Below are 54,151 nucleotides of genomic sequence, written 5' to 3' on the forward strand. Positions count from 1 at the left end.
GGCGACGACCAGGGCGACGCCGACGAGCGAGCCGAGCGTCGTGATCAGCGCGACGAGGAACGGCCGCCGCCGCCGTCTGCTGCTGGCGGCGTGGTGAGCGTGTGCAACGGCCGCGCGGGCGGCTCGGCGTTCGGACATGCGGGGCTCCTGTGGTCAGGTCGGCACGCACCGACCACAGGATCTTATCGCATGTGGTATTTCATAAACAGTGTTTCACTCGGACTGCGGCTTGCCGAGCAGTTCGCCCAGCGCCGATCGGAGCGCCGGGTCCTCCGGCAGGACCTCGCGCTCGATGTGCCGCGCGGTCTCCCAGGCGGACCGGCCAGCGGGCGTCACGCTCACCACGCGGCGCCGACGATCGGCGGGGTGCGGGGTGCGCTCGACCAGGCCGTCCCGCTCCATCCGCTCGAGCGTGCGGGACATCGTCTGCGGCTGGACCCGTGCGGTGCGGGCGATGGTGTCCGCGCCGGTCGGACCGGTCCGGATGAGGATGTCGATCGCGACGACCGCGGCGTGCGAGAGCCCGATGGCGCGGAGTCGTTCGTCCCAGTCCCGCTCGACGGACCGTGCAGCCGCGGACAGCAGGCGCCCGAGGGGCCACTGCTCGCTCGTGTCCTGCATGCCGTGATTCTATGGTCGTCAGCAGCGCTCGACGGTCAAGTAATCAGCATGCTGACGATCGGTGTACGCTCACCGACGTGTCCCGCTTCCTCCGCATCGTCCTCCCCGCGCTCGTCATCGTGGTCTGGCTCGGCATCGCCTCGGTCGGCGGTCCCTTCTTCGGCAAGACCTCCGAGGTCTCGACCAACGACCAGACCTCGTTCCTGCCCGCCTCGGCCGACGCCACGAAGGTGCAGGAGCGGTCCTCCGAGTTCCGCGACGAGTCCGGAGCGCCCGCGATCATCGTCCTCGAGCGCGACGGCGGCCTGACGTCGACCGACCTCGCCGACGCGAAGGCACTCACCACGACGCTGTCCGACCGCGCCGACGTCGATGCCGTCAGCCCGGTGATCCCGAGCGAGGACGGCGACGCGGTCGAGATCGTCGCCACGCTCACGCAGGACGCCGAGACCGGGGACGCGGTCGAGGCCATCCGGGCCGACGTCGACGACGCGCTGCCGTCCGGTGTCAGCGGCTACGTCACCGGCCCAGCCGGGTTCACCGCGGACCTGACCGAGGCCTTCGCCGGCATCGACGGGCTGCTGCTCGGGGTGGCGCTCGCCGCGGTGTTCGTGATCCTGATCATCGTCTACCGATCACCCCTGCTGCCCGTCCTCGTGCTCGGGACCGCCACGTTCGCCCTGTGCGCCTCGATCCTCGTGGTCTGGTGGCTCGCCAAGGCCGACATCGTGACGGTCAACGGGCAGGTCCAGGGCATCCTGTCGATCCTGGTGATCGGCGCGGCGACGGACTACGCGCTCCTGTACACCTCGCGCTTCCGGGAGGCGCTGCGCGACCACCGCACCGGCTGGGACGCGACGAAGGCCGCCCTGCGGGGGAGCCTCGAGCCGATCCTGGCCTCGGGCGGCACGGTGATCGTCGGGGTGCTCTGCCTGCTGCTCTCCGACCTCAACTCGAACAAGGCGCTCGGCCCCGTCGCGGCCATCGGCATCGCGTTCAGCCTGCTCGCCGCCCTGACACTCCTGCCCGCGCTGCTGCTCGCGTTCCGCCGCGCGGCGTTCTGGCCGCTGCGTCCCGCGTTCGGCAGCGCCCACCCCGTGCTCACCGGTCCGGACGCCGGCGGCATCTGGGCGCGCGTCGGCCGGCTCGTCGCCCGTCGGTCCCGGGTGGTGTGGATCGTCTGCACGGTCGGTCTGCTCGCGATGGGTGCCGGCCTGTTCGGACTCGAGGCGGACGGGGTGCCGCAGAGCGACCTGATCATCGGGTCGTCGCAGGCCCGTGACGGTCAGGACGTGCTGGCCGACCACTTCCCGGGCGGCTCGGGCAGTCCCGCGCAGGTCATCGGCGCGGAGCGCGACTTCGACCAGCTCGTCGACGCGATCACCGCGGTGGACGGGGTCGACGGTGTCGTCGCCGCAGCGAAGGACAGCCCCGCCGGGACCGTCCCGGTGACCGGGTCCGCCGCCGGCAGCAGCACGCCGACCGTCTCCCGCGGTGACGTCCTGCTCGAGGCGACGCTGTCCGACGCCGCCGACTCGGACGCCGCCGAGCAGACCGTCCGCGACCTCCGAACCGCCGTCGAACGGGTCGACCCGGGAGCGATCGTCGGTGGCGTCACCGCGACGGCGGTCGACACGAACGACACCGGCATCCGTGACCGCACGCTGATCATCCCCGTGGTGCTCGTCGTGATCCTGCTGATCCTGATGCTCCTGCTCCGCAGCATCGTCGCGCCGCTCGTGCTGATCGGCAGCGTGATCGTGTCCTTCGCGGCGGCCCTCGGTGTCGGAGCGCTCGTCTTCGACCACGTGTTCCACTTCCCGGGCGCGGACCCGAGCGTGCCGCTGTACTCGTTCGTGTTCCTGGTGGCACTCGGCGTCGACTACAACATCTTCCTCATGACACGAGTGCGTGAGGAGGCGCTGCGGCACGGTCCACGCGAGGGTGTCCTGCGCGGACTCGGCGTGACCGGCGGGGTGATCACGTCGGCGGGCGTCGTGCTCGCCGCCACGTTCGCCGCCCTCGGCGTGATCCCGATCCTGTTCCTCGTGCAGATCGCGTTCGTCGTCGCGTTCGGTGTCCTGCTCGACACGATCGTGGTCCGTTCGCTGCTCGTGCCGGCGTTGGCCTACGACCTCGGGCACCGCGCCTGGTGGCCGTCGCGCCTCTCGCGCACGAACCCTGACATGTGACACGCTGGACCCATGCCAGTTCCCTCGACGCAGCCCGCTGCCGAGCGCAAGCTCCTCCGCGACACGGTGCAGGACAAGATCCGCGACGCCATCATGGACGGCACGCTCGAGCCCGGGGAACGGCTCAACGACGACGACCTGATCGCCTGGCTCGGGGTCTCCCGGACGCCGATCCGCGAGGCCCTCGCCGAGCTCGCCCGGGCCGGCCTCATCGAGATGGCGCCGAACCGCTACACCCGGGTCGCGGCGCCGACGAAGGGGGAGCTCCTCGACGCGTACCGCACCCTCGGCGTGATCTACGGCGGCGTCGTGCGGCTCGCGGTGCCCCGGTTCACGGACGCGCAGCGCAGGAAGATCGTGAAGATGCTCGACGACGTGCACGCGCGGGTGAGCGCCGACGAGCAGGACCAGGTGGCGCGCGACGGAGCCGGCATCTACGCCATGTGGGCGGATGCGTGCGGCAACCCGTCGCTCGTGCAGCTCTGCAACTCGACGACGGACGGGCTGTCCTTCAAGCTCCGCGTGCCGGAGCTCGCCGAGCTCCTGCCGGCCGACGTGATCCTGCCCGAGCTGACGAAGCTCAAGGACGCCGTGGTCGCGAAGGACCCGATCGCTGCGGAACTCGCCATGGAGGCGATCCACCTGCTCCCGTCGCGCGACTAGCGCGACTAGCGCGCCGAGCGCGACCAAGGGGCGGACTGGAGGCCCGTGGCGACCCCGCCACGGGCCTCCAGTCCGTCACGGGGTGACGGCGAGTACGGGGTGACCTTCCAGGCGCATCCCATGTCCGTTCCCCGCGCGGCGGTTATGGTTTCCCGGTGAGCAACGAACCCGAGCAGACGACCGAGCCCGCACACCGCGGTGCTGCGACGCCGCGCCACGGGCGCCAGAAGCGACGCGCAGGCGTCGTCTTCCCGGCCGTCGCGGGGGTGCTCACGATGGCCCTCCTGCTGGGCGTCGGGTACGCGGGGTACGCGTACAACCAGCTGTCCGACGGCGTCACGATCGTCAACGCGATCACCGGCAAGAAGGACACGAAGGACGACGTCGACGGCAAGGCGCAGAACATCCTGCTCGTCGGGGACGACCACCGGCCGGAGAACGCCACCCCCGAGCAGATGGCGGAACTGAGCACGACGTCGGACGGCGGTGCGACGAACACCGACACGATGATCGTCCTGCACATCAACGCCGACGGCAGCCAGGCGACGATGATCTCGTTCCCCCGCGACTCGTACGTCGACATCCCGGACGTCGGCAAGGGCAAGCTCAACAGCGCCTTCTACTACGGCACGCTCAACGGCGGCGGCGACACCGGCGGTGCGAAGATGCTCATCAAGACGATCGAGAACCTGAGCGGTCTGCAGATCGACCACTACGTCCGCGTCTCGCTGCTCGGCTTCTACCAGGTCGTCAAGGAACTCGGCCCGGTCGACGTCTGCCTCAACCAGGCCACCAGCGACCCGTACTCCGGCGTCGACCTGCCCGCGGGCAAGTCCTCGCTCAACGCGAAGGAGGCGCTGTCCTTCGTGCGACAGCGCCACGGCCTGCCGAACGGTGACCTGGACCGCAACGTCCGCCAGCAGTACTTCCTGTCGCAGGAGGCCCGGAAGGTCACGTCGGCGGGGACGCTGCTCAACCCGGTGAAGATGGGGAACATCCTCAAGGCCGTCGGCGGATCGATCCAGACCGACACCGACCTCATCGACCTGGCGTCACAGATGCGCAACCTGCGGCCCGGCAACATCCAGTCCGCCACGATCCCGACGCTCGGCACGCCGACCATCTACGTGAACGGCTCCGCCCTGTCGATCGTCGAGGTCGACACCGTCGGCCTGCCCGCGTTCGTGCAGGGCCTGGTCGGCGAACCCGAGGCGTACACGAAGGCGGGCCGCGCACAGCCGGCGAACACCTCGGTCACCGTGCTGAACGGCAGCGGGGTCGAGGGCGCTGCGACGGCTGCGGGGCAGGTCCTGACCGCCCGCGGCTTCCAGGTCGCCCCGGCCGGCTCGTCCGCGACGACGAAGACCACCCAGGTGCAGTACCCCGCCGGTCAGGAGTCGCAGGCGAAGGCCATCGCGTCCGTGGTGCCCGGCGCCGTCGCCGTCCGCACCAGTGCGGTCACCGGTGTCACGCTCGTGCTCGGCACCGACGGCAAGACCGCGAAGCCGATCGCGACCGAGCCGAGCGCCGGGGCCTCGACGCCGTCGACCGGCGGTTCGAGCACCGGCTCGAAGCCGACGAAGAAGCCCGCGAAGGAGCCGACGCCCAAGTCGACCGACGTGCACAACTACGGCACCGAGGGCACCTGCATCAACTGATGGGAACCCGCCGGGCAACCGATCGGTAGGTTCACGGTGTGACCAGCGCCGCACGCCCGATCGTCCTGATGACCTACAACATCAAGAACCCGGACCCCGCGCACGACTGGCCGGCCCGCCTGCCGGTCGTGCTCGACCTGATCCGCCGGCACGACCCCGACCTGCTGTGCGTGCAGGAGGCCTTCGCGCACCAGATGGACGACCTGCGTGCCGGCCTGCCGGACCACGCCGACGTCGGACAGGGGCGCGAGGGCGGTGACGCCGGCGAACACGCGGCCGTCTTCTACCGCCGCGAACGGTTCCGGCCGTCCGACGAGGGGTCGTTCTGGCTGTCGGACACCCCGGACGAGCCCGTCTCGAACACCTGGGGCAGCCTGTACCCGCGGATCGCGAACCACGCCCGGTTCCTCGACGCCGAGGGGCCCGCGTTCACCCTGCTCACCACGCACCTGGACCACGAGCCCGGTGCGCACGGTGACGCGGTCCGGGGCCGGAGTGCCGCGCTCATCGCCGAACGACTGGCGGGCACCACCGGCCCGGTCGTGTTCGCGGGGGACTGCAACGAACCCGCGGGCAGCGGGACGGCCTCGCGGGTGTTCGCCGAGGCCGGGTTCGCCGACGCCTGGCTCGCCGTGGGGGACCCCGCCGACCGCACCGCCACGTTCAACGACTGGCAGCCGCCGGTCGGCTCGGGCGAGCGGATCGACTGGGTGCTCACCCGCGACGTCAGCGCCGTGGACCGCGTCGTGATCGACCACGACGGCCCCGAGACCTGGTTCGCCAGCGACCACTTCCCGGTGATCGCGACACTGCGGGTCTGAGTCGCTTCAGCAGCTGCGCTGCGCGTGGACGGGCATCGGTGAACCGAGCACCGTGACGGTCGTCTCGTTCGTCAGGGCGGAGACCCCGTTGGTGCCAGCGTCGTCGGAGTGCTCACTCGACTCGTCGTCGTCGTGCCGGTCGGCCCAGCCCTCGCGGAGCAGGAGCTGCCAGGCGCGCGAGTCGTCCGAGCCGTAGGACACCCGCTCCGAGCGGGGAGCGTCGGCGATCTCGTCCGCGATGTCGTCGCCCACCCGGACACCGCCCGGGCCGATCAGCTCGATCTGCCGGCCGAGCACGCTGCGGACCGAGTCGCGCAGCACCCGGATCTCGACGGCGTTGCCGGCCGCCGCGTCGGTCGTCAGGGCTGCGACGCGGATGGCGCCGCCCCAGGTGTAGGTGGTGCCGGCGGGGAAGCACGCCCCGCCGTCTCCCTCGGCCGTCTGCGTGCGGGACGGTGTGCCGAGCAGACGGTTCAGGACGCTCACGGTCAGACCGGAGTCGCGCATCGAGGACTTGACCACGGTGTCGTCGCCGTTCCGGAGCACGAGTGCCTCGGCGTCGAGCTCGATCGAGTCCACCCGGCGGAGTTCCGCCTTCGTCACGTGCACCGGAGCGGCGTCGTGCGAGGTCTCGGCGGCCACGGCCACGTCTGCCCCGAGCCCGGCGGTGCCGTCGAACGCGAGCGCACTGGCCGAGAAGGCCAGCACGGCGGCGCCGAGCGCCAGCAGGGTCCGAGGAGTCACCGTTCGACGGTAGGGCCTCGATCGGAACAGAACGACAGGTGTTACCGAATCGGAGCCTGCCCGTCACCGGACCGTGACAAACGAGGATCACGCACCTGCGGCCCTGGAGCGCTGCGGTCGACGGGCGCAGGCCGCTCCGCGCAACGGGGGACAGCCTCCTGGACGGCCCGCAGCGACCCCCTGCGTACCGTCGGCGGCATGACGGACCAGCAGAACGACCAGACCGGGCCTGACCAGTACGTGATGCAGGACCCCACGAAGATGTACGCCGACAAGAAGCCCGACGAGCAGTACCTCGAGGGTGCCGGCACCGACGCGGAGATGGCGCAGAACGTCCCCGCCGACCACGGTGAGGACACCTACCGCGGCTCGGGTCGTCTGACCGGCCGCAAGGCGCTCGTCACCGGCGGCGACTCCGGCATCGGCGCCGCTGTGGCCATCGCTTACGCCCGCGAGGGTGCGGACGTCGCGATCTCGTACCTGCCCGAGGAGCAGGAGGACGCCGACCGCATCGTCGCGCTCATCGAGGCAGCCGGCCGCAAGGCCGTCGCACTGCCGGGCGACATCACCTCGCTCGAGGTCTGCGAGCAGCTCGTGGCCGACGCGGTCGAGCAGCTCGGTGGCCTCGACATCCTGGTGAACAACGCCGGCAAGCAGCAGAACGTCGACGACATCACCAAGATCTCCGACGAGGAGTTCGACGAGACCTTCAAGACGAACGCCTACGCGACGTTCCGGATCACGAAGGCCGCCGTGCCGCACCTGCAGCCCGGCTCCACGATCATCAACACGACGTCGATTCAGGCGTACGCCCCGTCGCCGCACCTGGTGCACTACGCGGCCACGAAGGCGACCGTGAACAACATGGCGAAGGGCCTGGCCGCGCAGCTCGCGCCGAAGGGGATCCGCGTCAACGCGGTTGCTCCGGGCCCGATCTGGACGCCGCTGCAGCCGGCCGGCGGTCAGCCGCCGGAGGCGCTGCCGAGCGCGGGCGAGCAGACCTACCTGGGCCGCTGGGGCCAGCCGGCCGAGCTCGCGCCGGCCTACGTGTTCCTGGCGAGCGGTGAGTCGTCGTACGTCGTGGGCGAGACGCTGCACGTCGACGGTGGGATGCCGACGCCGTAGGGCGCTGTTCCTGACGGGACTCTGACGGGAGGCGCGGTGCCGGTGGGTACCGCGCCTCCCGTCGTCCGTGTGGTCCGGTCCACGGCGCCTGGTCGCGTCAGCAGCTGACGGAGCGCGCCATCCGCTCGAGGAGCTCGCGCGCCGACATCGCGGCGGCCAGCTCGACCTCGACGGGGTTGATGCCGATCGCCTGCTCGAACGCGCGACGGCGAGCCTGGTCGGCGATCGGCACCTCGGGGCGCTGGGGCAGCACGGCGATGGCCCGGGCCGCCGCCTCGAACGCACCGACGGGCCGTCCGAGCTGTTCCCACATGGCCCGGACGTCGTGCGCCACCTGGTCGGGGTCGCCGCCGAACTCGAAGCCCGTCGAGGCCATGGTCGCGAGTCCCTGCGCTGTGGGGTCGTTCGGGGTCATGCCCGCATGGTCGCACGGACGGCCGCGAACCGGCTCGACGTCGTGGTCTGTCCCCCCTTGTGCCGACACCCGTACCGGGGATTCTGGTGTCCCCCGTTCTGCGTTTGGATGGAGGTACCCCGGACCCGGGGTGACACGGACAGGACGTCCGGGGACGACGGAGGGCACGATGCTCGAACACACCAGCGCCGACACGCAGGCCGCAGCGGCCGCGGCGGCCACGCTGCACCTGCGGATCACGATCGTGGGTGCCACCGTCGACCTGCTCCGGGACGTCCCCTTCCACGAGGCCCGGCCGGTGCAGGTCGCCGAGCGGATGGGCATCAGCGTCGCCGAGCTGGAGCAGCACTTCCCGTCGTGGGACGGCCTGGTCCTCGCCGCACTGGACCGCTGGAACGGTGCCCGGATGGACGAGGTCACGCACGAGGTCGGTGACGGCTCGACCGTGGACCTGCTCCGCGCCATCGTCGCCTCGAACGCCGAGGACCCGGCCCTGATGCGCCTGCTCGTCGCCCTGCTGTCCGTCGCGGGCAACCCGGCGCACCCGATGGCGACCTACCTGCGGTCGCGGTACCAGCTCTTCTTCGCGCAGATCAAGCGCGGCCTGGAGCACGACGTCGCGATCGGCCGTGCCCCGCACACGATGGACCCCCGCCGCGGTGCCGAGCAGCTCATCGCCCTGTACGAGGGGCTGCAGCTCCAGGCCCTGCTGCGCTCCGAGCTCGACCTGGTGGCGGCGTTCGACCGCGCGGTCGCCCGGCTCGAGCGCGGCTGGATGGAGCGGTACGAGCCGCAGGCCGCCCGCCGTCTGGCGATGTGGGACGACGACGACTCGGGCAGCTGGGAGATCTGACCGGCGGTTCGTCCGCGGAGCGCGTTCCCCGCGTCGTCGTGCAGCGCCCCGCGGGTACTCCGGGAGGCGCAACCTGACGGAAGGAACCGACATGGCAGCACCGAACCCCATCCAGGTCCAGAAGTACCTGAGCGGCATCGACTACCCGGCGTCCAAGGACGACGTGGTCTCGACGGCCGAGCAGGAGGGCGCCCCGGACGACGTCCTCGAGGCGCTCCGCGCGATCCCGGACGGCGAGTACGACGCCCCGACCGCGGTGTCGAGCGCGGTGTCCGACGCCGGCTGAGCGCGGCGGACCCACTTGGTGAGCAGAAGAGGTCGGGTGCGTGCATCGCACTCGACCTCTTCTGCTCACGAAGCGCCTTACGGAGCGGTGCCGGCCGAGCCCGCGCCGCTCACGAAGCGCCGTTTGAGCGCGACCCGCGCGGCACCGAACCGTCGCCGGGGTCGTACCCGGTGTCACGGATGACGCGCAGCGCCGTGGTGTCGTTGTGGACCGAGTGCACGACGACCCGACGCGTCCGGCGGAGCGCTCGACGGGCACCGGGCGTCGCGAAGAGCCCGCCGAGCACCAGGCCTGCGCCGATCCCGAGTGCCACGGACACCGCCGCCACGAAGTCGAGCGCGGCGCTCGACGACCCGGACATGAAGTTCAGCAGGGCGTTCGACACGGCGACACCGGGCAGCAGCGCCCCGCAGAACGCCGGCACCGCGATCGCCGCCACGGCCGTGCGCATCCGGACGGCCGCGTAGGTCGAGAGCACCCCGAGCAGCACCGCCGCCAGGAACGTCGCCCCGAGGAGCGGCAGCCCGGCCTGCCGCAGCGCCCACAGCGCGGCACCGGCGGCGACCGAGAACACCACGGCGACCGGGATCACGCGGGCGCTCGCCTGCTGCACGAAGCAGTTCGCGCCCGCCGACACCACGGTCAGCGACAGCGACGCCCAGAGCGGCAGGGTCTGCGTCACGATGCCGGACGGGTCGACCTCGATCCGCAGCCAGTGCGTCATCGCGATCCCGGCCGGCACCCCGACCACGATCGCGGCGATGACCAGCCCGATGTAGAACGCCCGGGCCACGGCCATCGCCCGGAACCCCGAGATGGCGTCCTGCGCCCAGGTCACCAGGGACGGGTGCGGCAGCAGGAGCACCACGAGCGCCGCCACCATCGTCGCCGCACCGTTCGCGTTCAGCACGCCGGCCCAGATGGCCAGCGTGCCGATCGCCGACGCCACCGCGCCCTGCGCCCCGGACACGAAGAACTGCGGGTACCCCCGGTCGGTCAGCCAGCGCCCGGAGACGATGATCCCGAGCATCAGCACGAACGCCCCGAGTCCGGCCCGCCACCCGCCTCCGGCCTGCACGGCGATCGAGATGCCGAGGATCGACAGGCCGACGTCGGACAGCCACATCGGCCACCGCGGCGGGAGTCGCAGGACGGCGACCAGGGCGCTCACCGCCGAGGTCATGTCGCGGTCGTCGTGGATCAGGTCGTCGACGATCTGGTTCGCCCGCGCGAGCTTGTCGAGGTCGGAGCCGTCCGACCGCACGGTGCGGACCTTGACGAGCGGCGGGACGTCGGCCGGGGCGTACTGGATGGTCACCGAACTGCCGGAGAAGTCGAGGTCGAGCGGCGCGAGGTTCCACTTCGTCGAGACCGCGACGACCGCCGTCTCGACGCTACGGGTGTCGGCACCCGAGGCGAGCATGACCTCGGCCAGGTCGAGGCAGAAGTCGACGATCTGGGTCGCCGTGTACTGGTCGCGCCCCTTGGCGTCGGGCTCGACGTGCTCGTAGATCGTCCCGCGCAGGCGGGCTCGTGCGTCGCGCAGGTCGTGCTGCGCGAGGCTGCGGCGTCGTGGCCGGGGTGGGCGGCCCGGCTTGTGCGGGCCCGGGGGGTGCTGCTCGGCCATCACGCCATGGTGCCAGTCGACGGCGGCCGAGTCCGGACGTCCGCTGGACGCCTTCGGATCAGCCCCGGCGGCGCGTGCTCAGACGACCGAGGGCGAACGCCGCGACGACCGCGCCCACCAGCACGAGGACCGGTCCCACCGTCGCTTGCCATGGGCGGCTCCCTGCGACGAACGCGTAGTCGGACAGCGGGGCGAAGGCTGCGAAGCCGAATGTGAAGGTCGGAGTCGTCAGCACGAACACGATCCCGACGACGACGGCCAGCAGGCCGAGCCAGAGGGCGACGAGGGTCGGGGTGGCGAGGAAGCGGGGCACGGCACCCAGCGTAGGTGGACGACGGACGGGAGGCCCGTGGCGGGGTCGCCACGGGCCTCCCGTCCGTCAGGTGGTGACGCTCCTACGTCCCGCGCCTACTGCTCGAAGGTCGCGTGCAGCGTGATCTCGACGCCGGTCAGCGCCTTGCTGACGGGGCAGGTCGCCTTGGCGTCCTCGGCGGCCTTGAGGAAGGCGGCCTCGTCGATGCCGGAGACCTCGCCGCTGACGGTCAGGACGATGCCGGTGAGGCGGAAGCCGCCGGCCGGGTCCGGGCCGAGCGAGACGTCGGCCTTGACGTCGAGGGCCTCGACCGTGCCGCCGGCCTCGCCGAGGACCGCGGAGAACTGCATGGCGTAGCAGGCGGAGTGTGCGGCGGCGATGAGCTCCTCGGGGCTCGTGGTGCCCCCGGCGTCCTCGGCGGTGCGCTTCGGGAACGAGACGTCGTACGTGCCGACCTTCGAGCTCGAGAGTTCGACCTGGCCGGAACCGTCCTCGAGGCCGCCGTTCCAGGCGGTGCGTGCGGTGCGAGTGGGCATGCCCGCTCCTTTCGTGTGGGGGAGCGGCCCCGAACGGGACCACCGCTCCTGAGTCAATCGGAGAACGACCGTTCTCGCAATGGGCTCACGGCGAAGACGCAGGTCTGCCCTACGATCTGGCACATGGGGGACAGCAGCGTGACGGGTTTCCGCGGGGCCGTGCTCGAGCAGGGTCCGGTCGACGTGACGAACCCGGTGGTCGCCTGGCTCCGGTTCTGGACGCAGGGGTGGCGGTTCCACGGGCGGGCGAGTCGCTCGGAGTTCTGGTGGGTGGTCGCGCTCGAGCTCGCGCTGGTCGGGGTCGCCCTCTGGGTCGTCGGCGTGCACGGGACCGGCGGGCGGTGGGAGATGTACGTGGACCCGTTCGGGGTCGTCCCGTCACCGCGGGTCTCGTTCCACCTGATCGACCGCGGGCGGGACGGGTGGTTCGGCTGGGGCAGCGGTGGGCGGGACGTCTGGCCGGACGCGTGGGACCTTGCGATCCTCGTCCCGACGATCCTGACCATCGTGCCCCGGTGGTCGCTGCTCGTGCGGCGACTGCACGACCGGGACCATGCCGGGCTGTGGATCCTGCTCCTCGTGTTCACCGGACCGCTCGGCGCGGTCGTGCTGGGTGTCATGGTGGCGCGGTCGTCGCGCCCTGGTGGGGCACGGTTCGACCGCGGACTGTTCGCGGGAGGGCGTGGTCCCGAGGCAACTGGGCGACACATGTCGTCCTCAACGACAGGTGTAGCGTGAAGGGCGATCAAAGGAGAACCCCATGCGCGCCGTCGTGTTCGAGCAGTACCAGACCTTCCCGTCCCTGACCGAGGTCCCGAAGCCCGCACCCGGGCCGGGTGAGGTCCTGCTCAAGGTCGCCGGCGCCGGTGCCTGCCACTCGGACGTCGCCGTGTACCGCGAGTTCCAGCAGGGGCAGCCGGGAGCCCAGGCCCCCGCCTTCGTGCTCGGCCACGAGAACTCCGGCTGGGTCGAGGCCGTCGGCGACGGGGTCACCGGCTTCGCCGAGGGCGACGCCTACCTGGTCTACGGGCCGGTCGGCTGTGGGCACTGCTCGTACTGCTCGAAGGGGCAGGACACCTACTGCGAGAACGCCGCGACGAACCCCTACATGGGGATCGGCCTCGGGCGCGACGGTGGCATGGCGGAGTACGTGAGCGTCCCGGCGCGGAACCTCGTGCCGCTCGGCGACGCCGACCCGGTCGCCGCCGCACCGCTGAGCGACGCCGCCCTCACGCCGTACCACGCGATCAAGAACTCCCTGCCGAACCTGGCTGGTGGCGGTCGCTTCGCGCTCGTCGTCGGCCTGGGCGGCCTCGGGCAGATCGCCGTGCAGATCCTCACGGCGCTCACCGGTGCCACGGTCATCGCGACCGACATGAAGCAGGACGCGATGGACCGCGCTGCCGCCCGTGGCGCGATCACCGTCCCCGGCGGCCCGGACCAGGCCGAGCGCATCCGCGAGATCACCGGCGGACGTGGCGTCGACGCGGCCTTCGACTTCGTCGGTGCCACCCCCACGATCAAGGTCGCGCAGGCCTCGATGGCGGTCGGCGGGCGGTTCACCGTCGTCGGGATCGCGGGCGGCACCACCGAGTGGAACTTCTTCGCGACGCCGTACGAGTCGACGATCACCAACACCTACTGGGGCACCATCGAGGACCTGCACGAGGTCGTCGCGATGTACCGCGCGGGGCAGATCGTCCCCGACGTCGAGCGCTACGCGCTGTCCGACGCGCTCGAGGCGTACCGGAAGCTCGAGGCCGGCGAACTCTCGGGTCGCGCGGTGGTCGTCCCGACGCTCTGAGGCCCCCGGCGTGCCTGGTCGATTCGGGCGTACCTGATGGGTTCGGTGTACCTGATGGAATCGGGCGTACCCGGTCGGAAGTTCTGACCAGGTATGCCCGATTCCACTTTCCAGTGCGGGTGTTCTGGGAAGGAACGGGCGCCGGTCAGCGTCCCGCGGCGTAGCCCTGCGCGCCGCGCGGGTTCGCGGCAGCGCCCAGGATCCCGGTGTCCGGGTCGCGGGTGACGCACGACAGCCGGCCCAGGCTCCAGTCACCGCCGCGGGTCACGACGTGTCCGCGGGCCTCGAGCGCCGCGATGACCTCGTCGCCCAGGCGGTCCTCGACGACCAGTCCGGCGGGCTCCCACGTGCGCGGCCAGAACGACCCCGGGAACGACGTGGTGTGCAGCGCCGGTGCGTCGATCGCCTGCTGCGGGGAGTAGCCGCCGACGATCCAGCGCAGCAGGAACAGCAGCTGCCACTGGTCCTGCTGGTCACCGCCGGGGGAACCGAGCGCGGCGACCGGCTGCCCGTCGTGGAGCACCAGGGTCGGGGTCAGCGTCGTGCGGGGGCGCTCGCCGGGCCGCAGGGTCGAGGCCGTGCCCGGTTCGAGCCACGTCATCTGCAGTCGGGTGCCGAGGCAGAACCCGAGCTCGGGGATCGTCGGCGACGACTGCAGCCACCCGCCGGACGGGGTCGCGCTGACGATGTTGCCCCAGCGGTCCACGACGTCGATGTGGCACGTGTCGCCGCGGGTCTCGCCGTCGGGGGTGACGAACGGCTCGCCGCGGTCCTCGAGCGGAGCGGCGGGCGGGACCTCGGTGTCGGCTTCGGCCGCGCGGGCGACCTGCACGGTCGGCTCGCCCACCCCGACCGACCCGGCGGAGTCGTACGAGGTCCGGACCGGCGGCAGCGCGTGCTCGACCCCGGCGATCGTGCCGGGTCGGAGCTCGGCCGAAGCACGCTCGCCGATCAACGTACGACGTTCGTCGGCGTAAGCGTCGGAGAGCAGGACGTCCATCGGGACCTCGCCGTCGCCGTAGAACGCCTCGCGGTCGGCGAGGGCGAGCTTCTGCGCCTCGACGATCGTGTGCGCGCCGAGCTCGGTCGACGGGTCGAGCAGGGCGTCGTCGAGCGGTTCGAGCAGCCGCAGCGTCTGGAGGAGCGCCGGACCCTGGCCCCACGGTCCGGTCTTGGCGATCGTGCAGCCACGGAACTCGGCGGTCATCGCGGGTTCGTACGACGCGCGGAACGCCGCCAGGTCGGACGCCCGGATGACCCCGGCGTGGTCGGTGCCCGACGCGTGCCGGTGCGGTTCGCGGACGAACCGGTCGATCGCCTCGGCGACGAACCCCTCGGCCCATTCGGACCGGGCCGCATCGATGCGGCCGGTCCGGCTGCCGGCACCGGCGCCGGCCTCGATCAGCCGGTCGAGCACTGCGGCGAGTGCGTCGTTGCGCACCAGGTCCCCGGGGACCGGCACCGTGCCTCCCGGCAGCCACTGCGTGGCGGAGGTGGGCCAGTGCTGCTCGAACAGGCCGCGCACGGCGGTGATCGTCCGGACCACCGCAGGTGCGACCGGGTGGCCGTCGCGGGCGTACCCGATCGCGGGGGCGAGGACGTCGGCCAGTTCCCACGTGCCGTGGTCGCGGAGCAGGAGCAGCCAGGCGTCGACCGCGCCGGGGACGGTCGCGGCCAGCGCGCCGGAGCCGGGGACCAGGTCGAGGCCCTCGGCGCGGTAGTGCTCCGGGGTCGCGCCCTCGGGCGCGGGACCCTGACCGACCAGCACCGTCGGCACGGGGTTGACCGCCGTCGCGAAGACCGCCGTCAGGTCGCCCCCGGGGCCGTTCAGGTGGGGCTCCACGACCTGCAGGACGAAGGCCCCGGCCACGGCCGCGTCGAACGCGTTGCCTCCGCGCTCGAGCACCGACTGGGCGGTCGCCGTCGCGATCCAGTGCGTCGACGCCGCCATCCCGAACGTGCCCCGCAGGTCCGGACGGGTGGTCTGCGCAGCGGGCGGGACGAAGGCGGGGTTCGGCGTCGACATGGTCCCATCCTGTCCCGCGGCGATCGGCTCCGTGCTGTACACCCCCCGTCCAAGGGGTTGTGCACCCCGCGCAGAAAAGCGAACATCGTTCGGCGACTCGTGCAGGGCGAGCGCCGAACGACCGCGCGCTCGCACGGTCGGTTCCAGGGCAGGGGATCCATGACCACCACTCCGTCGACCGTCGCACGTGCGCGCCGACTCCCACGCATCGCCGGCGCCGTGACGGCACTGGCCCTGGCGGCGGGGGCGCTCGTGGCGACAGCCGAACCGGCAGCGGCCTCTGCGGTCTGGGTCGGCTCGGCCCCGGCCGGCACCAAGATCCTGCCCGGCGACCAGGTCACGTCGCCGAACGGCCAGTTCAAGCTCATCATGCAGGGCGACGGCAACCTGGTGGAGTACGGCATCGGCAACCGTGTGCTGTGGGCGTCGAACACCGCCGGCAACTCCGGCGCGATCGCCGTGGTCGGCAAGAACCGCGCCCTCGACATCACGAAGAACGGCAAGCGTGTGGCCCGCTGGGCCTCGGCCGGCACCGTGAACTCGACCGCGCTGAAGGTGCGCGCCGACGGCACGATGGCGCTGCTCGCCGGCAAGACCGTCGTCGTGAGCTGGAACGGCTACCAGGACCGCGTCCCGTCGGGGAACACCATCCTGGGCGGTACCGTGCTGCGATCCGACACCTCGAACACGCGCATCCTCAACATGCGCACCGACGGCAACCTGGTGCAGAAGGTCAGCGGTCGCGTCGTCTGGCAGTCGCGCACCGGCGGACACCCCGGCGCCTGGGCCGAGCTGCAGGCCAAGGGCAACTTCGTCATCTGGACCCGTGACGCCTCGCGCAAGAAGGTCGCGCTCTGGAGCTCGCGCACCAGCACCGCCGGGTCCGGCAACCTGCTCGTCCAGGTCGACGGCAACGTCGTGCTCTACGGCGCGAAGGACACCCGGGTCTGGTCGAGCCGGCCGGTCACCGGCCTGGCCTGGCCCGTCAACGGCACGAAGATCACCGGCCGGTACGGCGACGACCGCGGCGCCGGGCACGTGCCGCGCTACCACCAGGGCACCGACGCCCCGGTGCCGGTGGGGACGGCCGTGTACGGCTCCGGGACCGGGACGGTCACCAAGACCATCGCGAACGACGCGGCCTACGGCAACTACATCGTCGTCACGTACGGCATGACGGCGGTGCTGACGGCGCACCTCAGCAAGATCGAGGTGAAGCAGGGGCAGATCGTGAAGCTCGGCACCGAGATCGCGAAGTCCGGCAACACCGGGCAGTCGACGGGGCCGCACGTGCACGTCGAGACGCGGCGGAACGGCACCCTCGTCGACCCGCTGAAGAACATGCACTTCCGCTGAGGCGGGCGGGGCGGGGGCGTCCTCGCCCTGTGCATCGAGTGAGCAGAAAAGGTCGGGTGGCTCGAGGTCACTCGACCTTTTCTGCTCACTCGATGACGGGACTCGCACCGTGCGAGGGCGCCGGTATCCCGGTTTGTCTATGCCGCTTGTCTTGATGAATCAAGGGCAGTAGACATAGCCTGTGAAACGCCAGGCCGTGCTCAAGCGCATCAAGACCGCGGCACGTGCGGCTGGCCTCGAGTACCGCGAAGTGGAGCTCACGAACCACACCGGCATCATCGTCGGGTCGACCCGGAGCACCGTCGGGCGGCACTCCGAGATCGCCGACGGCACCGCTCGGGCGTTCTTCAAGCAGTTCGAGCAAGAGCTCGGGAAGGGGTGGTGGCGATGACCTACACGTCACGTGCGCATCGCGAGGGCAACTGGTGGATCGTGCAGAACGACCAGTTCCCCGGAGCGATCTCGCAGGTCCGGCGGCTCGATCTGGCTGCCGATGCCCAGCGTGAAGCGATCGCCTTCGTCGCCGAGGTCGATCAGGACGAGGTCACCGTGGTCATCCGCGCTGAGCTCGAACCAGCCCTGGCGCGCTCGCTCGAAGAGGCCGCCGCACTGCGGGCCGAGGCTGAGGCGAAGGAAGCCCGAGCCCTTTCGCTGCGGCGAGCGATCGCCGTTTCGCTGAAGGACGATGGCCTCACCTTGCGGGACATCGCGGTCGTCCTCGGTGTCTCCTACCAGCGGGTGCACCAGCTCGTGCACGAGGGCGAGCCGGCCCTGGCTGCGTCCTAGCGTTCGCACCCTCCTTGCGCGCCCCGTACGAGCGGTTCGTGGTAGCCCACGAACGGGGGCGGGACAATCGGCCCATCGTTGACAGGTCTTCAACTAGCGTTGCAGCGACCACAGGGGAGGAACAATGGAGTTCGAAGAGCGTCTCGCTGCGCTGGCGACGAAGGTGCAGAACCAGCGCGAGGCCATACAGACCGAAGAAGCGACGAAGAACGCGTTCGTCATGCCGTTCATCTCGACGATCCTGGGTTACGACGTGTTCAACCCGCTCGAGGTCGTGCCCGAGTTCACGGCGGACGTGGGCGTGAAGCGCGGCGAGAAGGTCGACTACGCGATCATGCGCGACGGCGAGGTGCAGATCCTCATCGAGTGCAAGAAGTCGACCGAGCCCCTGAAGATCGAGCACGCGTCGCAGCTGTTCCGGTACTTCTCCGTCACGAACGCCCGCATCGCGGTGCTCACGAACGGCGAGGTCTACAACTTCTACACGGACCTCGATGCGCCGAACAAGATGGACGACCGCCCCTTCCTCGTCCTCGATCTCGCCGACATCGACGAGACCCTGCTGCCGGAGCTCAGCAAGCTGACCAAGGACGTCTTCGATCTGGACTCGGTCATCAGTGCCGCCGAGGAACTCAAGTACGTCGGTTCCATCAAGCGAGCTATCGCCGCACAGTTCCGTGAGCCGGAAGAAGACTTCGTTCGCCTCTTCACGACGCGCGTCTACGACGGTCGCTTCACCCAGGAGGCCCGTACCCAGTTCACGACGCTGGTTGCGAAGGCGTCGAAGCAGTTCCTGAACGAGCAGGTGAACGACCGGCTCAAGACGGCACTCGGCGCTTCGTACAGTGCCCCCGTCGGAGCCGAAGCCCCAGCCGAAGCGATGACGAGCGCGGCCGTGGCTGAGGATGACCTCGACCGCGACACCGAGATCGAGACCACGCTCGAGGAACTCGAGGGCTACCAGATCGTCAAGGCGATCGCCTGCAGCGAGGTCAAGCCCGATCGCATTGCGCACCGGGACCAGAAGTCGTACTTCGCCGTCCTGCTCGACGACAACAACCGCAAGCCCATCGCGCGCCTCTGGTTCAACGGCAAGAAGCAGAAGTACCTCGGGCTGTTCGACGAGAACAAGGCGGAGACGAAGCACCCGATCGAGAACCTCGACGACATCTACCTGCACGCTGCAGCGATTCGGGAAGCTACTCAGCGATTCGCGAGCTGACGTTCGCTTCGTGAGCAGAAATGGTCGGGTCGCCCTCGGGGACCCGACCATTTCTGCACTCCAAGTGCGGGCAGCCTCGCACCGTGCGAGGGCGCGCCCGCGGCGCGGATAGCCTGGGCGGGATGAGGAAGCGCGGTGGAACGGTGCTCGTGTTGGTGGCGATCGGGGTCCTGGCGGGCGTCCTGTCCGGGCTGTTCGGCGTCGGTGGTGGGGTCATCGTGGTGCCGGCGCTCATGGCCTTCGCACAGATGGACCAGCGTCGGGCCTCGGCCACATCGCTCGTGGCGATCGCCCCCGCGGCCGTCGTCGGCGCGGTCACCTACGCCGTGCAGGGCGAGGTGCACTGGCTCGCGGCCCTGACCCTGGCGGTCGGGAGCGTCATCGGCGCCCCGATCGGTGCCCGGCTGCTCCGTGCCCTGCCGCTCCGCGCGCTGCCGTGGATCTTCGTCGGGTTCATCGCCGTCGTGCTCGTGTCGCTGTTCACCACGGTGCCGACCCGCGGTGGCGAGGTGCACTTCGGCGTCGTCGAGGCGGTCGTCCTGCTGCTGCTCGGGCTGCTGTCCGGGGTGCTGTCCGGGCTCGTCGGCGTCGGAGGCGGGGTCGTCATCGTGCCGGGGCTCGAGGTCGTGCTCGGTGCCGGTGACCTGCTGGCGAAGGGCACGTCGCTGCTCACGATGGTGCCGACGTCGGTGTCCGGGACGGTCGCGAACCTCCGGCGTCGCGCGGTCGACCTGCGGGTCGGGCTGACGGTCGGCATCACCGCCGCGGTGTGCTCGCCGGGTGGTGCCGTGCTGGCGCGGCTGGTCGACCCGCAGATGGGCACCTGGTTGTTCGCGGCGTTCCTGGTGGTCGTCGCGGTCATCGTGCTCAGCCGCGGACGTCGGAGGGCACCACAGAGCGACGCGAGCGAGGGGGAGGTCGCGTGACGGGCCTCCCAGCAGGGCGCGACGCTGAGGCCGTGCTGGCGGCGTTCGCCCGCACCACCGGTGACGTCGCCGCGGCCCGGAGGGTCGCGCGGCAGTTCCACGACCTCGACGAGGGCGAGCGTTCGGCGCTGCTCTGGAGCGAGGACGACGGCGCGAAGCTCGTCGCCGTCCTGCTGCTCGTGCAGGCGATGCGGGCGCACCCCGACCCGGAGCTCACCGACGAGTACCTGTCGGTGGCGAAGGCCGAGCGGTTCGAGGACCCGGTGCTCGTCGACCTGGCGGCCGAGGAACTCGTCGGCGCACCGTTGCTGGGCGCTTCGACCGGCCCGCTGTTCGCGCTGGCGAAGTCCGACGTCGCGATGGTCCGGCGGATCGCGGTCGTGGCGACCCTGGCGTTCGTGAAGCAGGGCGACGCCGAGGTGCCACTCGGGATCGCCGGCCGCCTGGTGCGGGAGCGCAGCGAGACGGTGCAGTCGGCGCTCGGGTTGGTCCTGCGCGAGACGGGGAAGCGGGCGTCCGAGGCGGCGCTCGTGGCGTTCCTCGAGCAGAGTGGCCGGTTCCTCAGCCCGGCGGCTCGCCGGACGGCGACCGAGCACCTGCCGCCGGCGGAGCGCGACCGCCTGCGGGGCTGACGGCGCTCGCGGTCGTGCGGGAGGCGTTGCTCGCCCTGGCAGAACCCGCCTGAGGCGACGGCCGGGAGGCCCGATGCGGGTCCGCCCGCTGCTGAGCCCCAGCGCGCACCGGCCCCACCGCCATGCCGGTCCGACGCCTAGGCTGCGGGCATGCACACCGAGGTGCCCCGGATCGACGCCGGACTCGTCGAACGACTCGTCGCGGAGCAGTTCCCCGACTGGGCCGACCTGCCCGTGCGCGAGGTCGACCACCAGGGCTGGGACAACCGCACCTACCGGCTCGGGGACGCCCTGTCGGTCCGACTGCCGAGCGCGGCCGGCTACGTGCCCGCGGTCGAGAAGGAGCAGGACGTCCTGCCGTACCTCGCCCGGCGGCTGGACGTCGCCGTCCCGGAGCCCGTGGCGCTCGGGGAACCGGGCCAGGGGTACCCGTTCCCGTGGTCGGTGCGGCGGTGGCTCGACGGGGTGCCCGCCGTGCAGGTCGACGACCTCGACCACGAGCGCTTCGCTGCCGAGGTCGGTGCCGTGCTCCGGCAGCTCCGGAGCGTCCCGGCGACGGGCGGCCCCACCGCCGGCGCGCACTCGTTCCACCGGGGGGAGCACCCGTCCGTGTACGACGCCGAGGTGCGGACGGCGCTCGACACGCTCGGCGGCGGCGGCAGCAGCAGCGGCAGGACCGGCGGCGCCGTCGTCGACCGCGGCGCGTGCGAAGCGGTCTGGGCCGAGGCCCTCGCCAGCCGCTGGGACGGGCCGGCCGTCTGGTTCCACGGAGACGTCGCCCCGGGCAACCTGCTCGTCGACGACACCGGGCGGCTGTGCGCGGTGATCGACTTCGGCACGTGCGGCGTGGGCGACCCGGCGTGCGACCTCGTGCTCGCGTGGACGATGCTGGACGGCCCGGCGCGACGGGTGTTCCGGCAGGCGGTCGACCTGGACGACGACACATGGACGCGCGCCCGGGGCTGGGCGCTGTGGAAGGCGCTCATCATGCTCGCCGGCAGTGCCGGACCGGGTGGTCGCGACGAGCACGAGCGGGTCCTCGCAGCCGTCCTCGCCTGAGGTCGCGACCACCGCTGCCCACCCGCGCCGACGTCCGCGAGGGGGACGCGGGGCTGGGAGCGTCCACGGGGCGGGCGCGTACCGAGGAGGGGAACGCGAGTCGTGCCTCCAGGCAGGCTCGAAGCGACCACGAGAGGAACGCAACGTGCGCGCACTGACCTACCAGGGCACCGAGAAGGTGTCCGTCGAGACCGTCCCCGACCCGACCATCCAGGAGCCGACCGACGCGATCGTGCGGATCACCTCCACGGCGATCTGCGGCTCCGACCTGCACCTGTACCGCGTGCTCGGCCCGTACATCGACCGCGGCGACGTCCTCGGCCACGAGCCGATGGGCATCGTGGAAGAGATCGGATCCGGCGTCACGAACCTGAAGGTCGGCGACCGTGTCGTCATCCCCTTCAACATCTCCTGCGGCCACTGCTGGATGTGCCAGCACGGCCTGCAGTCGCAGTGCGAGACCACCCAGGTGACCGAGTACGGCACCGGTGCCTCGCTGTTCGGCTACACGAAGATGTACGGCCAGGTCCCGGGTGGCCAGGCGGAGTACCTGCGCGTGCCGCACGCCGACTACGGCCCCATCGTCGTGCCGGACGACGGCACCCCCGACGACCGCTGGCTGTTCCTGAGCGACATCCTGCCGACCGCGTGGCAGGCGGTGCAGTACGCCCAGGTGCCCGAGGGTGGCACGCTCGCCGTGCTCGGCCTCGGCCCGGTCGGCCAGTTCGCCGCCCGCATCGGCAAGCACCTCGGCTACCGCGTGCTCGCCGTCGACCCCGAGCAGGTCCGCCGTGACCTCGGGGCGAAGCACGGTGCCGAGGTGTTCGACCTGACGAAGGACCTGGTGCCCGAGCTCGTCGACCTGACCGACGGCCGTGGCCCCGACGGGGTCGTCGACGCCGTCGGCATGGAGGCCCACGGCAACCCGATGGCGGGCTTCGCCCAGCGCGCCGCCGGCCTGCTGCCCGACAAGCTCGCGCAGAAGGCGATCGAGACCGCCGGCGTCGACCGGCTGGCCGCCGTGCACGCGGCGATCGACCTGGTCCGTCGCGGCGGCACCGTCTCGCTGAGCGGTGTCTACGGCGGCATGGCCGACCCGATGCCGATGATGACGCTGTTCGACAAGCAGATCACCATCCGCGAGGGCCAGTGCAACGTGAAGCGCTGGATCGACGACATCATGCCGCTCGTCTCCGACCCGTCGGACCCGCTCGGCACGCTCGACCTGACCACCCACCGCGTCTCGCTCGAGGATGCCCCGCACATGTACGAGGTCTTCCAGAAGAAGCAGGACGACTGCGTCAAGGTCGTGCTCGACCCCGCGATGGCCGCGGCCTGATGCGCATCGTCGTCGTCGGCGCGACCGGCAACGTGGGGACGGCGGTGCTCCGTCGGCTCGCGGCCGTGCGCGCCGACGACGACGGTGACACCGGCCGTCACGCCGCCGGTGACGTCGCGCGTGACGCTGCCGGCGTCCAGATCGTCGGTGTCGCCCGGCGGCTGCCGGACCTGCGCGCGGAGCCGTACGCCGCCGCCGTCTGGCACGCCGTGGACGTCGGCGCCGCGGACGCCGTGGACCAGCTCACGGCCGTGTTCCAGGGCGCCGACGCCGTCGTCCACCTGGCGTGGGCGCTCCAGCCGACGCACGACATCCCCGCGCAGCACCGCACGAACGTGACCGGGACGGCGAACGTCCTGGCGGCCGTCGCGCGCGCCGAGGTGCCCCAGGTCGTCGTCGCGTCGTCGGTCGGTGCCTACCGCGGAGTGGACGTCGACGGCAAGCGCACCCCTGTGGACGAGAGCTGGCCGACGGACGGCATCCCGACGGCGACGTACTCGATCCACAAGGCCGCCAACGAGGCCGCGATGGACGCGTTTGAGGCCGACCACCCCTCCGTGACCGTCACCCGGCTGCGCCCGGGACTGATCTTCCAGCGGGACGCCGCCGCCGAGATCCGCGGGCTGTTCCTCGGACACCTCGTACCGATGTCGATCGTGCGGTGGATCCGCTGGCTCGTGCTGCCGCTGCCGTACCCGTTCGTGTTCCAGGCCGTGCACGCCGACGACGTCGCCGACGCCTACTGGCGCGCGGTCGACCGACGGGCAGCGGGGGCGTTCAACATCGCCGCGTCGCCCGTGCTCAACCCGCCGAGACTGGCGCGCGCCTTCGGCATGCTCGGTGCCGTCCGGATCCCGCTGCGGTTGCTGCGCGGGGTCGTGACGGTGACGTGGCGGCTGCGGTTGCAGCCGACGGACGCCGGGTGGATCGACATCGCCGCCGGCGTGCCGATCATGCGGACCGACCGTGCCCGGTCGGTGCTCGGATGGGAGGCCCGACACACCTCCGAAGAAGCGTTGCGTGCACTCGTGGCCGGGTTCGCGGACGGTGCGAACGTTCCGGGGTCGGGGCCGCTGCGCGGCTGAGCGGGCTGGGGGAGGCCGGGGTGGTGCGTGGCGCGCTGGCTGGTGGGGCTCGCGCTGCCTGGGGTCGCGCTGCCTGGTCGAATCGGGCGTACCGGGTGATTTCGGGCGTACCGGGTCGAAAGTTCCGACCAGGTACGCCCGTTTCCACGTTCCATCGCGGGCGTTCTGGGAAGGAACGCCCGCTCGTGTTCCCCGTGTCGCGCTACGCTTCGCTCGTCGTTGTGAGAAGGGGGAGTGCGATGGTGCTCAGTTGGTCCGCGTTCAGTGAGCTCGAGGGTCCGGGGGAGTCGGGGATGCCCGACCTGTTCGACGGCTGGTTCGGCATCGCGTTCGGGGTCGTCGCCGCGTTGGCGATCCTCACGACCCTGACGATCGTCATCCTGTCGCTCTACCGCGGCAAGCGGATGGCCGACCGTGGTCAGAACCCGCTCACCATGCAGGAGGACATCGCGTACCAGGCGATGCAGAGCCGCACGTTCGCACCGGACAAGCCACTCGAACAGCGGCTCGCCGAACTCGACGACCTGCACGCCCGCGGCGTGATCTCCGACGAGGAGCACCGCAGCGCCCGAGCCGAAGCGCTGCGCGGACGATGATGGCCTCCGAAGAAGTGCAGAACCCCCTGATCCCGCCGGTCTACGACCTCGTCTGGACCCTGCTGATGGCACTCATCGTCATCGCGGTCATCGTCGCCGTGTGCATCGCGGTCGTCCGCAGTCGGCGCCCGCACGGTGCCCGTCGGAGCTCGCCGGAACAGCGGCTCCTCGAACTCGACGAGCTGCACGCCCGCGGGGTCATCACCGACGACGAGCGTCGAGCCGCGCGGGCCGAGGCCCTGCGCGGTTAGCCTGGTCGGGTGCTGCTGCCGACGGACCTGCTCGGGGCGTGGGACCTGCACCGCACCGTGCACGACCACCGCGCCGGTGCCACGGGGACCGTCACCGGGACCACCACCCTGACCCGGGTCGGCGACGACGAGGTGCGCTGGGACGAGTCGGGCGTGATGACCTTCGACGGTCGGACGACGCCCGTGTCCCGGACCCTCGTCCTGCGGCGGACGAGTACCGGCGTGGCGCACCGCGCCGCCGGCGGCTGGACCGTGCACTTCTCCGACGGTCGCGTCTTCCACGACTGGGTCTGGGGCACGAGCGTCGCCCACGCCTGCACCCCGGACGACTACACGGGTGCCTTCGACGGCGACGAAGACCGCTGGACGGTGCGGTGGGAAGCGCGCGGCCCGGCGAAGGACTACCGGCTGGACAGCATCCTCACCCGACCCCGGTCGTGACCCGGGGTCGGCGGTCACCGCCAGACTGGGGGCATGGCACGCTCCTCCGGCACCGACGCCCCGCGCATCACCCTGACCGAACCGACGAACCTCGAGGACTGGGCGCCAGCACCCGGTGACGTCCTGACGGGTGACCGCATCGAGGGCAAGCGCATCGACGTCCTCGACCTGGCCGGCGAGCGACTGCCCGACCTGGAGATCGAGGAGTGCGTCATCGACACGTTCCGGGGCGACGACGCGGACTTCCGTGGGCTCCGGGTCCGTGACTCGATCATCGACTCGCTCGACGCCCCGATCCTGCGGGCATCGAGCAGCACGTGGCGCGAGGTCCGGGTCTCCGGCGGTCGCGTCGGCTCGGCGGAGCTGTACGACTCCGGGCTGAACGGCGTCGAGTTCGTCGGCATGAAGTTCGGGTTCGTGAACCTGCGGGGCTCGACGATCACCGACGTGGTGTTCCGTGACTGCGTCATCGACGAGCTCGACATCGCCGACGCGAAGCTGCTGCGGGTGTCGTTCGACGGCAGCAGCATCCGCGCCGCCGAGGGGTCGAACACCCGCATCGACCACGTGGACCTGCGTGGAGCGGACCTCGATCGGGTCGAGCGGCTCGAGGGCTTCCGCGGGGCCACGATCGGGGCCGACCAGCTGTACACGCTCGCACCGCTGCTGGCCGCGCAGGCCGGCTACCGCGTCGACTGACCGAGCCCGGGTTTCGCGCTCACCGACACTCCACGCCCACCCGGCCCCGCGAACTGTCGCTCAGCGCGAAACTTCGGCCGCGCCGATGGCCGCACCGGCGCCCGCGCCCACCCCGGCCAGCGCCGCCGCCAGGTCGGCCTGCACCAGGTCGCCGTGCACCGCCGCGCCCGTCTGGGTGCCGGCCGCCGCCGACGCGATGACCGTCGCCATCGGGGCCGTCACGTTGCCGGCCGCGTAGACCCCACGAGCGGCGGTCTGCCCGGCGGCGTCCACGGTCAACGCCGTCGCGAACCGGTGGTCGCCCATGAACTGGTCGGTGGCGGCGAGGCCGAGCCCGGACAGGAAGCCCACCCGCGCCTCAGGCCGACTCGCCGTGGCCAGGGCATCGAGCTCGACGAAGGACCCGTCGCCGAGCCGGACCCCGGTCAGCCGGTCACCCTCGGAGACCACGGCGGCGAGGGGGCCCTCGATGACCGAGATGCCGCGGGCGGCCAAACCAGCCAGGGCGGTGTCGTCCATCAGGGCCCGATCGGTCAGGAACGCGGTCACCCGATCGCTCAGCGCCCGGAACATGAGCGCGTGGTGCGCGGCGTTCGGTGTCGTGACGAGGACCCCGATCCGCTGGTCGCGGATCTCCCACCCGTGGCAGAACGGGCAGTGCACGACCCCGCGCCCCCACTGCTCGGCCAGGCCCGGGACCTCCGGCAGGACGTCCACGGCGCCGGAGGCGACGACCAGCCTGCGTGCCGTGACGACCTCGCCCGAGTCCAGGGTGACCGAGAAGCCGACCGGGTCGTGACCGTCACCGGTCGTGGCGGACGTGGCCACGATCCTCCCGGCCGTGACCTGGACGCCGTAGGCGGCGACCTCGTCGCGACCGATGCGGACCAGCTCGGCGGGCGCGACGCCCTCGTGGCCGAGGTAGTTGTGCGCGCCGGCCGCCGGGGCGTTGCGGGGCTCGCCGGAGTCGACGACGAGCACTGAGCGCCGCGAACGGCCGAGGATGAGGGCGGCGGAGAGGCCGGCGGCCGAGCCGCCGATGACGATGACGTCGAAGTGTGCAGGCATGCGCTGATCATGCGGCGGTTCGAGCGTGAACAGCAACGAAGTTTGCCGGTGTGGCAACATGGCGGACATGGGACACGGCAACCAGGACACGACCGCCCCGCGCACGACGGCCGACGTCGTCGACGGGGTCGGCCCCCGCCTGCGCGCGCTGCGCGCCCACCGCGACGTGACGCTCGCGGCACTGTCCGAGCAGACGGGGGTCTCGGTGAGCACTCTGTCGCGGCTCGAGTCCGGTCAACGGAAGCCCACGCTGGAACTGCTGCTGCCCCTCGCGCGGGCGTACCAGGTGCCCCTCGACGACCTGGTCGGCGCACCGCAGACCGGCGACCCGCGCGTGCACATGAAGCCCGAGGTGCACGGCGGCAGCGTCGTCGTGCCGCTGACGAAGCGGACCGGCGGGGTGCGCTCCTTCAAGCAGCTGTTCCCGCCGAACACCCCGGGTGGGGAGCCGTCGCTCAAGACGCACGAGGGCTACGAGTGGCTCTACGTGCTGTCCGGACGGCTCCGGTTGGTGCTGGGGGAGCACGACCTCGACCTGGGCCCCGGAGAGGTCGCCGAGTTCGACACCCACACGCCCCACTGGATGGGCAACGTGACCGACTCCGTCACCGAGGTGCTGTGCCTGTACGGGCCGCAGGGTGAGCGGGCGCACGTGCGGTCCCGCCCCGCCCGGTGACCCCCTGCGTCAGTCCGTGAACACGTTCGCCACGACGTCGTCGAGCAGATCGGTCGTCTCGATGTTCGACTGCTGGATGTGGATGCCGAGGTCGCCCCGGGTGAAGTACGTGTCGCCGTCCGTGACCGGGTACTGCGAGTTCTTCGAGACCTTCTGGCACAGGTACCCGTCGGACTCGTCGCCGCAGTCGTAGCCCTTCGCGCTGAGCTGCTCGAGCGCGTCGCGGGCTGCGGCCGGATCGACTGCGTCGACCGCGATGGACAGGTACGAGATGTCGGCCTGCGGCTCCCGCCACACGCAGTACAGGCGCTTGCCGTCGCCCTGCAGCGCCGGGGTGAACGAGCTCTTCGGGATCGCGATCGGGTCGCCGACGACCGAGGGGTCGTTGAGCGGTGCCGATGCGAACGCCTTGTCCCACTTGCCAGGGGTGATCAGGTCGGTGCAGCTGGCCGGGACGGTGACGGTGTCGTCGCTCGGGGCCCCGGTGTCGGTGGGGCTCGGAGCGGTCGTGGTGTCGGTCGGGCTCGGCGCCGACGTCGGGTCGGCTGCGCTGGTCGCGGTGGCGCTCGCCGGTCCGGCCGGTCCGGCCTGGGCGCAGCCGGTCAGGGCGAGGCCCGCGGCCACCAGGGCAGCGAGCGTGATCGTGTGGCGCATGGTTCCCCTTCGTCCGGTCGCGTCAGGTCGTGACCGTCGCTCACGAACGTACCGACCGGGGGCCGCGGTGGCTGAGACCGTCACCGATTCGTTGTCCCCCGACCCCGTCGGTCAGCGGCTGCGCCACCACCGCCGCAACCGCGACTGCGATCGCAGCCGTCGCGCCCACCGGCGCACCGGGTTCGCCCGCCGGCCGTTCACGCGGAACGTGTGGAGGGCGCGTCGCGTCCGCACCCAGACGGACGGGAGGCCCGCCAACGGTCGCGCGGACACCTGCACGGTGAGCACGGGGTCGGCCACCACCCGCCAGGCCGGGTCGAGCTGCATGCTCAGGTCGACGTCGTCGTGCACCTCGGCGTCGTCGCGGTGGGCTCGCCCACCGACCGCGGCCCAGGTCGACCGACGCATCGCCATGGCGGACCCGAACAGCGGCGGGTGCCCGAGCGCGCTCCACATCAGGACGAAGTACGGGCCCATGTACACGGCGTTCCACAGTCGGCGCACCACGGCGCCACCGTTCCGCGGCCGGCCCGGACCGGTGACCGCGACGACCTCGGGGTCGGCCAACAACCGGACCGCGTCGGCGATCCAGGACGGCGGCGGGACGGAGTCGGCGTCGAGCCGCACGACGACGTCGCCGGACGCCCGGTCGTAGCCGCGCGCCGAGGCCCGGGCGATCCCGCGCACCGGCTCCGTGAGCACGACCGCACCGGCGTCCCGGGCGACCGCCGCGCTGTCGTCAGAGCTGCCGTTGTCGACCACGACGACCTCGTCGGCCGGCCGGGTCTGAGCTGCGAGGGCGGCGAGGCACCGGCGCAGGTGCACGGCATCGTCCCGCACGGGGATGACGACCGAGACACGGGGCATCCGTCGATCCAACCGGCTTCCACCTGTGCGGATTGCCGGACCGCGTTTCCCGGCATTCCTGGGTCCTGCCCCAGAGGGCAGCGCGCACCTTCGATGCGAAACGCCCCCGGTGCACGCCGGGGACGACGACAACCGGAAGGCCGACCATGACCACGAACCCACCCGGGAACGACTCCGGGACGCCCATCCACGACCGCACCGCAGCCTCCGAGGGCCACGAGGTCGCCCCCGGCGTGACCGTGCCGTCGTACGCCAGCGGTACCCCCGCCGCGCGACCCACCGACCCCGGTGCACCCCAGACCTACGACCCGTACGGCGACAGCGCCGCCGAGGTGCCGTTCGACGCACCCCTCGACGCCGTCCCGGCCGACGAGCAGCTCCCCGCCGTCCCGTCCGCGGCATCCGCCGGCAGCGTTGGTGGCTCCGGCAGCACCGGCAGCGGCTCCGGCTCCGGCAGTGACTCGGGCAGCGGCTCCGGCAAGGCCGACGCGGCCAAGGGTGCCGCGCAGGACGTCGCCGGCGACGCCAAGGAGAAGGCCGCGAACGTCGCGGGCACCGCCAAGGAGCAGGCGTCGAAGGTTGCCTCCGAGGCGACCGACCATGCCAAGCAGCTCTACGGCCAGGCGTCCGAGAACCTCAAGCAGCAGGCCGGCGAGCAGCAGCAGCGCGCTGCCGGCGGACTCCGCTCCCTCGGCGAGCAGCTCGGTCGCATGGCCGAGAACGACGACGAGCAGGGCGTCGCCTCGAAGGTCGTCCGCGACCTGTCGGGCCGCGCGACCTCGGCCGCCGGGTTCCTCGAGAACCGCGACCCGGGCTCGCTGCTCGACGAGGTGAAGACCTTCGCCGCGAAGCGCCCCGGCACGTTCATCGCGATCGCCGCCGGTGCTGGCCTGCTCGCCGGACGCCTGACCAAGGCGCTCGCGACCGAGGTCAAGCACGAGAAGGAGGCCGGCGACGGCACCACCGGATCGGGGAGTGGCGTATGAGCCAGTCCGTCCCCGGCGCGACACCCCTGGGTGAACCGACGCCCGAGGAGCGCGCCGCGACCACACCGCTCGGTGAGCTGCTGTCCGACGTGTCGCGTGACCTCTCCAGTCTGTTCCGGCAGGAGGTCGCCCTCGCGAAGGCCGAGCTGACCGACTCCGCGAAGAAGGCCGGCAAGGCGGGCGGGATGTTCGGCGGCGCTGGACTCACCGCCGTGTTCGCCCTGCTGTTCCTGTCGATCGCCGCGTGGTGGGGCCTCGGTTACCTGATCGGCAACGCCTGGTCCGCCCTGATCATCGCGGTCGTCTACGCGATCGTCGCCGCGATCCTGGCCGTCCGCGGGCGCAAGGAGATCAAGGAGATCAAGGGCGCCCCGCAGACGGTCGAGACCGCCAAGGAAGTCCCCGAGACACTCAAGCCCAACACCGGGAGGAAGCCATGAGCACCCCAGACGAGATCCGCGCCGACATCGAGCGCACCCGCGGCGAACTCGGCTCCGACGTCGACGCCCTCGCCGACAAGGTCAGCCCGTCGTCCATCGCCCACCGCCAGAGTGAGAAGGTGAAGGGCCGGTTCCAGGACGTCCGTGAGTCCGTGATGGGCGCGGCCCAGTCGGCCCGCTCGAGCGCCTCCGGTTCCGCCTCGGGCGCGACCGGCCAGGCGAAGGACGTCGCGCAGAAGGGCGTCGAGAAGGCGAAGGGCAACCCCCTGGCCGTCGGCCTCATCGCGTTCGGTGCCGGTTGGCTCGTGTCGTCGCTCCTGCCGACCACCGAGAAGGAAGAAGAGCTCGCCGGTGAGCTGAAGGACAAGGCTGCACCGCTCGTCGACGAGGTCAAGGAGCAGGCGAAGGACGTCGGCTCGCAGCTCGGCGACGTGGCGAAGGAGCACGCGCAGGACCTCAAGGGGACCGCGCAGGACGCCGCGCAGGCGGTCAAGGGCGAGGCGCAGGGGGCCGCGTCCGACGTCAAGGACAACGCGCAGGGTGCGGCGGACGACGTCCGCAGCAGCTGAGCGGAACCCCGTCACGGACAGGAGGCGCGGTGCCAGCTGGCACCGCGCCTCCTGTCCGTGACGCGGTAGCGTTCCGGGCATGGACCCGATCGACGAGCTCGCTGCGGAGCTCCGACAGTCCATCGGCCGGGTGGTGCGTGCCGCACGACGTGAGGCGGACGCGCTGCCGGCCACGCACACCACCACCCTCGGGTTCCTGCACCGCGAGGGCCCGATGACGATCGCGGAACTCGCGCGCCGCCGCGGGGTGAAGCACCAGGGGCAGTCCCGCACGGTCGGCGAACTGGCCGAACTCGGGTACGTCGACCGGACGGCGTCGGACACCGACCGCCGAGCGTCGGTCATCCGGATCACGGACGCCGGCCGGGCCGCACTGCAGCGCGACACGGACGCCCGCACGGACTGGCTGGCCGATGCGATCCGCGAGGAGACCGACGCCGAGGAGCGTGCGCTGCTGCGCCGACTGCCCGAGCTGTTCGAGCGGGTCGCGCGCCGGGCTGACTGAACGACTCCTCACCTCCTGGGCGATCGCAGAAGTACAACACGGCTGTACAGTTGTGCGCATGGAGTTGACGAAGTACAACCACGCCACCGTCGTCCTCGAGCAGGACGGCGTCACCCTCGTCATCGACCCCGGGGTGTTCACGCCCGAGGCCGTCGACCTCGTCCGTGGCGCCGCGGGCGTCCTCGTCACGCACGACCACCCCGACCACTTCGACATCGACGCCCTGCGCGCGGGGCTCGCCGCGAACCCGGACCTCGTCGTCCGCGGTCCGGAGACCGTCGTCGAGCAGCTCGGCGAACAGCACGGCCGGGTCGCAGCGGTGCGCGCCGGCGACACGATCACCGTCGGACCGTTCTCCGTCCGGGTCTTCGGCGAGCAGCATGCGGTCATCCACCCCGACATCCCGTCCACCGCGAACGTCGGCTACCTGGTGGACGACGCGGTGTTCCACCCGGGCGACGCGTACCTCGAGCCCGGTGTCCCGGTGCCGACCCTGCTGCTGCCGACGAGCGGGCCGTGGACGAACACCGCCCAGGCCGTCGACTACGTGCGCGCCGTGGCGCCGGAGCGGGCCGTGCAGATCCACGAGGCGATGCTGAGCGAGCTCGGCCAGCAGTCCGCCGCGCGCTTCCTCGGCCCGGACGGTCTCGGGCCGGTGCCCGTCCTGATCCTGCCGGCGGGGGAGACGATCACCGTCTGACGGACGCGGGCGGCCCTGGGAGGCGATCCGGGCCTCCCGAGCAGCATGGTGTGATGGCCGACGCACCCACGACAGCAGTCCTCTTCGACATCGACGGCACCCTCGCCGACTCGAACTACGCGCACATCGACGCGTGGTGGCGGGCGTTCCTGGCGGCGGGGGAGTCCGTCGACGCCTGGCGGATCCACCGCGCGATCGGGATGGACTCGGCGAAGCTGCTCGAGACGCTGCTGCCGGACGCGTCCCAGGAGACCCGCGACACCGCCAAGCAGTTCCACACCGCCTACTACGCCGAGCAGATGCCGCGGCTCCGGCTGCTGCCGGGTGCACGCGAACTCCTGCAGGCCGTCGCCGAGGCCGGGCACGCCGTGGTCCTGGCGACCAGCGCGCCCGAGCACGAACTCGCCCGCCTGCGCGACCTGCTCGACGCGGGCGAGTGGGTCACCGCCGAGACCAGCTCCGAGGACGTCGAGCAGGCGAAGCCGGACCCCGGCATCATCCGGGTCGCGCTCGACAAGGCCGGGGTCTCCGCCGACGACGCCGTGATGGTCGGGGATGCCATGTGGGACGTCGAGTCCGCCGGCAAGGTGGGGGTACCGTGCGTCGGCGTGATGACCGGCGGCATCGGCGGCGACGAGCTCCGGGGTGCCGGGGCGGCAGAGGTGTACGACGACGCGGCGGCCGTGCTCGCGGCGTTCCGCGCCGGCGAGGGCCCGATCGCGGCACTCGGCCAGCGCGACTGACGGGCGGCGCCGGTCGCGCCCGACGGGCGCCTCGGTTTCCGCGTCGTCGGTCGCCCGTGCCAGGATCGACGTTCGTGATCACGATCGAACGCGTGTCCTGGGACGACCCCCGCAGCGTGGTGCTCCGCGCCCGCATGGACGACGAGATGCACGAGCGCTACGGGTCGGCCAACGCCGGCGAGGACCCGGCGGTCACCGCCGAGCGGAGTCGTGCGCTGAGCGTCGACCCGTCGACCGTCGTCACGTCGATCCTGGCTCTCGACGAGTCCGGCGACCCGGTCGGGCACATCGCCGTCCGACGTCTGGGCGACGAGGTCGAACTGAAGCGCCTCATCGTGCTGGCCTCCGCGCGTGGCAAGGGTGCGGCCACCGCGTTGCTCGACGAGTGCGAGCGCGTCGGCCGTGAACTCGGCGCCCCGCGGCTCATCCTGCAGACCGGCGACAAGCAGCCCGACGCCGTGGCGCTCTACCGCAAGACCGGCTGGGACCAGATCGACGTCTACGAGCCCTACGTCGCGACCATGCCGTGGTCGTTCTGCTTCGAGAAGGCCCTGTAGCCCGGCCCCGTCCCGTATTGCACTTTCAGCAGGAGAGTGCAATTCTTGCTCGGTGAGCACCACTGAACGCACCCGCGCGCTGCGCCGACGCATGATCGTCGAGGCACGTCGGGCGACGGTCGAACACGGGCTGCACGGCTTCACGATCGAGCAGCTCTGCGAGACCGTCGGGGTGTCGCGCCGCACGTTCTTCAACCACTTCGGGTCGAAGGACGACGCCGTGCTCGGCATCGAGCTCAACGCCGACGTCGAGGCGATCGATGCCTACGCCGCGGGCGGGATCGTCCCCGGCGAGCTCGACCCCCTCGGCTCGATCGTGGCGCTGGCGATCGACCAGTTCCACCGGGTCGGCATCGCCCGCGCCGACGAAGCCCTGGTCCGCCGGGTGTTCGAGCGGGAACCGGCACTCGTCGCACGGTTCCTGTCGGCGACCGACGTGCAGCTCGCCCGGATCACCGTGGCCCTGCGGCGACGGTTCGGGTGGGACGACCCCGCCGACCGCCGACCGCGCCTGGTCACCGAGGCTGCGGCCGCCTTGATGAAGGCCACCGCGACCGAGTACTTCGACGACGCGTTCGACGAGGCCACCGGGCCGACGTTCGACGAACTGCTCACCGAGAACCTCCGCCTGCTCAGGGCGGTCACCACGACCGAACGGGAACACACCACATGAGCGCCACCGCGCCGGGCACCACCAAGCGTGCCCGCCCAGGCTCCGACGGCCCGCTGCTCCTGACGCAGCGTCGCATCTGGATCATCTTCTCCGCCCTGATCGCGGGGATGCTGCTCTCCAGCCTCGACCAGACCATCGTCTCCACCGCGATGCCGACCATCGTCGGCGAGCTCGGCGGCGTCGCGCACCAGGCCTGGCTGACGACCGGGTACCTGCTCGCCTCCACCATCGTGATGCCCGTCTACGGCAAGTTCGGCGACGTCCTCGGCCGACGCAACCTGTTCCTCATCGCGATCGCGCTGTTCACCATCGCGTCGGCCGGGTGCGCGTTCGCCGCGGACTTCACGCAGCTCGTGGCGTTCCGCGCCATGCAGGGGCTCGGCGGCGGCGGCCTGATGATCCTGTCGCAGGCGATCATCGCGGACATCGTCCCGGCCTCGCAGCGCGGCAAGTACCTCGGCCCGCTCGGTGCGATCTTCGGCCTGTCCGCCATCGGTGGCCCGCTGCTCGGTGGCTTCTTCGTGGACCACCTCACCTGGAACTGGGCGTTCTACATCAACATCCCGGTCGGCATCGCGGCGTTCTTCGTGGCCTGGTTCGCGCTGACCCTGCCGAACAAGAAGGCGACGAAGCGCATCGACGTCCTCGGCGTGCTGTTCATGTCCGCAGCGACCACGTGCCTGGTGTTCTTCTCGGAGTTCGGCGGCAGCAAGGACCACGGCTGGGACGCCCCCGAGACCTGGGCCTGGTTCGCCGGTCTCGTCGTCTCGGCAGCGCTGCTGGTGTTCGTCGAGTCCCGTGCGCAGGACCCCGTGCTCCCGCTGTCGTTCTTCCGCAACCGCACCTTCCTGCTGGCCACCGGCATCGGCCTGGTGCTCGGTATCGGCATGTTCGCCGCGATCGGCTTCGTCCCGACGTTCCTGCAGATGGCCTCGGGTACCTCGGCTGCGGTCTCCGGCCTGCTGATGCTGCCGATGATGGCCGGTCTGATCGGCACCTCGATCGCCTCGGGTGTCCTGATCACCAAGACCGGGCGCTACCGGATGTTCCCGATCGTCGGCACGGTCCTGGTGGCCATCGCGATGCTCGCGATGACCCAGCTGGCGGCGGACACCCCGATCTGGCTCATCTGCGCGTACCTGTTCGTCTTCGGTGCGGGGCTCGGCCTGATCATGCAGGTGGTCGTCCTCGTCGCGCAGAACGCCGTCCCCGCCGAGCAGGTCGGCACCGCGACCTCGACGAACAACTACTTCCGCGAGGTCGGCGCCTCCCTCGGCACCGCCGTCTTCGGCGCGCTCTTCACCGCGCGGCTCACCACGTCGCTGACCGACGTGTTCCGCGGTGCCGGTGGTTCGGCGACCGATGCGGCGTCGTCGGCGGGCAGCATCGACCCGTCGACCGTCGCCGGGCTGCCGCCGGCGGTGCAGGACGGCGTCGTGAACGCGTACGCCGACTCGCTCGCACCGGTGTTCTGGTACCTGCTGCCGTTCATCGCGGTGGCGTTCCTGCTCGCGCTCTTCCTGCCGCAGATCACGCTCTCCGACACGGCCGGCATGGTCGCCCGTGGCGAGGCCGTCGGCGGCGAGGAGGCCGACGAGCTCGAGCGGGCGCAGCGCGCGGCCCGTGCGGAGCACGCGGCGGCGGAGCCGACGGACCGCACGCAGCAGTAGCCAGCCTCGCGAAAGCGACAGATCTGCGCAGAACGTCCGCGGACATCTGTCGCTTTCGCGGTCCTGCCGGTCGGTGGGCGGCGAGATCTGTCGCCATCGCGGGGTGGTCGCGCCCGTCGCTCCCTGGAGGCGCGGTGCGGGCTGGCACCGGGCCTCCCGTCCGGCGCGTCCGCGCCCACGGCGCGTGGCCAGCCCGCCTCCTTCGCAAAAGCGACAGTTCTCCGCGGAACATCCGCGTCGAACTGTCGCTTTCGCGGTCCTGCCGCCTCGGACGTGCGAGATGTGTCGCTTTCGCGGGCCCGGCTCGGGCGCCGGCGCGGCGCGCTACGCGCCGGTGCTCGCGCGCGGCACGAGCCGCGTCGGCAGGGCCGCGGGCTCGGCGGCCGTGCCGTCGAGCGTCGCGAGGAGCCGCAGTGCTGCAGCCCGACCGAGGTCGGCGCCGGGAAGCGCCACGCTCGTCAGGGCCGGCGCGGTGACCGACGACGACGGCAGGTCGTCGAAGCCCGCGACCGCGAGTGCGCCGGGGACGGCGATGCCGAGCGCGCCGGCGACCCGCAGGACTCCGTAGGCCAGGGTGTCCGCGGCCGCGACGACCGCGGTGACGTCGTCGTCCTGCCAGGCCTCGATGACGTGCTCGGTGGCCGAGGCCGCGGCCTCCACGGTCAGGTCGGCGCGCGCGGTGACCTCGGAGACCGTGATGCCGGCGTCCGCGCAGGCCTGCTCGAACAGTTCGCGGCGCACGCCGAACGTCGCCGCCCGCGATGTGCCGTCGAGGTAGCCCACGTGCCGGTGTCCCTGGTCGTGCAGGTGGGCGACGAGGTCGTGCACGCCGGTGGAGAGGTCGTAGTTGACGGCCTCGGGGCCGCCGGGGGCGTCGAGCAGCACCACGGGGACGCTCGCCGACATCGGCTCGTCGGCGGCTGGGGCGTCGACCAGGATGCCGGCTGGCCGGAGCCGTTCGAAGCGCCGGACGTCGGCCGCGACCGGCTGTGCACCCCGCTCGGTGACGGAGAGCACGAGCTGGAACCGGTCGCCAAGGGTGTCGCGGACGCCACGGATGACCTCGGCGAAGAACGGGTTCGACAGGTCGGGGGCGATGAACACGACGAGGTCGCCGCTGCCGCGCGCCAGGGAACTCGCCGCGTGGTCGACGACGTAGCCGAGGTCGTCCACGGCGTCGCGGACCCGTGCGGCGATGGGGGCGGAGACCCGTCCGCGGTCCTTGCCGTTCACGACGAGGGAGACCGTGGCGATGCTCGTGCCCGCACGCTCGGCCACCATCGCAGCGGTCACACGACGGCTCGGAACGGCGGGGGAGGGCACCCGTCGATGCTAGCGAGCGTGGTGGTCGAACTTGACGTCAAGCGTTTGACGTGTTTCGATGTCAAACGCTTGACGCGCCGCGTCGCCAGCGCTCTGCCGGCCCGTGGATCCCCACCACGTCGAGCACTCACCTCGATTCCCCGAAGAAGTGGAGCGCCCAGCGTGCCCGATGCGACCCAGCCCGCCGCGAAGATCATCCTCGATTGCGACCCCGGCCACGACGACGCCGTGGCGCTCCTGCTCGCCCACGGCAGCCCGGCCATCGACCTGCTCGCGGTGACCACCGTCGTCGGCAACCAGACCCTGCCGAAGGTCACCCGCAACGCCCTGGCCGTCGCCCGCATCGCCGGCATCACCGGGGTACCGTTCGCCGCCGGAGCCGCCCGCCCGCTGCTGCGCCAGATCGAGGTCGCACCGGACATCCACGGTGAGAGCGGCCTGGACGGCCCGATGCTCCCCGAGCCGTCGTTCGACCTCGACGCGCGCCACGCCGTCGACCTGATCATCGACACCGTGATGGCCCACGAGCCCGGCACGGTCACCCTCGTGCCGACCGGGGGTCTGACGAACATCGCCCTCGCGGCCCGCAAGGAGCCCCGCATCGTCGAGCGCGTCAAGCAGGTCGTGCTCATGGGCGGCGGCGTGCACGTCGGCAACTGGAGCCCGGTCGCCGAGTTCAACATCGTCATCGACCCCGAGGCCGCGGCCATCGTGTTCGAGGCCGGCTGGGACGTCGTGATGGTCGGCCTCGACCTGACGCACCAGGCCCTCGCCACCCCCGAGGTCGCCGCGCGCATCGCCGGCGTCGGCACCGCCCCCGCCGCGTTCGTCGGCGAGCTGCTCGACTTCTTCGGGCAGACCTACAAGGACGCCCAGGGCTTCGACGCCCCGCCCGTCCACGACCCCTGCGCCGTCGCCTACGTGATCGACCCCACGATCGTCCGTGCCGTGAAGGTCCCGATCCACGTCGAGACCCAGGGCGCGCTGACCCTCGGCATGACCGTCGCCGACTTCCGCGCCCCCGCACCCGAGGACTGCCGCACGAGCGCCGCGATGGAGCTCGACCACGGCCGGTTCTGGGACCTCGTCGTCGACGCCCTCGAGCGCATCGGCGAGACGGCCGACACCGGCTGGACCCCACGTGCCGCCGCCGATGCCGTCGAAGCCGGCATCACCACGACCCCGGAGCGCTGAACCCCCATGACCACCACCTCGACGAAGAAGTCGATCGGCGCCCTCACGGCCGCGCTCCTCGCCGCGTGCATCGCGTTCCAGCTGAACGCGAGCATGCTCAGCCCCGCCCTCGTCACGATGGCGCGCGAGCTCAACACCGACGACGCCACCATCGGCCTGTCGCAGACCCTGTACTTCACGCTCGCGGCGCTGTTCTCGCTCTTCCTGCCGCGGCTGTCCGACATCGTCGGCCGCAAGCGCGTGCTGATCGGCATGCTCGCCGTGATGCTCGTCGGCAGCATCGTCGCCGCGCTCGCGGTGAACGTGCCGATGCTGTTCGCCGGCCGCATCATCCAGGGCGTCACCGGTCCGGTCGTCCCCATCTGCCTGCTCGTCCTGCGCAACGAGATCAGCGACCCGAAGCGCTACGGCGCCGCGCTCGGCCTGCTCACCGCGGTGAACGGTGGCATCGCGGGTGTCGACGCCCTGGCCGGCGGCTGGATCGCGACGAACTTCGGGTTCCGCGGGATCTTCTGGGTCATCGCCGTCGTCACCGTCCTCGCCCTGCTCCTGGTCGCGGTCTGGGGCGTCGAGTCGAAGCCCTCGGCCGGCACCCGGATGGACTGGATCGGCGTTGTCCCCCTCGTGGTGAGCGTCGGTGCGCTGCTCACGGCGTTCAACGAGGCCGGCAAGCTCGGCGCGGCGAACCCCGTGCTCGTGGTCGGTGGCGTCGTCGTCGCGCTCGTCGCCTTCGCGGTGTTCTGGGCCGTCGAGTCGCGCGTGCGGGAGCCCCTGGTCGAGACCCGGTTCCTGCAGCGCCGGGCGACCTGGGCACTGCTGGCGACGACGTTCCTGACGATGACGGGCGTCTTCGCGGTCGTCAACGGCCTGGTCACCTCGCTCGCGCAGAACGGTGACGCCGGCTTCGGGATGGAGCCCGACCTGGCGTCGCTCGTGTTCCTCACCCCGTACGCGCTGGTCGGCTGGATCGTCGGACCCTTCGCCGGGCGCCTCGCCCCGACCATCGGGTACCGAGCCGTGCTCCGCTTCGGCCTGATCGGCAGCATCGTCTCGACCGTCCTGATGGCGCTCGTCGGGGTGCACTCCCTGCCCGTGCTGGTCACCGCGACCGTGCTGATCGGCATCACCTACGCCGGTATTGCGAACATCATCCTGAACGGCCTGGGCATCGTGCTGTCGCCGGAGTCGAACCCCGGGTTCCTGCCCGGGCTGAACGCCGGTGCGTTCAACCTCGGTGCCGGGGTCAGCTTCGCGGTCCTGCCCGCGCTGCAGATCGCGCTCGGCGTCGGCGGTTCCGCGGGCACCGCCGGGTACTCCGGTGGCATGCTGCTCGGGGCCGCGATCACGACCGTCGCACTCGCGATCTCGTTCCTCATCCCCCGTCCGGAGGGTGCCGAGACCACGTCCGTCGCCCCGCAGAAGGAGACCGTCCGTTGACCGAGAGCATCGTCGTCGTCGGGTCGCTCAACGCGGACCTGGTGGTCCGCACCACGCGCTTCCCCCAGCCCGGTGAGACCCTGCAGGGCTCCGACCTCGCGATCCTGCCAGGGGGCAAGTCCGCCAACCAGGCGGTGGCTGCCGGGAGGCTCGGGGGCACGGTGCGCATGATCGGTGCGGTCGGCGACGACGGGAACGGTGCGCTGCTCCGCGACTCCGTCGCGGCTGCGGGTGTCGACACGACGCACGTCGCGATCCGTGAGGGCGTCGCGACCGGCACCGCCGTCATCACGGTCGACGCCGCAGGCGAGAACACCATCGTGATCTCCGCCGGGGCGAACGGCACGCTGACGCCGGACGATGTGCCGACCGACGCCTTTGCCGACGCCGCGGTGCTGGGGCTCTGCCTCGAGGTGTCGATCGACGTCGTCCTCGCCGCCGCCCGGGCCGCGCACGCCGCCGGGGTCACGGTGCTCACGAACCTGTCGCCGTTCGGCGCCGTGCCGGCCGAGCTCCTCGAGCTGACCGACGTACTGCTGGTGAACGAGCACGAGGCCGCGGCGCTCGGTGACCACGGCGTCACCCGGTCGATCGTCACCCGTGGTGGTGCCGGGTGCGTCGTGCACGATCGCGGTGCCGAGCCGGTGTCGATCGACGCCGTGCGGGTCGAGCCGGTGGACACCACGGGCTGCGGCGACGCCTTCATGGGTGCGGTGGCGCTGCGTCTGGCCGCGGAGGACACCCTCGTCGACGCCGCTCGGTTCGCGGTGGGGGTCGGGGCGTACGCCGCGACCAAGCCGGGCGCACAGGCCTCGTACCCGACCATCGCCGAGTTGGAGGCGTTCCTGCGGGCGTAGGACGGGCCTCCCGGCCGTGGCGTGACTGCTCGGCCACTAGCGTTGAGCCCATGCGCGTGGGAGTCCTCGACATCGGGTCCAACACCGGCCACCTGCTCGTGGTGGACGCCCACGGCGGCGCCGCGCCGCTGCCGGCGTCCTCGTTCAAGCAGCCGCTGCGGCTGGCCGAGCACCTCGACGACTCGGGCGCGGTGACCCGGCACGGGATCGACGCCCTGACCGCCTTCGTCGCCGACGCCGTCCGCGTCGCCGAGGAACGCGGGTGCGAGGACATGCTCGCGTTCGCCACGTCGGCGGTGCGCGACGCCGGCAACTCCGAGGCCGTGCTCGCCCACGTCGAGGCCTCCACCGGGGTCGAACTGGCCGTCCTGTCCGGCTCCGACGAGGCCCGGTTGACGTTCCTGGCCGTGCGCCGGTGGTTCGGCTGGTCCGCCGGTCGCCTGGCGGTCTTCGACATCGGCGGTGGCTCGCTCGAGATCGCCGGCGGTGCCGATGAGGCGCCGGACGTCGCGTGGTCGATGCCGATCGGCGCCGCACGTCTGGCGCGCTCCTACTTCGCGGCCGGCACCCCGACCGAGGACGACGTCCGCCGCATCCGGCACGAGATCCGCGTGGAGATCGCTCGGGACGCCGGACGGTTGCTCCGCTCGGGGCGTCCGGACCGGGCCGTGGCGACCTCGAAGACCTTCCGGTCGATCGCCCGGATCTGCGGTGCCGCACCGTCCGCTGCCGGGCCCCTGGTGCCGCGCGCGCTCGACGGCGCGGTGCTGCGGCAGCGTCTGCCGGAGCTGCTCACGATGTCGGTCGACGAGCTCGCGGCGCTGCCGGGAGTCTCGGCGAGCCGCGCACACCAGGTGGTGCCCGGGGCGCTCGTCGCCGAGGCGTGCCTGGACATCTTCGACCTGCCGGCGCTCGAGATCTGCCCGTGGGCGCTGCGTGAGGGCGTGATCCTCGAGCGGCTCGACCAGCTGTCGGTGCTGGGCAACTCCCAGTAGTGACCGTTATGGTCAGTACATGACCAAATCGGACACTCCCCGCGTGCTCGTCCCCGGCGCACTCTGGACGGTCGCGGGAGTCGGATGGCTCGTCGGCGAAGCCGTCTCGGCGTCGGCGTTCCCCGGCTACAGCTACGCGACGAACTACGTCTCCGACCTCGGGGTCCCCGACGTCGGCACGTTCCAGGGGCGGTCGATCGACTCACCGCTGCACGTGCTCATGAACACGACGTTCATCGGGCAGGGCGTCCTGTTCGGGATCGCAGCGGTGCTCGCCGCCGTGGTGTTCCGCGCCGCGTCCCGCCGTGCCCGGGTGGCGACCGCGGTCCTCGCCGTGGTCCACCTGGTCGGGATGGTCCTGGTCGGCTCGTTCCACGGCAGCCAGACGAGCACCGACGGCGGCACCATCGTGTTCCACGTGCTCGGCGCCGCGGCAGCGATCACGACCGGCAACCTCGTGGCGATCACCGCCGGCATCGGGTCCGGGGCGCTGCGGGCACCGGCGGTCTACCGGATCGCGAGCGTCGTGCTCGGGATCGTCGGCCTCGTCTCCCTCGTGATGCTCGTCGTGGACTCGTCGTCGACGGTGATCGAGGTGCTCCCCGACGGCGTGTGGGAGCGTGCGTCCGTGTACACGATCGTCGCGTGGGAGCTCCTGACCGGGATCGCCCTGCTGGTCGCAGGGTCGCGGCGCCTACGGACGGCGCGGGCTTCGGCGGTCGGCGCGTGACCCGCCCTGCGCGCCGTGCTCGGCCCTCTGCCGAGGAGATCAACGGGGTCGTCCTGGACATCACCGCCGGACTCATCGCCCGACGCGGCATCAAGGACACCGCCGTGCAGGCCGTCGCCGACCAGGCCGGCTACTCGAAGGCGGGCATCCTCGCCCGGTTCACGAGCAAGGAGCTGCTCGTCGAGGCCGCGCTCGCGCAGTGCACCGCGCAGACCGAGGCGATCCGGGCAGCTGCCACCGCCGCCCCCGTGGGGGAGCCCCGCGACGCCGCGGCGCTCGCGGGCATCGCCGACCTCGCTCTCGTCCGGCCGGGGTGGGCTGAGCTCGCGCTCGCGGCCTTCACCCTGCGACGCGGGGATGACGTCGGCGTCCGGCTCGAACCGGTCGCAGCGACGCTCCTCGACGTGTTCGGCATCGACATGGCCGACGCCACGGCCACCCCGCTCGACCGGCGTGCACGGGTCTCCGGGGCGTTCGGTGCGATCGTGATGCTCGCGCTGACGTACGAGACCGAGGCTTCCGCGCCGGAGGCCCGGCCGCACATGCTGCAGATCGGATGGGACGCCCTCGGCCACGACGGGCCCGTGCCGCTCGGGGTCGTCGGCTAGGCCCGCTCGGACCTCGGCGGAGCGAGCAGCCACGGGCGGATCAGCTTCGTCACGAACGGCAGCACCCAGAACGTCATGATCGGCGTGAGCACGACGGTCGTGATGAGCACCCGGGGCAGGATCGCGACGTGCGCGAACGCGGGGACGAGCCAGGCCGTCAGGTACGTGAACGCGAGGTTGACCGGGAAGAAGCCGAGCCAGATGCTCACGGACTGCTTCCACCGCGGGGGAGCGCTCGAGGCCGGGGCGTCCTGCGGGACGTCGAACCACCCCTCGATGCCGGTGCGCTTCTCGACGCGGGACTCCACCACCAGGTCACGGCCCAGGTCGAGCCAGCGCAGCCGGTCGTCGGAGTTCTCCCACGTCGCCAGGGAGTCGTGGTCGGCGAACCGGTAGAGCATGTGCCACTCGCGGGACTGCGCGGTGGAACGCACCCACCCGGAGCCGAGGAAGCCGGGGTAGCGGTTCGCCAGGTTCACCCCGGACTGCACCCAGCGGGTGACCTCGGGGATGCGATCGGGTTCGACCAGGCGGGTGACGGAGACGGTGACGGGCGGGCCTGCGGTCTCGGATGACGACTGCAGGCTCCCAGGCTCTTGTGGAGTCATCCGACCAGTGTCCCGGACCCGTGTTTCCGGCTCGTGACACGTGCCTCGCGCGTCGGCTGAACGGATCCGCGTCGTCCTTCGACCGCCGTCCCAGGCGGGTGCAAGACGATCATCTGGCGAACGCGCCACCGAGAGGACCCCGATGACCGATCCCGAGCCCACCACCACCCTCGTCGCCACCGTCGACGGGCCCGACGGCGGCACGTACGAGGTGCGGCGGCTGACGCTCCCGGTGGGTGCGTCGACCGGCTGGCACCGGCACGACGCGCGCCAGACGGGTCTCGTGGTGCGCGGCGCGCTGACGCACGTCACCGAAGAGGCCACTCGGGTCGTCGGGCCGGGGCAGGCCCTGGTCGAGGAGCCGCGCATCGTGCACGACGGCCGCAGCACCGGCACGGAGGACGCCGAGCTGCTCTACGTCGCCCACCTGCCGGCAGGTGCAGCGGCGTCGACCCCGGGCGAGGCGCCACCGAGCGAAGGGCCGGCCCGCAGCGCGCTCGTGACGGTCCCGCTGGGCGGGCCGCAGTTCGTGCACGCGCTGCGCTACACCGCGATGTACGCACCGAAGCCCTTCGCCGAGGCCCTGCTCGTCTACCGGGACAACGGCACGTACACGATCCTGTCCCCGGGTGAGGACCACCACGGCTGCTACGTCTCGGCGACCGATCCCGCCGAGGGGATGCGGCACGTCGCGTTCATGTCGTGGCCGTCCGCGGACTGGGGTCGGAACATCGCGTCGCACACCCTGACCTTCGAGGCCGCGAGCGGTGCGTTCACCCAGGAGCTCCGGTTGCCGGGCGACCCGGTCCCGCGGGCGCAGTACGGGTACGCGGTGCCCGTCGAGGACCCGGAGTCGATCGACACCGGCGCCGGGTGGGCGGCGCTCCGCCAGCAGTACGTCGAGGTGTTCACCACGCTCGAGCGCCTGGCGGGCGGCGGGTCGACCGCGGCCTGACCCGGGAGTGGTCAGCTCGCCTGCTTCTTCGCGGCGGGCTTCTTCGCCGGAGCCTTCTTGACCGGGGCCTTCTTCGGTGCCGACTTCGCGGGGGCCTTCTCGGCCGTGCTCTCCGCAGCCTTCTTCGCGGGCGCCTTCTTCGCCGGCGCCTTCCTGCCGGAGCCGGACGTGCCCGAGCCGGACGTGCCCGAGGCGGAACCCGACGACGAGCGTGCGGTCGACGACGAACGCGACCCCGAGCCTCCTGTCCGCTTCTTGTCGACGGACGCACGCAGGGCGGCCATCAGGTCGAGCACGTCACCGCCCTCGTCGTCGTCGTCCTCGTCGTCCTGCGCGCCGAAGGTCTTCTCGGTGTCGATGTCGTCGCCCGCCTCGAGCTTGGCGTCGATCAGCTGCTGCAGTTCCTCCTGGTAGGAGTCGGTGTAGCGGTCGGGGTCGAAGTCGGTGGACATGCTCTCGACGAGCGAGGACGACATCTTCAGCTCGTTGGCGCTGACCTTCACCGTCGTGTCGAGGGTCTTGAAGTCGGCGGCGCGGACCTCGTCGCCCCAGAGCAGCCCCTGCAGCAGGATGACCTCGTCGTGCACCCGGAGCACCCCGAGCCGCGTCTTCTGGCGCAGGGTGAACTGCACGATCGCCAGGCGGTCGGTCTTCGCCAGGGTCTCGCGCAGCAGCACGTACGCCTTCGGCGAGCGCGAGTCGGGCTCGAGGTAGTAGGTCTTCTCGAACATCATCGGGTCGACCTGGTCGACGGGCACGAACTCGAGCACCTCGACCTCGTGCGACTGCTCCTCGGGGAGCTGCTTGAAGTCGTCCGCGGTGAGCACCACGGTCTTGTCACCGTCGTCGTAGGCACGCTGGATGTCCGCGTACTCGACCTCGTGGCCGAACTCGCACACCCGCTTGTACCGGATGCGGCCCTTGTCGTCGTCGTGGACCTGGTGCAGGGACACGTCGTGCGTCTCGGTGGCCGCGTAGACCTTGATGGGCACGTTGACGAGCCCGAACGCGATGGAGCCCTTCCAGATCGACCTCATGCGCACATGATGCCCGCCCGCACGCGTGCGTGCCCGGAGCCGTCGGTTCCTCCACAGGTCCGCCGTCCGGGGGATCGTTCCACGGATGTCCGGTTCGCTGGACCGCCGCGAGGCCGGCGCGAGCACGATGGGCCCATGAGCCAGCTCGACAAGCAGGACCCGCGCGACCAGTTCCCCCGTCCGCCGTTCCCCGCGCAGACCCAGCAGGGGTCCGGGCTGGCGAGTGCGATGGACCCCGCCCCCGACCACGGCGAGACGAGCTACCTGGGCACCGGGCGGATGCGCGGGTACCGGGTGCTCGTCACGGGCGCGGACTCCGGCATCGGGCGCGCCGCGGCGATCGCGATGGCGAAGGAAGGGGCCGACGTCGCCCTGAACGCCCTGCCCGAGGAACGCGAGGACCTCGAACAGGTCCGCGACGTCATCGGTGACCTCGGGCGCAAGGCGGTGCTGCTGCCCGGCGACCTGACGGACGAGGCCTTCTGCGACATCCTGGTGCAGGACGCCGTCAGCGAGCTCGGCGGCCTGGACGCGCTCGTGCTGGTCGCGGGCCACCAGCAGGTGCACGAGGACGTCACCGTGCAGAGCACCGAGGACTTCGACCGCACGATGAAGGTCAACCTGTACTCGCTGTTCTGGCTCGTCCGTGCTGCGGTCCCGCACATGGCGCCGGGCAGCTCGATCGTCACGACCAGCTCGGTGTCCGCCCACCAGCCCCAGGACCGCATGATCGACTACGCCGCGACGAAGGCCGCGATCATCACCTACACGAACGGGCTCGCGCGGCAGCTCGCCAGCAAGGGCATCCGGGCCAACACGGTGGTGCCCGGGCCGGTGTGGACGCCCCTGCAGCCGATCAGCTACCCGGGCGACGAGATCGCGGCGTACGGCCAGGACACCCCCTTCGGCCGTCCCGCCCAACCCGTCGAGCTCGGCAGCGCCTACGTCTACCTGGCGGGGCCCGAGTCGTCGTACACGTCCGGCACGACCCTGACGGTGGCGGGAGCGACCGGGGTGGCGCTGTGAGTCCCGCCTCGCGCAAGACCGTCGTCCTGGTCGGGGACCGGCGGCTCGCGCTCACGAACACCGACAAGGTGCTCTACCCCGAGACCGGCACCACGAAGGGTCGGGTGATCGAGTACTACGAGCGGGTCGCGCCGTGGATGATCCCGCACGTCAAGGACCGCCCGGTGACCCGGAAGCGCTGGGCCAACGGTGTCGAGGGCAAGGTCTTCTTCGAGAAGAACCTGCCCGACTCGGCACCCGACTGGGTGCGGCACCACACCATCCACCACGCGGAACACGACAACGAGTACCCGATCGTCGACGACCTGCCGACCTTGGTGTGGATGGCGCAGCAGGCCGCGCTCGAACTGCACGTCCCGCAGTGGCGGTTCGGCCCACGCGGCGCGCAGCAGAACCCGGACCGGCTCGTCCTCGACCTCGACCCGGGGGACGGCGTGGGGCTGCCCGAGTGCGTCGAGGTCGCCGTGGCCGCGCGCGAGATCCTGCACGGCATGGGGCTCGACCCGTACCCGGTGACGTCCGGTTCCAAGGGCATCCACCTGTACGCGGCGCTCGACGGCAAGGCGACGACCGCGCAGGTCTCCGACGTCGCCCACGAGCTGGCCAAGGCCCTCGAGACGGACCTGCCGGACCTGGTGCTGTCGTCGATGAGCCGTGCCGAGCGGAAGGGCAAGGTCTTCGTCGACTGGTCGCAGAACAACGGCAACAAGACGACCATCGCCCCGTACTCGCTGCGCGGCCGCGAGCGGCCGACGGTCGCGGCGCCCCGCACCTGGAAGGAACTCGAGGAACGCGGGCTCGCGCAGCTCACGTTGGACGAGGTCCTCGAACGCCTGGATGCCCGTGGGGACTTCCTGCACCCGGTCGCCTCCGCCTCGCTGGCCGTCGGACGCGACGACCACGGTCACTGGGACAGCGACCGGACCGAGCGGGCGAACGATGCCGAGCAGCCCGCACGTGACCGGCTCGCCGCCTACCGGGCGAAGCGGGACGCCTCGAAGACGCCGGAGCCCGTGCCCGAGGGCGCTCCCACGGTGCGGAAGGACGGCACACCGACCTTCGTCATCCAGGAGCACCACGCCACCCGCGACCACTACGACTTCCGGCTCGAGCACGACGGGGTGCTGGTGAGCTGGGCCCTGCCGAAGGGCGAGCCGACCGACCCGGGCAAGAACCACCTGGCCGTGCAGACCGAGGACCACCCGCTCGAGTACGGGTCGTTCGAGGGCACGATCCCGAAGGACGAGTACGGCGGCGGCACGGTCACCATCTGGGACGACGGCACCTACGAGCTCGAGAAGTGGCGCGAGGGGCAGGAGGTCATCGTCACGCTGCACGGTCGGGCTGGCGGCGCTCGTCGCCTCGCGCTGTTGCACACCCGCGGCCGTGGCGGCGGGGACGAGAAGAACTGGCTGATCCACCGCACGAAGGAGCAACCCGAACGGCTGGCGGACGGCGGCGGCTCTGCCGGGCCGGCGGTGGCGCGACGGTCGGATGGGCCGTCGGGCGGCCACGGCGATGCGCACGGGGCCGGGCAGCGACGGATCAGCGGGACCGCGGACGCCGAGACCCCGCCGTCGGAGCGCCGGACGATGCAGGCGACCCTGGCCAAGGGGGCGCCCCGGCTGGACCCGGCCGACTGGGCCTTCGAGATGAAGTGGGACGGGGTGCGCGCGCTGGCGACGGTCCGCGACGGGTCGGTGACCCTGCGCAGCCGCAACGACAACGACCTGACGGCCCAGTACCCCGAGCTGCAGGAACTGGGCGAGCGGGCCGGCGTGGACGGCGTGTTCGACGGTGAGATCGTGGCCGTCGACGATCGTGGCCGACCCTCGTTCCAGCTGCTCCAGAACCGCATGGGCCTGACGAAGGCACGCGAGGTCCGGAGCGCGCAGGAGACGACGCCCGTGCGGTTCCTGCTGTTCGACGTGCTCGAGGCGGACGGGCACGAGCTCACGCGGCTCGGCTACGACGCCCGGCGGCAGGCACTCGAGACGGTCGTGGACCCCGGCGGTGCGATCGACGTGCCGCCGGCGGTACAGGGCGACCTCGACGCGGTGTTGGCCGCATCGCGCGAGCAGGGCCTCGAGGGCGTCGTCGCGAAGAAGCGGTCGTCGAAGTACGCCGAGGGCCGGCGGTCCGAGGCCTGGCTGAAGCTCAAGCACCACGCCACGCAGGAAGTCGTCGTCGGCGGCTGGAAACCGGGCAGCGGTCGGCGTGCCGGCGGGATCGGGTCGCTGTTGCTCGGGGTGCCCGGCCCCGACGGGCTGGAGTACGTCGGCAAGGTCGGCACCGGGTTCCGTGACCGTAACCTCGACGAGATCGCCGGTGTCCTCGCACCGCTGGAACGGAAGACCCCGCCGTTCGTCGACGTCCCACGACCTGACGCTCGGGATGCGCACTGGGTCACGCCGAAGCGCGTCGGCGAGGTCGAGTTCGCCGAGTGGACCGGCGACGGACGGCTCCGCCAGCCGTCGTGGCGTGGGTGGCGCGTGGACAAGGACCCGGACGACGTCGTGCGGGAGACCTGACCCGCGCTCCGGCCTCGGCTCCGCATGCGTGCGCATGGGGTCCGCCGCTGGCGAACATCCGTCCCCCGTACCGTGCCCGGGCGGGGGACAGTATCGGCCCCGCTGGCCACGATCGGCCATCGGCTGTTACGTTCGCCGGGACGAAGGGGGCTTCGATGATGAACTCGAGCAAGTACCTGCCGCCCTACACGGCCGCAGAACGCGTCGCGATCACGGGGGACGACCTGTCGCAGCGGACCGTCGAACCGGGCAGCGGCGCCACGGAGACCGAGGTCCGGTACGCGGACTTCCTCGCGGACGAGGACGACGAGTGACCGGGGCGGTCTGAGCGCCTGACCGACCGACGCGACCGACAGGAGCGAACAAACCCGACGGCCCGCACGCTGGATCAGGGAGCGCACGGACCGTCGCCGGGGCACGTGATCCGCCGGTTCAGGGAGACCGACCACGAGGCCCCGCACCGGGCTCGCCGAAGCGCGACCGGTGGGTCCACTGGGGAGACGTGCCGAGTGACCGGATCGTCACACGAGCGGCAAGAAGAATCGCCGGGCGACCTCGATGGTCGCCCGGCGATCTCGTCTGTCCCGGGGGGATCCTGTCGGATCAGGACGGGGTCAGGCCGCGGGTGCAGGGCCGTCGGAGGGCACCGCGTGGTCGGCCACGGGTGCGTCCTCTTCGATGAGCTCGTCCTCTTCCGGCTCGACCACCTCGGCCGCGGCGGCCTTGGCCTCGTCGATGGACTCCTGGGAACGGCGGAGCAGGTCGTCGTCGTGTGCTGCCTGATCGGTCATGCCCAGCAACCTACGCGGGCGTCCCTGTGTCGGCGTCCCGCCGGCGGGCTCCGTTCGTCGGGTCGTGCCGGCCGGTGTGCGGTGGCTCGAAGTCCACCGCGGACGTCGGTGCGGGCGTCGAGGGCATCGCCGGGGCGGCCGGCGCGCCGAACGCGTCGGCGGCGTCGAGCACCGCACGGGTGGCGGCCACGGCCGTCCGGAGCGCATCGCGGACGGGCATCGCCCGGTGCGCCGGGGTCCGGACCTCGACGCCCCACGGCTCGTCGAACCCGAGCTCGCGCACGGTCCGCACGAAGCCGGGCAGGTCCCACGCTCCGGCACCGGGCAGGTACCGTGCCGTCCGGGACTCCTCGGCGAGGGTCATCCCGCTCGGGGTGTGCAGCAGCCCGTCGCTCAGCTCGACGGCTGCGAGGACCCCCGGTGCGACACCCTGCCGGATCGACGCGAGCGTGGAACCGCCGCGGAGCGCGTGCATGGCGTCGATGAGCAGGCCGCCGTTGGGGTGTCCGGCAGCGGCCACGAAGCGGGAGGCCCGTTCGATCGTGGGCAGGTTCGACCACGGTTCCGGTTCGAGCACGAGCTGTGCTCCGACCGCCTCGGCCTGGTCGGCGAGCACGACCCAGTCGTCGGCCATCGTCGCGGGGGAGGCTCCGGGCAACGAGGTGTCGGCGCGCGCCACCACCTGCCAGGCGCTCAGCGTCGCCGCGGCCTCGAGCACGACCCCGCGGTCTGCGTCTTCGTCCTGGGTGCGGCTCGTGCACGTCCACCACCGGTCGAGTGGTCCGAGCTGGACCCAGACGATGCCGGCGGCGTCGAGCATGCGCCGCAGCTCGGCGAATCCCGTCGTCGCGCGGACCTCGTGCAGATCGTCGAGGGACAGCGACAGGCCGGCGAACCCGGCGGCGCCGACGGCGTGCACGCGGTCACGGATGCTCTCGTCGCCCGCCCACGTCCAGGACGTGGCGAGCAGGTCGTGTTCCAGCACGGTCGTACCTCCGGCAGTCCCGAGGTGTCCGCGTCGCCCCGTCGCGATGCGCCGCCCCGTGTCCGCCGCGGGCCCCACCCGCGACGATGCCCAAGACTTACCCGTACTGCCTGCGAACGCTCCCAGCCCGTCGACACATCGCCGACACGTGCTTCAGACGATCCGGGTCCGGACCTCGCCGACGCCGGCGATCGTGCCGACGAGCACGGCGCCGCGTTCGAGCACGCCGACACCGTCAGGAGTGCCGGTCATCACGAGGTCGCCGGGCGCGAGCGCCACGGACCGTGACAGCGCCGCGATCGTCTCGGCGACCGACCAGATCTGGTCGGCCAGGTCGCCCGACTGCCGGAGTCCCCCGTCCACCGTCAGCTCGATCGCGCCGCTGGTCGGGTCGACCTCGGCCGCCGGGGTGAGCACGCCGATCGGTGCCGAGGCGTCGAAGCCCTTGGCCGTGTCCCACGGGCGCCCGAGTCGCTTCGCCTCGGCCTGCAGGTCGCGGCGGGTGAGGTCGATCCCGACGGCGTACCCCCAGACGTGTGCGAGGGCGTCGGCGACTGCGATGTCCGTGCCGCCGGTGCCGATCGCGACGACGAGCTCGACCTCGTGCTCCAGTTGCTGCGTCAGCGGTGGGTACGGGGTGTCGGCCCCGTCGACCACGACCGCGTCTGCCGGCTTGGTGAAGAAGAACGGCGGCTCGCGGTCCGGGTCGTGGCCCATCTCGCGGGCGTGCGCGGCGTAGTTCCGGCCGACGCAGAACACACGGCGGACGGGGAAACGCGCGCCCGTCGTCGTGGGCACGGTCGGGAGGTTCGGGGCCGGGATGACGAGTTCGGTCACGGTCCCAGCGTGGCAGGCTCGCAGGGCATCGGTTCAGCTCTCACCGAAGGACGCCTCGTCCTTGAGCTTCCGCGCCCGTGCGCGCTCCTGGCGTTCGCGCCATTCGATGCGCGCCTGACGGAGCTCTTCCTCGGCGCCCTTCGCCCGCATCATGGGCCCGTAGTGCGGGTCCGCCAGCAGTGCGGGCGTCGTCATTTCACGTCCGTCGAGCCAGCGCTTGAAGTCCTTGTCACTCAGCTTCGAGATCATCGTTCGCTCCTTCGATCGTCGCTGCGGTCAGGTCGTCGAGTGCCTGGCCGACCCAGCGGTCGTCCGCGGTCGTCCAACTGCGGGTCACCAGCGCAGCGACATCACACCGGCGGCCGTCCGCTGTCCTTCGTCGTCCGAGGTCGCCCGGTCGGCGACCCACGACCAACGCTGCCACCACAGGTCGCGGTGCGCCGAGAACTCTGCATTTCGCCGTCCTGCGCGCCCGTCGAGCACCGAGGCGACGAGCGCACCCAGCGCGACGGACGCGCTCGTGACCGACACGAGCGCGCTGATCCAGCCGATGTCCATGCCGGAACCCTGACAGCACGGAACCGGCCACGCGGCGGGCGTGACCGGTCCTGTGGAGGGCGCTCCGGGCCTCCAGGCCTGTGGAGGAGTGCGTCAGTTGCCGGGCGCGGCCGCCTCGGTCTCGCCCGCACCCGGGTCGCCGCCGGTCCCGCCGCTGGCGGGCTCGTCCTGCGGCCAGCCCGCGAACTCCCAGCCCGCGAGGGACGGGTGGTCCTCGCCCTTCGTGTACGCGAACGTCCGCGCGGCGTCACGCGCCTCGGACAGCTTCGTGAGCAGATCGGCGTGCGCCTCGGCGTCCACCCGCGTCAGGGCGTCGTGGGCCAGGGCGAATCGGTCCATCTCGTTGCGCATGAGCATGTCGAACGGTGAGGTCGTCGTGCCCTGCTCGAGGAACCCGTGCACGTGCAGGTCGTCGTGCCCGTTCCGGCGGTACGTCAGCTGGTGCACGAGGGTGGGGTACCCGTGGAACGCGAAGACCGTGGGCGTGCCGGGCAGGAAGAGCGCGTCGTACTGCTCGTCCGGGATCGGGTGCTCGTGCTTGCGCGGGTCGCCGAGCGCCAGCAGGTCGACGACGTTGAGCACGCGGACCCCGACGCCGGGAGCGTGCTTCCGGATGATGTCGGTGGCGGCGATCGCCTCGACCGTGGGGACGTCACCGGCGCAGGCGAGCACGACGTCGACCTTCCCGACGGCCTGCTCCGTGCCGGCGAAGTCCCACACGCCGAGTCCGGCCTGCGCGTGCGCGACCGCGTCGTCGAGGGACAGGAAGACCGGCTCCGGGTGCTTGCCCGCGACGATCACCTCGATGCGGTCCGTGGTCTCCATCGCGTGCGCGGCGACGGCGAGCAGCGTGTTGGCGTCGGCCGGCAGCTTGATCCGGACGAGGTCCTGCTGCTTCGACGCGACGACGTCGAGGAACCCGGGGTCCTGGTGGGAGAACCCGTTGTGGTCCTGTCGCCAGACGTGCGACGAGAGCAGGAGCGACAGGTTGGACACCGGCACGCGCCAGTCGATGTCGGTCGAGGACTCCAGCCACTTGGCGTACTGCCCGACCATCGAGTCGATGATGTGGGCGAACGCCTCGTAGGTGTTGAGCATCCCGTGCCGACCGGACAGCACGTAGCCCTCGAGCATCCCCTCGAGCAGGTGCTCGGACAGGACCTCGGTGACCCGCCCGCGTGCGGCGAGGTGCTCGTCGCCGGCGGCGCGCTGGGCCCGCCAGACGCGCGAGGTCACGTCGAAGACCGCGTCGAGCTTGTTCGAGATCGTCTCGTCCGGGCCGAACAGCCGGAAGGTCGAGGCGTTCTTCTCGATGAGTGCGGCGAGCCAGGGGCCGAGCGTGCCCGTGGCCGACGCCGTGGAACCGGCCTCGACCGCGTACGGCTCGAGCGGCGGCCGGTCGAGCGCGGTCCGCAGTCGACCGCCGTTGCCGTGCGGGGTGGCGCTCATCCGCTCGTCGCCGGTCGGACGGATCGTGGTCATGATGCCGACGGGG

Annotated in this window: 62 protein-coding genes (2 of these 62 only partly in view); 42 read left to right on the plus strand and 20 right to left on the minus strand. The window is 71.7% G+C overall.

Features of this window, described 5'->3' with window-relative positions; translation table 11 throughout:
• Together DEJ19_RS01960 and DEJ19_RS01965 are read right to left on the minus strand one after the other, a co-directional pair.
• A protein-coding gene (locus tag DEJ19_RS01960; RefSeq protein WP_111233600.1) for an LCP family protein crosses the window boundary here: on the minus strand, positions 1 to 138 show its 5' portion. 903 nt of this gene lie to the left of the window's left edge; 138 of the gene's 1,041 nt are visible here — the first part of the coding sequence; the start codon lies at positions 136 to 138; its stop codon lies beyond the left edge, outside the window.
• Positions 139 to 213: 75 nt separating this feature from the next.
• Entirely contained in the window at positions 214 to 621 is a 408-nt protein-coding gene (locus DEJ19_RS01965; RefSeq protein WP_111233601.1) for a MarR family winged helix-turn-helix transcriptional regulator, read from the minus strand.
• A gap of 77 nt (positions 622 to 698) precedes the next feature.
• On the opposite strand from DEJ19_RS01965, the gene DEJ19_RS01970 reads away from it, so the two are divergent.
• From DEJ19_RS01970 to DEJ19_RS01985, 4 genes are all read left to right on the plus strand, one after another.
• The gene (locus tag DEJ19_RS01970; protein ID WP_111233602.1) at positions 699 to 2,813 is read left to right on the plus strand and encodes an MMPL family transporter; all 2,115 of its coding nucleotides are present in this window, start codon (positions 699 to 701) and stop codon (positions 2,811 to 2,813) included.
• 12 nt (positions 2,814 to 2,825) lie between these two features.
• A complete protein-coding gene (locus tag DEJ19_RS01975) occupies positions 2,826 to 3,476 on the plus strand; it encodes a GntR family transcriptional regulator (RefSeq protein ID WP_111233603.1) in 651 nt (216 codons plus the stop codon).
• Positions 3,477 to 3,631: 155 nt separating this feature from the next.
• Positions 3,632 to 5,134, plus strand: coding sequence for an LCP family protein (locus DEJ19_RS01980; RefSeq protein ID WP_111233604.1), 1,503 nt, complete (start codon positions 3,632 to 3,634; stop codon positions 5,132 to 5,134).
• Between the two features lie 38 nt (positions 5,135 to 5,172).
• Positions 5,173 to 5,955: an endonuclease/exonuclease/phosphatase family protein gene (locus DEJ19_RS01985; protein WP_111233605.1), complete on the plus strand. Its 783-nt coding sequence runs from the start codon at positions 5,173 to 5,175 to the stop codon at positions 5,953 to 5,955.
• A gap of 6 nt (positions 5,956 to 5,961) precedes the next feature.
• Here the strand turns inward: DEJ19_RS01985 and DEJ19_RS01990 are convergent, their stop codons facing one another.
• Complete coding sequence (locus DEJ19_RS01990) at positions 5,962 to 6,699, minus strand: hypothetical protein (protein ID WP_111233606.1); 738 nt, start codon at positions 6,697 to 6,699, stop codon at positions 5,962 to 5,964.
• Between the two features lie 198 nt (positions 6,700 to 6,897).
• Here DEJ19_RS01990 and DEJ19_RS01995 point away from each other — a divergent pair, with 198 nt between their 5' ends.
• A complete protein-coding gene (locus DEJ19_RS01995; protein WP_111233607.1) occupies positions 6,898 to 7,824 on the plus strand; it encodes an SDR family oxidoreductase in 927 nt (308 codons plus the stop codon).
• Between the two features lie 97 nt (positions 7,825 to 7,921).
• On the opposite strand, the gene DEJ19_RS02000 is transcribed toward DEJ19_RS01995, so the two are convergent.
• On the minus strand, positions 7,922 to 8,239 hold the full coding sequence (locus DEJ19_RS02000; protein ID WP_111233608.1) for a hypothetical protein: 318 nt from the start codon (positions 8,237 to 8,239) through the stop codon (positions 7,922 to 7,924).
• 169 nt (positions 8,240 to 8,408) lie between these two features.
• Here DEJ19_RS02000 and DEJ19_RS02005 point away from each other — a divergent pair, with 169 nt between their 5' ends.
• Both DEJ19_RS02005 and DEJ19_RS02010 read left to right on the plus strand, forming a co-directional pair.
• Positions 8,409 to 9,092, plus strand: a complete 684-nt coding sequence (locus DEJ19_RS02005) for a TetR/AcrR family transcriptional regulator (RefSeq protein ID WP_111233609.1) — start codon at positions 8,409 to 8,411, stop codon at positions 9,090 to 9,092.
• A gap of 91 nt (positions 9,093 to 9,183) precedes the next feature.
• Positions 9,184 to 9,378, plus strand: a complete 195-nt coding sequence (locus DEJ19_RS02010) for a DUF2795 domain-containing protein (protein WP_027467172.1) — start codon at positions 9,184 to 9,186, stop codon at positions 9,376 to 9,378.
• A gap of 109 nt (positions 9,379 to 9,487) precedes the next feature.
• Here the strand turns inward: DEJ19_RS02010 and DEJ19_RS02015 are convergent, their stop codons facing one another.
• From DEJ19_RS02015 to DEJ19_RS02025, 3 genes are all read right to left on the minus strand, one after another.
• Positions 9,488 to 11,005, minus strand: coding sequence for a threonine/serine exporter family protein (locus DEJ19_RS02015; RefSeq protein WP_111040059.1), 1,518 nt, complete (start codon positions 11,003 to 11,005; stop codon positions 9,488 to 9,490).
• A 58-nt stretch (positions 11,006 to 11,063) separates the two neighbouring features.
• On the minus strand, positions 11,064 to 11,318 hold the full coding sequence (locus DEJ19_RS02020) for a hypothetical protein (RefSeq protein WP_110865538.1): 255 nt from the start codon (positions 11,316 to 11,318) through the stop codon (positions 11,064 to 11,066).
• Positions 11,319 to 11,413: 95 nt separating this feature from the next.
• Positions 11,414 to 11,854: an OsmC family peroxiredoxin gene (locus DEJ19_RS02025; RefSeq protein WP_027467170.1), complete on the minus strand. Its 441-nt coding sequence runs from the start codon at positions 11,852 to 11,854 to the stop codon at positions 11,414 to 11,416.
• A 123-nt stretch (positions 11,855 to 11,977) separates the two neighbouring features.
• Between DEJ19_RS02025 and DEJ19_RS02030 the strand changes: the two genes are divergently transcribed.
• Both DEJ19_RS02030 and DEJ19_RS02035 read left to right on the plus strand, forming a co-directional pair.
• Positions 11,978 to 12,592, plus strand: a complete 615-nt coding sequence (locus DEJ19_RS02030; RefSeq protein WP_111233610.1) for a DUF805 domain-containing protein — start codon at positions 11,978 to 11,980, stop codon at positions 12,590 to 12,592.
• 22 nt (positions 12,593 to 12,614) lie between these two features.
• On the plus strand, positions 12,615 to 13,658 hold the full coding sequence (locus tag DEJ19_RS02035; RefSeq protein ID WP_111024593.1) for an NAD(P)-dependent alcohol dehydrogenase: 1,044 nt from the start codon (positions 12,615 to 12,617) through the stop codon (positions 13,656 to 13,658).
• Positions 13,659 to 13,803: 145 nt separating this feature from the next.
• On the opposite strand, the gene DEJ19_RS02040 is transcribed toward DEJ19_RS02035, so the two are convergent.
• The gene (locus tag DEJ19_RS02040; protein ID WP_111233611.1) at positions 13,804 to 15,684 is read right to left on the minus strand and encodes a gamma-glutamyltransferase; all 1,881 of its coding nucleotides are present in this window, start codon (positions 15,682 to 15,684) and stop codon (positions 13,804 to 13,806) included.
• 159 nt (positions 15,685 to 15,843) lie between these two features.
• Between DEJ19_RS02040 and DEJ19_RS02045 the strand changes: the two genes are divergently transcribed.
• The 13 genes from DEJ19_RS02045 (at position 15,844) to DEJ19_RS02105 (ending at position 26,076) form a co-directional block, all read left to right on the plus strand.
• Positions 15,844 to 17,040, plus strand: a complete 1,197-nt coding sequence (locus DEJ19_RS02045; protein ID WP_110865535.1) for a peptidoglycan DD-metalloendopeptidase family protein — start codon at positions 15,844 to 15,846, stop codon at positions 17,038 to 17,040.
• A 181-nt stretch (positions 17,041 to 17,221) separates the two neighbouring features.
• Positions 17,222 to 17,431 carry a ribonuclease PH gene (locus DEJ19_RS02050; RefSeq protein WP_258377435.1) on the plus strand — a complete coding sequence of 70 codons (210 nt, stop codon included), beginning with the start codon at positions 17,222 to 17,224 and terminating at the stop codon, positions 17,429 to 17,431.
• Positions 17,428 to 17,826: a sigma factor-like helix-turn-helix DNA-binding protein gene (locus DEJ19_RS02055; protein WP_146250686.1), complete on the plus strand. Its 399-nt coding sequence runs from the start codon at positions 17,428 to 17,430 to the stop codon at positions 17,824 to 17,826. The genes DEJ19_RS02050 and DEJ19_RS02055 overlap by 4 nt, the downstream gene beginning before the upstream one ends.
• A 124-nt stretch (positions 17,827 to 17,950) precedes the next feature.
• On the plus strand, positions 17,951 to 19,048 hold the full coding sequence (locus DEJ19_RS02060) for a type I restriction endonuclease (RefSeq protein WP_111101227.1): 1,098 nt from the start codon (positions 17,951 to 17,953) through the stop codon (positions 19,046 to 19,048).
• Positions 19,049 to 19,170: 122 nt separating this feature from the next.
• The gene (locus DEJ19_RS02065; RefSeq protein ID WP_111233613.1) at positions 19,171 to 19,974 is read left to right on the plus strand and encodes a sulfite exporter TauE/SafE family protein; all 804 of its coding nucleotides are present in this window, start codon (positions 19,171 to 19,173) and stop codon (positions 19,972 to 19,974) included.
• A complete protein-coding gene (locus tag DEJ19_RS02070) occupies positions 19,971 to 20,606 on the plus strand; it encodes a DNA alkylation repair protein (RefSeq protein ID WP_181441568.1) in 636 nt (211 codons plus the stop codon). Before DEJ19_RS02065 ends, DEJ19_RS02070 begins: the two co-directional genes overlap by 4 nt.
• A 150-nt stretch (positions 20,607 to 20,756) precedes the next feature.
• Positions 20,757 to 21,665: an aminoglycoside phosphotransferase family protein gene (locus DEJ19_RS02075; protein WP_111233615.1), complete on the plus strand. Its 909-nt coding sequence runs from the start codon at positions 20,757 to 20,759 to the stop codon at positions 21,663 to 21,665.
• A 145-nt stretch (positions 21,666 to 21,810) separates the two neighbouring features.
• Positions 21,811 to 23,004, plus strand: a complete 1,194-nt coding sequence (locus tag DEJ19_RS02080; protein WP_110865531.1) for a zinc-dependent alcohol dehydrogenase — start codon at positions 21,811 to 21,813, stop codon at positions 23,002 to 23,004.
• Complete coding sequence (locus DEJ19_RS02085; protein ID WP_111233616.1) at positions 23,004 to 24,089, plus strand: NAD-dependent epimerase/dehydratase family protein; 1,086 nt, start codon at positions 23,004 to 23,006, stop codon at positions 24,087 to 24,089. Before DEJ19_RS02080 ends, DEJ19_RS02085 begins: the two co-directional genes overlap by 1 nt.
• 239 nt (positions 24,090 to 24,328) lie before the next feature.
• Positions 24,329 to 24,685, plus strand: coding sequence for an SHOCT domain-containing protein (locus tag DEJ19_RS02090; protein WP_111101232.1), 357 nt, complete (start codon positions 24,329 to 24,331; stop codon positions 24,683 to 24,685).
• Positions 24,685 to 24,936 carry a hypothetical protein gene (locus tag DEJ19_RS02095; RefSeq protein WP_111024922.1) on the plus strand — a complete coding sequence of 84 codons (252 nt, stop codon included), beginning with the start codon at positions 24,685 to 24,687 and terminating at the stop codon, positions 24,934 to 24,936. The genes DEJ19_RS02090 and DEJ19_RS02095 overlap by 1 nt, the downstream gene beginning before the upstream one ends.
• 9 nt (positions 24,937 to 24,945) lie before the next feature.
• Positions 24,946 to 25,377: a DUF6314 family protein gene (locus DEJ19_RS02100; protein WP_111233617.1), complete on the plus strand. Its 432-nt coding sequence runs from the start codon at positions 24,946 to 24,948 to the stop codon at positions 25,375 to 25,377.
• A 33-nt stretch (positions 25,378 to 25,410) separates the two neighbouring features.
• Positions 25,411 to 26,076: a pentapeptide repeat-containing protein gene (locus tag DEJ19_RS02105; protein ID WP_111024920.1), complete on the plus strand. Its 666-nt coding sequence runs from the start codon at positions 25,411 to 25,413 to the stop codon at positions 26,074 to 26,076.
• A gap of 60 nt (positions 26,077 to 26,136) precedes the next feature.
• Here DEJ19_RS02105 and DEJ19_RS02110 read toward each other — a convergent pair whose 3' ends face one another.
• Complete coding sequence (locus tag DEJ19_RS02110; protein ID WP_111233618.1) at positions 26,137 to 27,144, minus strand: NAD(P)/FAD-dependent oxidoreductase; 1,008 nt, start codon at positions 27,142 to 27,144, stop codon at positions 26,137 to 26,139.
• Positions 27,145 to 27,202: 58 nt separating this feature from the next.
• On the opposite strand from DEJ19_RS02110, the gene DEJ19_RS02115 reads away from it, so the two are divergent.
• On the plus strand, positions 27,203 to 27,820 hold the full coding sequence (locus DEJ19_RS02115; RefSeq protein WP_111233619.1) for a helix-turn-helix domain-containing protein: 618 nt from the start codon (positions 27,203 to 27,205) through the stop codon (positions 27,818 to 27,820).
• Positions 27,821 to 27,829: 9 nt separating this feature from the next.
• On the opposite strand, the gene DEJ19_RS02120 is transcribed toward DEJ19_RS02115, so the two are convergent.
• Positions 27,830 to 28,474, minus strand: a complete 645-nt coding sequence (locus DEJ19_RS02120) for a hypothetical protein (RefSeq protein ID WP_111233620.1) — start codon at positions 28,472 to 28,474, stop codon at positions 27,830 to 27,832.
• 111 nt (positions 28,475 to 28,585) lie between these two features.
• Complete coding sequence (locus DEJ19_RS02125; protein WP_111233621.1) at positions 28,586 to 29,341, minus strand: glycosyltransferase family 2 protein; 756 nt, start codon at positions 29,339 to 29,341, stop codon at positions 28,586 to 28,588.
• A 146-nt stretch (positions 29,342 to 29,487) separates the two neighbouring features.
• Here DEJ19_RS02125 and DEJ19_RS02130 point away from each other — a divergent pair, with 146 nt between their 5' ends.
• From DEJ19_RS02130 to DEJ19_RS02170, 9 genes are all read left to right on the plus strand, one after another.
• Positions 29,488 to 30,327, plus strand: a complete 840-nt coding sequence (locus DEJ19_RS02130; protein WP_111094333.1) for a hypothetical protein — start codon at positions 29,488 to 29,490, stop codon at positions 30,325 to 30,327.
• Positions 30,324 to 30,767, plus strand: coding sequence for a phage holin family protein (locus tag DEJ19_RS02135; RefSeq protein ID WP_051597109.1), 444 nt, complete (start codon positions 30,324 to 30,326; stop codon positions 30,765 to 30,767). Before DEJ19_RS02130 ends, DEJ19_RS02135 begins: the two co-directional genes overlap by 4 nt.
• Positions 30,764 to 31,336, plus strand: coding sequence for a DUF3618 domain-containing protein (locus DEJ19_RS02140; protein ID WP_027467152.1), 573 nt, complete (start codon positions 30,764 to 30,766; stop codon positions 31,334 to 31,336). The genes DEJ19_RS02135 and DEJ19_RS02140 overlap by 4 nt, the downstream gene beginning before the upstream one ends.
• Before the next feature lie 79 nt (positions 31,337 to 31,415).
• The gene (locus DEJ19_RS02145) at positions 31,416 to 31,841 is read left to right on the plus strand and encodes a MarR family winged helix-turn-helix transcriptional regulator (RefSeq protein WP_027467151.1); all 426 of its coding nucleotides are present in this window, start codon (positions 31,416 to 31,418) and stop codon (positions 31,839 to 31,841) included.
• 58 nt (positions 31,842 to 31,899) lie between these two features.
• Positions 31,900 to 32,541, plus strand: coding sequence for an MBL fold metallo-hydrolase (locus DEJ19_RS02150; RefSeq protein ID WP_111233622.1), 642 nt, complete (start codon positions 31,900 to 31,902; stop codon positions 32,539 to 32,541).
• A 53-nt stretch (positions 32,542 to 32,594) separates the two neighbouring features.
• Positions 32,595 to 33,284 (plus strand): HAD family hydrolase, encoded by a 690-nt coding sequence (locus DEJ19_RS02155; RefSeq protein WP_071404856.1) that lies wholly within the window; start codon positions 32,595 to 32,597, stop codon positions 33,282 to 33,284.
• A gap of 74 nt (positions 33,285 to 33,358) precedes the next feature.
• Positions 33,359 to 33,841 carry a GNAT family N-acetyltransferase gene (locus DEJ19_RS02160; RefSeq protein ID WP_258377436.1) on the plus strand — a complete coding sequence of 161 codons (483 nt, stop codon included), beginning with the start codon at positions 33,359 to 33,361 and terminating at the stop codon, positions 33,839 to 33,841.
• A gap of 52 nt (positions 33,842 to 33,893) precedes the next feature.
• Positions 33,894 to 34,514 (plus strand): TetR/AcrR family transcriptional regulator, encoded by a 621-nt coding sequence (locus tag DEJ19_RS02165; RefSeq protein WP_258367298.1) that lies wholly within the window; start codon positions 33,894 to 33,896, stop codon positions 34,512 to 34,514.
• A complete protein-coding gene (locus DEJ19_RS02170; RefSeq protein WP_111233623.1) occupies positions 34,511 to 36,184 on the plus strand; it encodes an MDR family MFS transporter in 1,674 nt (557 codons plus the stop codon). The genes DEJ19_RS02165 and DEJ19_RS02170 overlap by 4 nt, the downstream gene beginning before the upstream one ends.
• Before the next feature lie 324 nt (positions 36,185 to 36,508).
• Here DEJ19_RS02170 and DEJ19_RS02175 read toward each other — a convergent pair whose 3' ends face one another.
• The gene (locus DEJ19_RS02175; RefSeq protein WP_239001389.1) at positions 36,509 to 37,507 is read right to left on the minus strand and encodes a LacI family DNA-binding transcriptional regulator; all 999 of its coding nucleotides are present in this window, start codon (positions 37,505 to 37,507) and stop codon (positions 36,509 to 36,511) included.
• Positions 37,508 to 37,669: 162 nt separating this feature from the next.
• Between DEJ19_RS02175 and uriH the strand changes: the two genes are divergently transcribed.
• The 6 genes from uriH to DEJ19_RS02205 are packed head-to-tail and all read left to right on the plus strand — an operon-like array spanning position 37,670 to position 43,328.
• Entirely contained in the window at positions 37,670 to 38,701 is a 1,032-nt protein-coding gene (gene uriH / locus DEJ19_RS02180) for a uridine-preferring nucleoside hydrolase UriH (protein ID WP_111094331.1), read from the plus strand.
• A gap of 6 nt (positions 38,702 to 38,707) precedes the next feature.
• On the plus strand, positions 38,708 to 40,138 hold the full coding sequence (gene uriT, locus DEJ19_RS02185; protein WP_110865607.1) for a uridine transporter UriT: 1,431 nt from the start codon (positions 38,708 to 38,710) through the stop codon (positions 40,136 to 40,138).
• Positions 40,135 to 40,995: a ribokinase gene (locus DEJ19_RS02190; RefSeq protein WP_110865606.1), complete on the plus strand. Its 861-nt coding sequence runs from the start codon at positions 40,135 to 40,137 to the stop codon at positions 40,993 to 40,995. Before uriT ends, DEJ19_RS02190 begins: the two co-directional genes overlap by 4 nt.
• 50 nt (positions 40,996 to 41,045) lie before the next feature.
• Positions 41,046 to 41,990, plus strand: coding sequence for a Ppx/GppA family phosphatase (locus tag DEJ19_RS02195; RefSeq protein ID WP_111233624.1), 945 nt, complete (start codon positions 41,046 to 41,048; stop codon positions 41,988 to 41,990).
• Between the two features lie 19 nt (positions 41,991 to 42,009).
• Positions 42,010 to 42,720, plus strand: a complete 711-nt coding sequence (locus DEJ19_RS02200) for a DUF998 domain-containing protein (RefSeq protein ID WP_111233625.1) — start codon at positions 42,010 to 42,012, stop codon at positions 42,718 to 42,720.
• Entirely contained in the window at positions 42,717 to 43,328 is a 612-nt protein-coding gene (locus DEJ19_RS02205) for a TetR/AcrR family transcriptional regulator (RefSeq protein ID WP_181441569.1), read from the plus strand. The genes DEJ19_RS02200 and DEJ19_RS02205 overlap by 4 nt, the downstream gene beginning before the upstream one ends.
• Here DEJ19_RS02205 and DEJ19_RS02210 read toward each other — a convergent pair.
• On the minus strand, positions 43,325 to 43,936 hold the full coding sequence (locus DEJ19_RS02210; protein ID WP_035809639.1) for an antibiotic biosynthesis monooxygenase: 612 nt from the start codon (positions 43,934 to 43,936) through the stop codon (positions 43,325 to 43,327). The two genes, DEJ19_RS02205 and DEJ19_RS02210, sit on opposite strands and share 4 nt — an antisense overlap.
• A 142-nt stretch (positions 43,937 to 44,078) precedes the next feature.
• On the opposite strand from DEJ19_RS02210, the gene DEJ19_RS02215 reads away from it, so the two are divergent.
• Positions 44,079 to 44,891: a cupin domain-containing protein gene (locus DEJ19_RS02215; RefSeq protein WP_111233627.1), complete on the plus strand. Its 813-nt coding sequence runs from the start codon at positions 44,079 to 44,081 to the stop codon at positions 44,889 to 44,891.
• A gap of 11 nt (positions 44,892 to 44,902) precedes the next feature.
• Here DEJ19_RS02215 and ku read toward each other — a convergent pair whose 3' ends face one another.
• Entirely contained in the window at positions 44,903 to 45,928 is a 1,026-nt protein-coding gene (gene ku / locus DEJ19_RS02220; protein WP_111233628.1) for a non-homologous end joining protein Ku, read from the minus strand.
• A gap of 135 nt (positions 45,929 to 46,063) precedes the next feature.
• Here ku and DEJ19_RS02225 point away from each other — a divergent pair, with 135 nt between their 5' ends.
• The 3 genes from DEJ19_RS02225 to DEJ19_RS02235 all read left to right on the plus strand — a co-directional run bounded on the left by DEJ19_RS02225 (position 46,064) and on the right by DEJ19_RS02235 (position 49,799).
• Positions 46,064 to 46,954: an SDR family oxidoreductase gene (locus tag DEJ19_RS02225; protein WP_111233629.1), complete on the plus strand. Its 891-nt coding sequence runs from the start codon at positions 46,064 to 46,066 to the stop codon at positions 46,952 to 46,954.
• Positions 46,951 to 49,485, plus strand: a complete 2,535-nt coding sequence (locus DEJ19_RS02230) for an ATP-dependent DNA ligase (protein WP_111233630.1) — start codon at positions 46,951 to 46,953, stop codon at positions 49,483 to 49,485. The genes DEJ19_RS02225 and DEJ19_RS02230 overlap by 4 nt, the downstream gene beginning before the upstream one ends.
• A gap of 155 nt (positions 49,486 to 49,640) precedes the next feature.
• The gene (locus DEJ19_RS02235; protein ID WP_181441570.1) at positions 49,641 to 49,799 is read left to right on the plus strand and encodes a hypothetical protein; all 159 of its coding nucleotides are present in this window, start codon (positions 49,641 to 49,643) and stop codon (positions 49,797 to 49,799) included.
• Between the two features lie 300 nt (positions 49,800 to 50,099).
• Here the strand turns inward: DEJ19_RS02235 and DEJ19_RS02240 are convergent, their stop codons facing one another.
• From DEJ19_RS02240 to DEJ19_RS02265, 6 genes are all read right to left on the minus strand, one after another.
• Entirely contained in the window at positions 50,100 to 50,276 is a 177-nt protein-coding gene (locus DEJ19_RS02240; protein WP_181433403.1) for a hypothetical protein, read from the minus strand.
• A gap of 10 nt (positions 50,277 to 50,286) precedes the next feature.
• On the minus strand, positions 50,287 to 51,261 hold the full coding sequence (locus DEJ19_RS02245; RefSeq protein ID WP_181441571.1) for a sugar phosphate isomerase/epimerase family protein: 975 nt from the start codon (positions 51,259 to 51,261) through the stop codon (positions 50,287 to 50,289).
• A 153-nt stretch (positions 51,262 to 51,414) separates the two neighbouring features.
• Complete coding sequence (locus tag DEJ19_RS02250) at positions 51,415 to 52,098, minus strand: fumarylacetoacetate hydrolase family protein (RefSeq protein ID WP_111233632.1); 684 nt, start codon at positions 52,096 to 52,098, stop codon at positions 51,415 to 51,417.
• A 33-nt stretch (positions 52,099 to 52,131) separates the two neighbouring features.
• On the minus strand, positions 52,132 to 52,347 hold the full coding sequence (locus tag DEJ19_RS02255; protein WP_111233633.1) for a hypothetical protein: 216 nt from the start codon (positions 52,345 to 52,347) through the stop codon (positions 52,132 to 52,134).
• Positions 52,348 to 52,431: 84 nt separating this feature from the next.
• Positions 52,432 to 52,656 carry a hypothetical protein gene (locus tag DEJ19_RS02260; protein ID WP_111233634.1) on the minus strand — a complete coding sequence of 75 codons (225 nt, stop codon included), beginning with the start codon at positions 52,654 to 52,656 and terminating at the stop codon, positions 52,432 to 52,434.
• Between the two features lie 93 nt (positions 52,657 to 52,749).
• A protein-coding gene (locus DEJ19_RS02265) for a phosphoketolase family protein (RefSeq protein ID WP_111047858.1) crosses the window boundary here: on the minus strand, positions 52,750 to 54,151 show its 3' portion. Its footprint extends 1,055 nt past the window's final position; only the last 1,402 of its 2,457 coding nucleotides appear in the window; its start codon lies off the right edge, out of view; the stop codon is at positions 52,750 to 52,752.

The organism is Curtobacterium sp. MCSS17_016, assembly GCF_003234255.2.
Taxonomy (GTDB): Bacteria; Actinomycetota; Actinomycetes; order Actinomycetales; family Microbacteriaceae; genus Curtobacterium; species Curtobacterium flaccumfaciens.

What these genes read in the sequence shown, in the direction of transcription:
- DEJ19_RS02055 (WP_146250686.1), top strand. Translation starts at nt 17,428, where the DNA reads ATGACCTACACGTCACGTGCGCATCGCGAGGGCAACTGGTGGATCGTG.
- DEJ19_RS02195 (WP_111233624.1), top strand. Translation starts at nt 41,046, where the DNA reads ATGCGCGTGGGAGTCCTCGACATCGGGTCCAACACCGGCCACCTGCTC.
- DEJ19_RS02095 (WP_111024922.1), top strand. Translation starts at nt 24,685, where the DNA reads ATGGCCTCCGAAGAAGTGCAGAACCCCCTGATCCCGCCGGTCTACGAC.
- DEJ19_RS02110 (WP_111233618.1), bottom strand. Translation starts at nt 27,144, where the DNA reads ATGCCTGCACACTTCGACGTCATCGTCATCGGCGGCTCGGCCGCCGGC.
- DEJ19_RS02155 (WP_071404856.1), top strand. Translation starts at nt 32,595, where the DNA reads ATGGCCGACGCACCCACGACAGCAGTCCTCTTCGACATCGACGGCACC.
- DEJ19_RS02200 (WP_111233625.1), top strand. Translation starts at nt 42,010, where the DNA reads ATGACCAAATCGGACACTCCCCGCGTGCTCGTCCCCGGCGCACTCTGG.
- DEJ19_RS02115 (WP_111233619.1), top strand. Translation starts at nt 27,203, where the DNA reads ATGGCGGACATGGGACACGGCAACCAGGACACGACCGCCCCGCGCACG.
- DEJ19_RS02130 (WP_111094333.1), top strand. Translation starts at nt 29,488, where the DNA reads ATGACCACGAACCCACCCGGGAACGACTCCGGGACGCCCATCCACGAC.
- DEJ19_RS02025 (WP_027467170.1), bottom strand. Translation starts at nt 11,854, where the DNA reads ATGCCCACTCGCACCGCACGCACCGCCTGGAACGGCGGCCTCGAGGAC.
- DEJ19_RS01965 (WP_111233601.1), bottom strand. Translation starts at nt 621, where the DNA reads ATGCAGGACACGAGCGAGCAGTGGCCCCTCGGGCGCCTGCTGTCCGCG.
- DEJ19_RS02065 (WP_111233613.1), top strand. Translation starts at nt 19,171, where the DNA reads ATGAGGAAGCGCGGTGGAACGGTGCTCGTGTTGGTGGCGATCGGGGTC.
- DEJ19_RS01975 (WP_111233603.1), top strand. Translation starts at nt 2,826, where the DNA reads ATGCCAGTTCCCTCGACGCAGCCCGCTGCCGAGCGCAAGCTCCTCCGC.
- DEJ19_RS02145 (WP_027467151.1), top strand. Translation starts at nt 31,416, where the DNA reads ATGGACCCGATCGACGAGCTCGCTGCGGAGCTCCGACAGTCCATCGGC.
- DEJ19_RS02045 (WP_110865535.1), top strand. Translation starts at nt 15,844, where the DNA reads ATGACCACCACTCCGTCGACCGTCGCACGTGCGCGCCGACTCCCACGC.
- DEJ19_RS02125 (WP_111233621.1), bottom strand. Translation starts at nt 29,341, where the DNA reads ATGCCCCGTGTCTCGGTCGTCATCCCCGTGCGGGACGATGCCGTGCAC.
- DEJ19_RS02170 (WP_111233623.1), top strand. Translation starts at nt 34,511, where the DNA reads ATGAGCGCCACCGCGCCGGGCACCACCAAGCGTGCCCGCCCAGGCTCC.
- DEJ19_RS02235 (WP_181441570.1), top strand. Translation starts at nt 49,641, where the DNA reads ATGATGAACTCGAGCAAGTACCTGCCGCCCTACACGGCCGCAGAACGC.
- DEJ19_RS02005 (WP_111233609.1), top strand. Translation starts at nt 8,409, where the DNA reads ATGCTCGAACACACCAGCGCCGACACGCAGGCCGCAGCGGCCGCGGCG.
- uriT (WP_110865607.1), top strand. Translation starts at nt 38,708, where the DNA reads ATGACCACCACCTCGACGAAGAAGTCGATCGGCGCCCTCACGGCCGCG.
- DEJ19_RS02075 (WP_111233615.1), top strand. Translation starts at nt 20,757, where the DNA reads ATGCACACCGAGGTGCCCCGGATCGACGCCGGACTCGTCGAACGACTC.
- DEJ19_RS02240 (WP_181433403.1), bottom strand. Translation starts at nt 50,276, where the DNA reads ATGACCGATCAGGCAGCACACGACGACGACCTGCTCCGCCGTTCCCAG.
- DEJ19_RS02015 (WP_111040059.1), bottom strand. Translation starts at nt 11,005, where the DNA reads ATGGCCGAGCAGCACCCCCCGGGCCCGCACAAGCCGGGCCGCCCACCC.
- ku (WP_111233628.1), bottom strand. Translation starts at nt 45,928, where the DNA reads ATGAGGTCGATCTGGAAGGGCTCCATCGCGTTCGGGCTCGTCAACGTG.
- DEJ19_RS02120 (WP_111233620.1), bottom strand. Translation starts at nt 28,474, where the DNA reads ATGCGCCACACGATCACGCTCGCTGCCCTGGTGGCCGCGGGCCTCGCC.
- DEJ19_RS02255 (WP_111233633.1), bottom strand. Translation starts at nt 52,347, where the DNA reads ATGATCTCGAAGCTGAGTGACAAGGACTTCAAGCGCTGGCTCGACGGA.
- DEJ19_RS02040 (WP_111233611.1), bottom strand. Translation starts at nt 15,684, where the DNA reads ATGTCGACGCCGAACCCCGCCTTCGTCCCGCCCGCTGCGCAGACCACC.
- DEJ19_RS02060 (WP_111101227.1), top strand. Translation starts at nt 17,951, where the DNA reads ATGGAGTTCGAAGAGCGTCTCGCTGCGCTGGCGACGAAGGTGCAGAAC.
- DEJ19_RS02225 (WP_111233629.1), top strand. Translation starts at nt 46,064, where the DNA reads ATGAGCCAGCTCGACAAGCAGGACCCGCGCGACCAGTTCCCCCGTCCG.
- DEJ19_RS02035 (WP_111024593.1), top strand. Translation starts at nt 12,615, where the DNA reads ATGCGCGCCGTCGTGTTCGAGCAGTACCAGACCTTCCCGTCCCTGACC.
- DEJ19_RS02030 (WP_111233610.1), top strand. Translation starts at nt 11,978, where the DNA reads ATGGGGGACAGCAGCGTGACGGGTTTCCGCGGGGCCGTGCTCGAGCAG.
- DEJ19_RS02210 (WP_035809639.1), bottom strand. Translation starts at nt 43,936, where the DNA reads ATGACTCCACAAGAGCCTGGGAGCCTGCAGTCGTCATCCGAGACCGCA.
- DEJ19_RS02135 (WP_051597109.1), top strand. Translation starts at nt 30,324, where the DNA reads ATGAGCCAGTCCGTCCCCGGCGCGACACCCCTGGGTGAACCGACGCCC.
- DEJ19_RS02140 (WP_027467152.1), top strand. Translation starts at nt 30,764, where the DNA reads ATGAGCACCCCAGACGAGATCCGCGCCGACATCGAGCGCACCCGCGGC.
- DEJ19_RS02000 (WP_111233608.1), bottom strand. Translation starts at nt 8,239, where the DNA reads ATGACCCCGAACGACCCCACAGCGCAGGGACTCGCGACCATGGCCTCG.
- DEJ19_RS01995 (WP_111233607.1), top strand. Translation starts at nt 6,898, where the DNA reads ATGACGGACCAGCAGAACGACCAGACCGGGCCTGACCAGTACGTGATG.
- DEJ19_RS02090 (WP_111101232.1), top strand. Translation starts at nt 24,329, where the DNA reads ATGGTGCTCAGTTGGTCCGCGTTCAGTGAGCTCGAGGGTCCGGGGGAG.
- DEJ19_RS02010 (WP_027467172.1), top strand. Translation starts at nt 9,184, where the DNA reads ATGGCAGCACCGAACCCCATCCAGGTCCAGAAGTACCTGAGCGGCATC.
- DEJ19_RS02150 (WP_111233622.1), top strand. Translation starts at nt 31,900, where the DNA reads ATGGAGTTGACGAAGTACAACCACGCCACCGTCGTCCTCGAGCAGGAC.
- DEJ19_RS02085 (WP_111233616.1), top strand. Translation starts at nt 23,004, where the DNA reads ATGCGCATCGTCGTCGTCGGCGCGACCGGCAACGTGGGGACGGCGGTG.
- DEJ19_RS02260 (WP_111233634.1), bottom strand. Translation starts at nt 52,656, where the DNA reads ATGGACATCGGCTGGATCAGCGCGCTCGTGTCGGTCACGAGCGCGTCC.
- DEJ19_RS02215 (WP_111233627.1), top strand. Translation starts at nt 44,079, where the DNA reads ATGACCGATCCCGAGCCCACCACCACCCTCGTCGCCACCGTCGACGGG.
- DEJ19_RS02105 (WP_111024920.1), top strand. Translation starts at nt 25,411, where the DNA reads ATGGCACGCTCCTCCGGCACCGACGCCCCGCGCATCACCCTGACCGAA.